Source organism: Methylomonas sp. EFPC1, from assembly GCF_016925515.1.
Lineage (GTDB): Bacteria > Pseudomonadota > Gammaproteobacteria > Methylococcales > Methylomonadaceae > Methylomonas > Methylomonas defluvii.
The window spans coordinates 3,161,888-3,219,558 of the sequence record NZ_CP070494.1; the positions used below are offsets into that span (position 1 = coordinate 3,161,888).

Genomic DNA, 57,671 nt, shown 5'->3' on the forward strand with positions numbered 1-57,671 from the left:
GTAGTAACCCAGAAAGCCCAATATCAAGAGAGCCAGATAATCTCGCCGGTTTAATAGCCTCAGATCCTTTTGGCCGGCATGCCGCCACGCAACGATTAAAAAAAACGGCGCGGAAAACAGCATGCGTAAGGCCAATAGCGTCACCGCATCCACCGGCTGGTAATACGCCAGTTTGACCAAAATGGCTTTGCCGGAAAAACCGATAGCCGCCAGGGTTGCCAGGGCAAAGCCGAATAATCGGTTGCGGTTGAATGCTGTGGTGGATTTAGTCGTTGCCATTGGGCCTCCTGAGTGATGCGGGCCTTAGGCGAGTGTCGAAGCAACTGCGGCAAGACCCGCGGTTGCTTGATTGTTTAGAAAAACGCAAACACCACGGCGGTAGGCGATGCCCACAGCCATAGGTGTCTGTTTTTTGTATTGATAGGATTACTCATAGGTCGGACTATATAAGCACGCTGATACCGGTGTCAATCGCAGCTGAACAAGACTATCGCTTAAACTGACTCACCAACTCATTCAATTGCGCGGCCAATTTCACCAATTCGTTACTAGCGGCATTGGTTTGTGCGGCATCCTGCGCGGTGCGTTCGGTCAGTTGGCCGATATTGGCAATACTTTGCCCCACGTGCTGCGCCACGCGGCTTTGATTATCGGCCGCTTGCGACATCCGCGAGTTCAATTCGCGGATCTGCGTCACCCGTTCGGCAATCGCGCTTAGACCCTGGTCGGCGCTTTGCACTTGTTCACGGCGCTGCTCGGCGCTGTTTTTGGCATTGTTCATCACCGTCACCGCGTCTTTGGCTTCGCGTTGCAATTGATCGATGATGCTTTGAATTTCTTCGGTTGCTTTATGCGAACGTGTAGCCAAGGTGCGGACTTCATCGGCCACCACCGCAAACCCGCGCCCCTGCTCGCCGGCTCTGGCGGCTTCGATGGCGGCGTTCAAGGCCAACAGATTGGTTTGCTCGGCCAGGCCTTTGATCACATCCAACACCGCGCCGACACCGTTACTTTTTTGATCCAGGCGTTTGATCACTTCGGCGGCACGGTCGATTTCATTCACCAGCTCATTGATGCCGTTGATGGCATTTTTAGTGGTCGCCGCGCCTTGCGCGGCTTCCTGGTCCGCTTCCACGGAGGCTTGCGCCGCGCCGGTCGCCCCGCCGCGCACGTCCTGCACAGAATTTTCCAGTTCGTGTATCGCTTGAATCACCGTCTCGGTTTCGCTACGTTGTTGCGTGGCCGCTTGTGAGGTTTGCCGGGCCACACCGGATATTTGGTTGGTTGCGGACGCCAATTGCTGGCTGACCGAAGACACCTGTCCCAAGCTACCGGCAAAATTTGCCAACATGGTATTAAACGACTCGCTGACCTGGCCGATTTCGTCGCCGGAATCGATTTGCAACCTTTGGCGTAAATCCGACTGTCCGGCGATAGCGTTAACCGTGTCGCGCATGGTCACTAGTGGATTGACTACAATCTTGCGCATCAACATGTTGACCAGCAACAGGCCGCCGGCGAACATCACCAAGGAAATGGCCGAAGCAATCACCAAATCGCGATTGATCTGCGCATCGAGACTCGCCAACGAAAAACTCACCCGCACCGCCCCCAACACCGTCCCCTCGCTCACCGTATGACAAGTCAGACAATTCGTGCCGCGAAAATTGGCGCTAGCCTTGATCGGCTCCAACACGGTGATCAGGCGTCCGTTTTTGTCGTTACCCGGTTGAATGATGCTTTCCCCCGTCAGCGCGCGATCATCCAGATTATCAAGGGGTCTTTGCTCGGTTTTACCGGGACCGTAAAAATCGGTAATCTGCTTGCCGCGAATTAAGCGCACTTCCGTGACATTGCCATGCGACAGGGCTTTTTCGCGCAATACTTCACCCTGCGCCATCGCGCCGGTCAGCATTAGCGTATTCACGCCGTCGAAATAGCTGTTGGCAATATCCCGAGCTTTATCGGTCGCCAGCGTTTGTATCATGTCTTTTTGCCTTTCCGCCATGAACAGTGTGCTGACAAACATCAGCAACAAAAATACACTGGCGATACTTAGCAATATTTTGGATTGGATTGTGGAGTTCTTGTTCATGAGATGAGCCAATGTATTGGAGTGTGTGGTGATACACCTTGGGTTGTCGGCAGCTTCCGGAAAATCTATATGTAATCTTAAGCTGACCCTTGTAATCCATGCATCAAGCATAGAACAAATCCCTACCACACGCGCTGGATATAGCAATCCGCCCGACAAGCGGTTATTCTGAATAGTGACGCCGCTCACGAATACGACTACTTTTACCACTTGACGCTTAACCCAGCGCCTTGCCTGCGTCACGCAGAAGACCCGGCCGTAACCTGAAAAGCTTGCTTGATAACCCCAATAACCTGCCGTTTGCCCAGCCTTGGAGAGTTGCCGTGGACGATTTCTTCGGTTTTATCGCTTTTGTCCTGGTTTTGGTGCCCATCGTCATCATCGCGATGTTGACCGTTCTAATGGGCCGCCAAAAACGTAACCAGGATGACCTTAATCAGACCTTGCGTAAGATAGAAGCCGCGCTGCGCGAAGACCGCAAACTGCTGCGCGAGCTGGCAAAAGCGCGAGAAATGCCCACCAGCGAAACGCCGCCGCAACCCGCCTTATTTGAGGCGCAAACGCCGGCAATGGCACAGGTGATATTCGACATTACCGACAGCCAACTCCCTACCGAACCGGTGCCACCGCCCCCCCCAACGCCGCCGGAACCGATTGCAGAGCCAACCCAGGAAAATCCCTGGAGTCAAAACACCTGGCAACCCGCCGAACCCAGCCGTTTCGAATTGGCGGCGCAGAAAATCCTTAAAGAAATCTGGAACTGGATCATCGTCGGTGAAGGCCACCGCCCGGAAGGCGTGGCGATGGAATACGCGGTAGCCAGCAACTGGTTGCTGCGCATCGGCGTGTTGATTTTAGTCACCGGCATCGGCTTTTTCCTGAAATATTCCATCGACAACGGCCTGCTGGGCGAACAAGCGCGGGTAGCCTTATCGGTACTGGCCGGCGTCGGCATGATTGTCGGCGGCGTGCGCTTGGTCGGCGGTACCTACCATCTGTTCAGCCAGGGTTTGCTGGGCGGCGGCATTGCAGTGTTGTATTTCAGCGTATTTGCCGCGCACAGTTTTTACCATCTGCTGGACGTTTACCCGACGTTTGCGTTGATGATTTTAGTCACCGCTTGCGCGGCGTTTTTGGCGATCAAGCTGGATTCGATGTTGGTCGCCATCTTTGCCATCATCGGCGGCTATTGCACGCCGATCATGCTCTCCACCGGTCAGGTCAACTTCCCCGGCTTGTTTAGTTACATGCTGATGCTCGGCACCGGCATTTTGGCGATCAACTGGTACAAGCATTGGCACTTGTTAAATTTCCTGAGCTTTTTCTTTAATTACCTGCTGTTCTTCGGCTCGATGCAGAATTATCAGGTCGGCTATTTCTGGCAAGTTTTACCGTTCTTGACCGGCTTTTTTGTGCTGTATTCGACGACTGTATTTTTGTTCTGCTTGGTCAACCAAACCAAATCCACTTTGCTGGATTTAATTGGCATGATCGTCAATGCCGCAATCTTTTTCGGCACGGCCTACCATCTGATAGACGAAGCCTACGGCCAGATCTGGACCGCGCTGCTGACCGTGGCCCTGGCGGCATTCTATGTAGCACATGTTTATTACTGCCTGGCCAGGAAGGTCGTCGACAAAGAACTGCTGATCAGCTTCATCGGCCTGGCGGCATTCTTCGTGACCATCACCCTGCCCTTGCTGCTGTCCAATCAATGGATCACTGTCAGTTGGTCGCTGCAAGCCTTGGTGATGTTGTGGATGGCCGGCAAGTTGCGTAGCGCGTTTTTACAACAAGTGGCGTATCTGCTTTACGCACTGGTGCTGGTGCGTTTTTGTTTCATCGACTTGCCCGGCCAATACGGCATGCAAATGGATAGCCAGCAATCATTCGGCGCCTTCTTGCTGGGTTTGCTGGAACGGGTCATCAGTTTCGGTATCCCCATCTTGTCTTTGGCCTTGGCGTATACCCTGATCGAAAAACCGGCGCCCGCCTCGCCACTGGCTTGCGATGCCGGCAACGATGTGCCGCTATGGCTAAAAGACAATCTGCTGTTGCAAATCATTTTATTGGTCGGCGGCGGGCTGTTGTTTGTGGTGCTGCAACTGGAATTATTCCGCAGCTTTGCCTATCTGTATCCGCCCTTGCAATTGCCGGTGCTGACCCTGGTATGGCTAGCCATGTGCTGGCTATTGTTGAGCCGTTACGTAGCCGGTGCGGGCGATTGGCTGCTACAGGCATTAAGGCTATTCCTGATCGGCGTATTCCTGAAGATGCTGTTATTCGATCTGCCTTCCTGGGATTTGACGCTGGGCCATATTAGCGTCGGCGACAGCGTCTGGACCTTGCGTTACGGCGGCGGCTACTCGTTTGAATTGGCCTTGATGCGCTTGCTGGATTTCGCCGCGACCATAGCCTTTTTACTGTTTGCCTTACGCCGCCTGGCCGACCACGAAACCGACAGCGGCAATATCCGCCAATGGCTAGGCGGTGCGGCGCTGGTCTTGTTATTTACCTTTTTAAGTCTGGAAATTAACTCGCTGTTGTATCACTATGTGCCGGGTTTGCGTTCCGGTGGCGTGTCGATCTTGTGGTCGATATTTGCGTTGACCTTGGTGTTCAACGGCATCAAGCGGCAAATTGCCGTATTGCGCCTGGTCGGTCTAGCGTTATTTGCCCTGGTAGCTTGGAAGGTGTTTTTCATCGACCTGGCCCGGCTGGAACAAATTTACCGGATCGTCGCCTTTATCGTGCTGGGCATGCTGGCGCTGGGCGGCGCGTTTTTTTACATGCGTTATCAACAAACTTTTATCGGCAATACCGAAAACAAAACATGATCATGATCGCCAAATTTGCAGTGTTATGCGGGCTGTTTTTGACCCAGGCTTGGGCCGACGAAACACCGGCTTACCGGTTCAGCCGGCCGGTGCTGGCCCAGGATAACGGGCAACAAAGCCTGCTGGCCGTGCCGCTGGACAGTGCGGTGTATGCCAACACCGCCGCCGATTTTCGCGACTTGCGCCTGGTCGATCAAAACGGCGTCGAAACCCCGTATTTGCTGCAAAAAATCGCCAGCCAAAAAACGGTCAGTAAGCGCGTAGCCAGCACCAGTAAAACCGTCGATTTGCAAAAATTCGGCGACGAGGACGAAGGCTTCGTCGTGACCGTGCAACTGGACAAAAATGCCGCAAACGCCGATGGCCTGAGCCTGATCACCGACCAGCGCGACTTCGAATACGCCTTGCAAATTCACGGTTCCAACGACGGCGAGAATTGGCAACTGCTGGTCGAGCGCGCGCAGATTTACGACTATTCGCGTTACATGAGTGTCGGTAACCGCGACGTTGCTTTGCCGGCGAATAGCTTCCGCCAGTTCAAAATCGTCGTCGCCAAAGCCAGCCAAACCCGGGTTGCCGAACTGTTGGAACTGACCCGCACCGTGCGCGGCGGCGAGGAATTGCAACGCCAGGAAACCACGCAACAAATCAAGGAACCGCTGCATGTCGAGCGTATCGAGCTCTGGCACAACGCCAGCGAAACGGTTGCCGACACCGATCAACAATTTGATTACCCGGCCGGTTTTAAAATCAAACTCGACGCCGAGCAAAAAGCCACGGTCATCGATGTCGACACGCTACGGCAACCGCTGAACGGTTTGAAGCTGCAAATTATGACCCCAAACTTCAGCCGCCAGGCCGAAGTACAAATCCCGCTGACGCAAGGGCTGGAAACCCAAATGCGCACCATCGGCACCGGCACCCTGGAAGCCCTACATTATCAAGACATCAACCGCGAACAAACCACCATCGGCTTTCCGGAACAACGGCAAACGCGCTACCGCATTGTGATTCGTGACCAGGACAACCCGGAACTGCATATCAACACCGTCGCCGGCACCGGTCCCGGCTACCAATTGCTGTTCTTACCGCAAACCGGCCTGGGCTACCAAATTAAATACGGCGCCGAAGCAGCTGAGGCGCCGCACTATGACACCGCACCGATCCAGGAATTATTACGCCGCGGTTACCCAAGCAACCGAGCCGGATTGGGGCCGGAAACCGAGGCCACAATCGGCGAACAACACTTCAATGTCGCTAAACTGCTGAACAGCTCGTGGTTTCTGGGCCTGGTCATCACCTTGATGGTGGTCGTGCTGGCGTGGAGTTTGTTTCGGGTCGGCAAGCGCGTTGCCAATCTGTCTGATTCGACTGAGCGGGAATAATAGCTTCGCTGTTTGTTATAAAGCTGAAGTGTTATTTATCATAACCACATCAAATTCCGTTAGGTCCGTTAATACCGGATGAAACTCATTTTATTCGCCCTACGGACCAATGAGACTTAACTAAATTTATTTTTTCTGGCAAATAAATGGAAGATACTATTATAGAAAAATATATAAAAGCATTAGTCTCTTTAAAAGAAGATGAGTTTACAAAAAATATTCTAAAGCCCCTGTTTGAGGCTATGGGATATGAGAGAGTAGACTTTAATGGTGGCCCATATGAAAGGGGCAGAGACTTGATAGCACAACGAAGAATACCTCCAAGAACTGAAATGTATACGGTATATGTGCAATCAAAAAAAATAGGCGACATTCAGAACTGTTCCGAAGCCGCGAAATTAACTCAGCTAATTCATCAATTGAGGCAATGCTGCACAACAGGAGTGATAGATTTTGAAGGGCGAAAAATATATCCAAATGAAGTATTTTTAGCTTGCCCAGAAAAAATATCATCACGACTAAAAGAAGAAATAGATTCCCAGCTTTTCAATGAAAAAATCAAGGTAATCCCACTTGACGGCCCACTAATAATATCTTATATAAAAGAATTTAAACCCGACATTTTGAGCTTGCTAACTAATATAGAGGATAAACTTCGGGTTAATAATTTTGAGCCTGGCAACAAAGAACTATTAAACGCACTGAAAAGTACAAACAAAACAAAAATAGATAATTTTTACAGCGATTTAAGTTTTTTTGTTGGCTCTTTTGACAGCAATCTTCTATTACATCTTAAAACGACATTCAAAGAAAGCAATTTAATCATACCAATTGAAAAATGGACAACATTCAAGGAAGCAACTATAGAAATATTAAACACCCATGACATCAAATTAATAACAGAGAGCTTCTCGGAATTAGACGCTAATTTTAATAAGCACAAATCAAGTTTTGAATCAGAAGAAAACAACGCCAATATATTAAAGAAAAAAAAATATTGTCGACCAGATTAACGATTTAACAAACAAAGCTGAACTAGAGATAAAAGCCCTAGAAGCAATGCTCAAGCGTGAGGCGAATCCATTAAATAGAAAAATTTCGCATGAAGAAGAGTCAGACAGAGATGGCATACTAGCCTCTTTAAAAGCCTCTTTGGCAAATAAGACGAAGATTGAGATAAAAACAAAAAACTCCAAGACTTCCTTTCATAGCGGCGTTTACAATATAGCAACTGTTTTAAATAAGAGAGTTTCTCTAGAACAAGAGACAGTCTCCATAAACAAAAAGATCATTCAACCACCATTTTACCAAGCAACCATTGATACAACAGCTTTCACAGAGAAAGTTAATCAATATAAATTCAATTACCTTGAGGGCGTCAGACTAATTAATGCAAAAAAAATGACCGCTGCCAAACTCAAATTATTTTTGACTGAAACGCAAAAAACTCTTTCGTTGATGTCAAAATTAAAAGAACCAGAGTTCTTATTATCTAGTCTTATTGACTTTCAATACGAAGAAGATACTCAGGATAGGGTATCTATTTCACCACATGATGTTTTCTCTACCAGGCACGATATTGCTGTATATGGTGGCGCAGGTGTCGGAAAGACTACAACATTGGAAGTTTATTCTAATATAACCGCAAAACACAAACCCAACAATCTAATATACATTCCGCTCAATAGAATTGCAGATGAATTCAAAAAAATAATTAACACATCGCAAGGTCAAAAAATATTTGACAAAGACCTTGTAATTAAGTTAATACTGTTAAGCAAAGGCTTATCAATATCTAACGAACACGTTGAAGATACCAAGCGAATATTATCAGGAGATTTAACATCAATATTAGATGGCCTTGATGAAATATACAATACTATTCCCAAAATAATTCCGGCCATATCGGAGTTTAAAAAGAAAAATCCAACTTCTCAGCTTATTATTTCAAGCAGAGATTGCGTGAGTTATCTAAAAGAAATCGAATTTCTAGGTATCACACTTTTGCCATTCACAAGAGAACAGCTTAACAAGTTTATAGGAGGATGGTTTTCCGATAAAAACAAAGCCATGAGTCTTCTAGAAGCAATAGAGGCTAGAAATCTTTATGAGCACGTCAAAACGCCATTGTTAGCCACTATTTTATGCTCTCTTGTTGAAAAAGGTGTCAATGCACCATCAAGTGAAAATGAAATATATTCTGAACGGTTAAGACTATTAACAGGAGAGTATGATTTATACAAGAACATCGCGCGACAGAAGCAAAAGGCTGACTTACTCAAAAAATGTGCGGTAAAATTAGCGTTTTATATGCATAAAACTGGCGTTAGAAACTTAGCTAAAAAAGACATTATAAATGCTTTAGTGCCTACATTATCTGAACACTATAATCAAGACCTTCTTGAAAACTGCGTAGAAGAATTAATATCTCCCTGTAATATTCTTGCCCTAGACCCTATAACAAAGACATATTCCTTTGGACACTTTAGATTTCAAGAACACTTGGTTTCAGAAGAGCTGAAATACAATCGAAATATAGACCTATCGGAACTAGTCATATACGACTGGTGGAGAGGAGTATTATGTTTGTATGCACAAGAAAATGAGATTTCCGCTATTATTGAAGATACATATAAAAGGTATGGACACTTTAAAAACGCAAAAATAACTTTAGAGGCAATGATAGAAAACACGTCTCAGAAGCATCAAAAAAATTTAAAAAATTTATTGTCTGGATATTTAAAATCAGATCGCATGGATAGTATGTTTACAGAGTATAGCGACGAGATACGAGCGTGGGATTACTGTATTGATAGATATAGCGATGACGTTGACAATGATTTAACAAACTTATACTTTAATTTTTAGCCCAATAGATACTTAGCCCGTACCTTCCAGCTTTCGCCGCCATAATGCTCTTCTAATAGTACGTGACTACTGCCGGCTTTGCCAAGATGTGGCTCCCAAACTCCAGCTTGGGAACCAGAAAAAGAAGGATTTCATACTGCTATTAACCCGACCCTATTTATCACTGGTATTCCGTTCAGGCTGAGTTCATCGAAGCCTTGGCGGGCATGTCCTTCGACAAGCTCAGTACCCTCAAGGGCATAAAGGCGAACGGTATTTAAGGGCCGGTTTAATAAAAATCTTTTCCAACGCATCTTATTCAGCCATCAACCCGGCGATTTGGGCTTTGGCGTTACATTGGCCGATAGCCTCGGCTATCTGAGACGGCGTGAGTTTATGTTTAACGGCAACCGTTCCATGCCAATCGAATGCTTGATATTCCTTTTGTGCAAATGTGGCGATCTGGCATTTTTTAGCGGGCGAGTTGGCAAACGGCATTGAGCTATCGGCCGGCAAGGGCTCCATACCTTCCGAGCTAGGTGCGTAAATCAAAAAATCGCCGTTCATCGCCAGAACTGCGCGGTATTGCTGGGCGGTGGTGAAATACAAATCACCGACCGCAATATCAGCTTCTTTTAGCCACAGATTTTTGTTTTTCTTAGTCTTTTTCATGGGGTGATTCATTTAAACAGGTCTGGGGATTTTCAAGTATCGGGATTCGCGCGCAGTTTGGCCAGAATAAAATCGGTATGCGAGACACCAAGCAGGTCGGCAATCTTCCGCACCAGATATTCCTCTTGTGGATCGATAGTGCCGTCGGCATAAGCGATTTGCCAGAGAGATTTAACAATCTTTATCTTTTCTTCAGGACCAAGGCATTGGTTGATTGTTGAGGTAAATTCGTAATAGTCAACCGCCTGCTGACGCTTGTGTTCCGCCTTGGCCATCAAGGCCTCAGCCTGTTCGGTGGAGAGCGAAAAGCACTTTTGCACCAAGGACAGGATTTTGGTCCGTTCGACATCTTGACAGACATCGTCCATGGTCATCATTTCGGTCATTAAGGCAGTCAAAGCCTCTTGAAGCTTAGCTTCCGCAGCCTCCGGTGACGGTAAGGACAGGTGTTTTTCAAAAAACAGTTTAATTTGCTCGAGCATGTTGGGTTTGGCATACGTTGCAGATAATTAAATAACCCGTTAATCCTATTACACGGCCCCAATTTCCGAAGATTGTCATTCCGCCCAGGATCGCCGTAATCCAAATGCCATCGCGTGGTTAAGGCAGCAATAAGAAACCGGCAATAAAGTGAAATCTCCCAAGCTAACCAGCCTAAGCGTAATGAACACTCAAACCGCCAAAATCGACAATCACAAAGCCAAGTTGCCGAAAAAGCTTTATATCGCAACCGATGGCTCGTTGAAGTCATGCGTTACCGGGCCATTGCTGGAACTGCCTATCGATTTTCAGGGGTGGCCGCCAATGGACACCAGCAACATCGTTTTGTTTGTCAGCAAAGCCGCTTAGTCTCGCTACAAACCCGGGTATTTTAGCGGTTTGCCCTTGGTTAAGCTGAAAGCGGGCCTTCAGCAGCAAACACCTGGATTCGCTGCCCATCCAAGATCAGCAGCCCTTCACTGGCTTGATTGCTCACGGCGATTCAGCATCAGGTGGGCAAGACGATTGCCGGCTTCAATCAAGGGATGGATCACAAAATTGGCGCCCGCTTTTGATAATTGCTGCTCTTCCACACCGTGGTAACAAATACTGCTGATCTGCCCCGTGAAACCGCGCTTCCTAAGCTGAGCCACAGCAGTCAATCGCACCTCGAATGCCGGCACCGTCAGGATGATGCCTTTAACCTTATGCAAGGGTAAACCGCTCCATAACTCGGTGTCCTCGGCGTCGCCGTAGAGCACGCGGCGGCCGGCGGCAAGATGATATTCCAACACGGTAGGGTCGGCATCCAAGCCAACCACCCTTTGCTCTTGCTGGCACAGGGTTTTATAGACCACGCCACCGGTTCGGCCCATGCCTATCACCAGCCATTCGGCGGCGCCGAACGAATCCGGCAGGCGGTCCGGGTGGTCGGACTTTCTTTCAAACCTCACCAGCAGTGGCTCTACCCAGGAAAACAAGCGATGGGAATAACGGTTTAACGGTGCGGCAATGGCCAGCGAACCGGCCACCGCCAAACTGATGATAGCGTTCCATTCCGCTGGCAACAGTTGAGCTTTGACCACCGCGCTGGTGGTAATCAGCGAAAATTCGCTGTACGTCGTCAAGGCCAAGGACGATACGAAAGCAGTACGCGCCCGGAGTCCGGCGACCACAAATAGACCAAAGAACAGCGCACATTGCAAAGGCAACAACGCCAGCAATTGCAAGGCGTCCATAATCTGCGCCCGGTTCGGTAAGTCACTGACACCAATCTGCAAGAAAAACGCCACCAAAAACAGCTCTTTCAAACCCCAGAGTCTGTCGCTTAACTCCTTGATCCTGGGATGATTAGCCAACATCACGCCGGTCAACAAAGCGCCAATATCCGCGGCAATACCGACACTTTCCGCGGCGACGCCGCCGGCCAGCGCCAGGGTTACCCCCAACAGCAATTTCAGTTCCGAAGATCGGCTGACCGACAATACCCGATGCGCTATCGGCCGTAACAGCGGCACCAGTAACAAAGCCAATGCCCAAGGCGTAGGCTGCCTGCCTTCCGCCAGCGCCAACAAACCGATTGCCACGATGTCCTGCAAAATCAGGATACTCATGACATCCCGGCCATGCAGCGACGACAATTCGCCATTATCTTCCAGCACCTTGATCGCCAACACGGTGCTGGAAAACGCCAAACTGAGCCCCAGCACCAAGCCGCCGGTCACTCGCTGCTCTAGCCACAGAAATACCAGCGCGGAAATCAACGCCATCAACATTAAATGCAAGCCACCGACGCTAAGCACTTCGCGACGAATCAGCGAACTGGGCTTGAGTTTTAAACCGACCGAAAACAACAATAATTCAATACCGATCTCCGCCAAATGGTGAAGATCCGGCAATACCGCAATGCCCAGGGCATGCAATACGTAACCAGCGACCAAATAACCAACCAGCGGCGGAAAAGACAGGCGGCTGGCTACCAAACCAGCGATATATGCCGTACTAATCCAAGTTAATTCCATCATATCTATCAACCAAAATAAAAACGCCGTTTAATATATCGGGATCGTAACCTGTTTTAAAAGGTTACTGGCTAATTTTTAAACAGCTAGGCCACTTGCGCCTGGATTTTCCGGACGATCTAGGCCCAACTATTTTCGCGGAAATCCCAAATTTTAGCCGTCCGAGCAAGCCCATCATCTGTACAGAAGGTTGATAGGCAGAGTGTTTTACCGCATCATCCCTATCGATTCGCCCTCCCCCTTTTTACCGGTACGCACCATGAAACACCCCGAATTTCCGTTAACCGACGAGCTGATTTATCTCAACCACGCCGCCGTGGCCCCTTGGCCGAAGCGCACCAGTAAAGCGGTGATTCAATTTGCCGAACAAAACTGCCAGTTCGGCTCGCATTACTATCTGGATTGGTTGAAAAAAGAAAACGAAATCCGCCGCCAATTACAGGCCTTACTGAATGCGCCCTCGGCCAACGATATTGCCCTGGTGAAAAACACCTCGGAGGCCTTGTCCTTCGTGGCCTTTGGCTTACCCTGGCAAGCCGGCGACAACATCGTCTCCAGCAACGAAGAATTCCCGTCCAACCGCCTGCCCTGGCAAGCCTTGGCCGAGCGCGGCGTCGAGTTTAGAGAAGCCGATTTGCACAGTGCCGCAACCCCGGAAGATGCTCTGTTTGCGCGGGTGGATGGCAATACGCGCTTGCTGACCATCAGCTCCATTCAATTCGCCTCCGGCTTACGCATGGATCTGGAGCGCATCGGCGAGTTTTGCCGGCAACGCGGCATTTTGTTTTGCATCGACGCGATTCAAAGCCTGGGAGCGGTGCAGTTCGATGTGCAAGCCTATCACGCCGATTTCGTGATGGCCGACGGGCATAAATGGCTGTTCGGCCCGGAAGGCCTGGGGGTGTTTTATACCAACCCAGCCGCGCGCGACCGGCTCAAGCTCAACCAATACGGCTGGCACATGATGAAAGACACGCATAATTACGAAAACCTGCCATGGGAGATCCATCCCGGCGCCCGCCGTTTCGAATGTGGCAGCCCGAACATGTTAGGCATTCACGCCTTGTCCGCTAGTTTGTCTTTATTGCTGGAAACCGGCATGCCGACGGTCGAGGCGCTGGTTCTGGAACGCAGCGCCTACCTGCGCGAAGCCATCAGCGCCAACACCGAGCTGATTTTACTGTCGCAGCGGCACAGCCGTTTACAGTCCGGCATCGTCAACTTCAAACACCGATCCATAGACAATGAGGTGCTTTATAAGCATTTGCAAAAAAATGGTGTGGTTTGTGCCCTACGCGGCGGCGGAATCCGCTTTTCCGCGCATTTTTACAATACATTGGCGGAATTGGATCGGGCGTTGGAACTGGCTACAGCCGTTACCGAATAGGCGTTTGCAGCGACGATTTTATTGATAGCCATTGCTCCTCCTTAAGCAGGTTAGCATGCGTAAATTGCACTCTCTATGCTAAACGCACCTATGAAAACAGTTACGCTCAGTCGATTTTTGGAAGTGCCGTAAGAGGAATTAGCCAAAGCTCTCCAGTAACAGGTTTTCGTGTGCGCCTGTATTCTTCAATTGTCGGTTGCGGCCCGCATCTATCTGCAATTACAAGATGGGTTTTTGTAGTGTATATCGCCTCAGGTTGAAACCGAGCGCATTGCCCTCCCGTTTTGGGTTGTATCACCTGGACAAACCAGTCTAGCGTCCCATCATGCCGGTAACGGATTAACAATTTATTCCATTCTGTGGCTGTATTGACAACAAAAAAACCTTGACCCACTGCAGAGACTTTCCAGGCCCAGTGTTTGCCAGAACTAATTAGAGGATCAAGATTAATCAGCTTACGTTTCGACCAATCCACAATTCTTGATCCGTAAGCAGCAACCCCTTGGTTACGTGCAATGTCAACCGTCGCGCGCCACTCTTCCGGACGAATTTCCCTATTAAATAAGAACCAACTTTCAGCCTCGCTCCAAGCGCCATTTTCTGCAGTGACCTGAACCGGCGAAAGTGTCGTATTTAACGAGGAGATCGTTTCCGCAGCTATTTTCGCTTTTGCAGTCTCTGTATCAAAAGCATATTCAACCGCGTTGGAATCGAGCCGACTGTCAAAACGGAGCCGATCAACAAGGGTTGTAGCTGGCTTATTACAATCAGATAGGCGACGATCATTGTGAAAAGATAGGCTATCCAAGGGCACCGCTGGACGCGACTGGATGGTAGTCAACGAAGCCAAATCAGCACCCGAGGTTTTATCAATTAACTTCCACTTGCCATACACTCTTAATTCTTCATTTGCCGGCGGAGACAGAAGCAGAGCGACTCGGGCCGCGGGTGAGTCGATGTGGCGACGCGCAATACACGTCTCTGGTAAAAATGGGGCTTCATCGATTAGCACCGTTTTACCAGATGGCGATTTTGGGCATGCGGGATCCCCGTCGGTAGCGAGCTCCAGCCTAACCCAAGGTGAAGCAGTGGCTTCCATCAGTCGCTTGTTACTTTGTTCTTTTGTTATGCCTCCGTCAAATCCAATGAGTGCGGCTGAACTAGTTTCTACAAACAACAACTTTCGATCCCTAAAGAGCTGGATGAGTACATCCGGCTGCATAGCACCGCCTTCGTCGAGAAATCCATCGGTAACGATAACATCAGGTAGAGCCTGCAATTCACTTTTACACGTACCAATCCCTTCTGTTCTCCATCTGCCTGCCGCTTCCGGAACTATGTTCTGCAGGTAGTACGAATAAAACCATCCTCCAAATACCAAAACAATCGCAATGAGCCGAAACCTCCCTTTCAGAAATATGGCAGGTAGCAGAAATGAGCTTGCAAAAATAACAAAGAATATTGCGGCAAGCGTGTAAGCCAAGTCGTTTAAATTGAATGGCGGCATACTCTTTTCCAAATATTAGTTCGTAAGGTTTAAAGGGCCGAATAGACCCCAGGATTTACCTGAGCAAGTAGCCCAGGTGAAGCTTAGCGAAATCTGGAGTAATAGAAAGGACACGCCCTGATGATAACCCTGCCCCACAGTAACTTCAGTGCATACTGCGCAAACAACCATGTTTATCGACTCCAGATGAGCTTTACACTTTCTTAACATCCCACCCCGGAATTTTTACGACATTTTTACCCGCCAATCGGTAGATTGTGACTCAGGCGATCAGCGGCAAAACCGCCAAAATTTTGGACTGTTTGACGTATTCGCCCGTCTAAAAAATGCTTAAGCATCTTTGCAGGAGGTCTATATGAGCGGGATTTATCTATTAAGCGGCGGCTTGGCGCTGCTGGTGTTTATTTATCTAGTGGTCGCGCTGTTTTATCCGGAGAAATTCTGATGAACGAAACCGGCTTCCTACAAATTTTTATCTATCTGCTGGCCTTACTGCTGCTGAGCAAGCCGCTGGGTACGTACATGGCACGGGTGTATCAAGACGAATCCATCGTCGCCAACACTTGGTTTGCCAGGGTTGAGCACGGGCTGTATCGGCTGTGCGGCATCCAAACCCAGCAAGATATGCGCTGGCAGCAATACGCAGGTGCATTGCTGGTCTTTAACGTGCTGGGTTTACTGGTGGTTTATGGCTTGCAAACCTGCCAAGACCTGTTGCCGCTCAATCCGCAAGCCTTACCGGCCATCAACTCCGACTCGGCGTTGAATACCGCGATCAGTTTTGCCACCAACACCAACTGGCAAGGCTATGCTGGTGAGGCCAGCATGAGTTATCTCACGCAAATGCTGGGTTTAACCGTGCAGAACTTTTTATCGGCGGCCAGCGGTATGGCGTTGCTGGTGGCGCTGATACGCGGTTTCAGCCGGCGTAACACCAACAGCATTGGCAATTTCTGGGTGGATATGACCCGCTCGACCTTGTATATCCTACTGCCGCTTTCGTTGTTGCTGGCCGTCGTCCTGGTGGGGCAAGGCGTGGTGCAAACCTTTGATCGCTACGCCACCGTCAAGCTGCAAGAACCGCTGACTTACTCGGCCCAAGCGCTTGATGCGGATGGACACCCGGTTCTGGATGCGCAAGGCCAACCCGTCACTCAAACCCAACAAAGCCAGGAACAAACCCTGGCCTTGGGACCGGCAGCCTCGCAAATCGCCATCAAGCAGCTTGGTACCAACGGCGGCGGTTTTTTTAATGCCAACTCGGCGCATCCTTACGAAAACCCCACCCCGCTGAGCAACTTTTTGGAAATGCTCGCCATCTTGTTGATACCCGCCGCCCTCTGCCATACCTTTGGTTTTCTGGTCGGCGATAGCCGGCAAGGCTGGGCACTGTTGGCAGCGATGACTCTAGTGTTTGTAGCGCTGGTGTTCGTCACCGTACCCGCCGAACAGCACGGCAATCCGGCGCTGGCGAGTTTGGGCGTTGATCAAGCCGCGTCCAATCAACAAGCCGGCGGCAATATGGAAGGTAAGGAAGCCCGCTTCGGCATCGTCAATTCCGCACTGTGGGCAGTAGCGACCACCGCCGCCTCCAACGGCTCGGTGAACGCCATGCATGACTCGTTCACTCCCATCGGCGGCATGATCCCCATGTGGTTGATCCAACTGGGCGAAGTGATCTTCGGCGGTGTCGGCTCGGGTCTTTACGGCATGATCGTGTTCGCACTAGTAGCAGTGTTTATCGCCGGATTGATGATAGGCCGCACACCGGAATATCTGGGTAAAAAAATCGAAGCCTTTGAAATGCAGATGGCGGCGGTAATTATTTTAATTCCCCCGCTCTTAGTGCTGGGCGGCACGGCGATAGCCCTAATGACCGAAGCCGGCAAGGCATCCATCCTCAATCCAGGCGCCCACGGCTTTAGCGAAGTGCTGTATGCCTTGTCATCCGCCGGCAATAACAACGGCAGCGCCTTCGCCGGTTTATCGGCCAATGTGCCGTTTTATAACTACCTGCTGGGCTTGGCCATGCTGGTATCGCGTTACGGGTTGATGATTCCGGTATTAGCCATCGCCGGCTCGCTGGCCGCCAAAAAACACGTACCGGTCGGCCCCGGCACCTTACCCACCCATACGCCTTTATTCGCGGTGTTGCTGATTATCACGGTGTTAATGGTCGGCGCGCTGACTTTTGTCCCGGCGCTGGCCTTAGGCCCTATCGTCGAGCAGTTGCACATGCTCGCTCATTCTTGATTTCATAGCAGGTAAGCATATGACTCACAAAGCGCTCTCGTCTTCCTTATTCGACCCTGACCTGCTTAAGCAAGCGGTTTGGGAAGCCTTTAAAAAACTGACGCCGCAGCAACAATGGAAAAATCCGGTGATGTTTGTCGTGTATCTGGGCAGCCTGCTAACTACGCTGTTATGGCTGCAAGCTTTGGCCGGTGATAGCGAGGAATCCGCCGGTTTTATCTTAACCATCACGGTCTGGTTATGGTTTACGGTGCTGTTCGCCAACTTCGCCGAAGCGGCCGCGGAAGGCCGCAGCAAAGCGCAGGCGGCTTTCTTGCGCACCGCCAAGCGCGATATTGCCGCCAAGAAGCTGGATGAACCGCGTTACGGTAGTAACTACACCAAAATCGCCGGATCCAGCCTGGTGAAAGGCGATGTGGTGCTGATCGAAGCCGGGGATTTTGTGCCGGGCGATGGCGATGTCATCGAAGGCGTGGCCTCGGTGGACGAAAGCGCCATCACCGGCGAAAGCGCGCCGGTGATCCGTGAATCGGGCGGCGACTTCAGCTCGGTCACCGGCGGTACTCGGGTATTATCGGATTGGCTGGTGGTGCGGATTTCCGCTAACCCCGGCGAGACCTTTCTGGACCGGATGATTTCGATGGTGGAAGGCGCGAAACGGCAGAAAACTCCGAATGAGATTGCCTTGACCATCCTGCTGGTGGCGCTGACGCTGGTGTTTTTAATGGCCACGGTAACCTTACTGCCTTTCTCGTTGTATAGCGTGGAAATGGCCGGCGCGGGCCACCCAATTTCGATCACCGTGCTGGTGGCTCTGTTGGTGTGCTTGATTCCCACCACCATAGGCGGCTTGCTGTCGGCTATCGGTGTGGCCGGGATCGGCCGGATGATGCAGAAAAATGTCATTGCCACCTCCGGCCGCGCCGTGGAAGCGGCCGGCGATGTGGATGTACTGTTATTGGATAAAACCGGCACCATTACTTTAGGCAATCGGCAGGCTGCGGCTTTCATACCAGCCAAGGGTATCAGCGAGAAGCAGTTGGCCGATGCCGCGCAACTGGCCTCGTTGACCGACGAAACCCCGGAAGGCCGCAGCATCGTCGTGCTGGCCAAACAAAAGTTTGGTTTGCGCGAGCGCGACGTGCAATCCCTGGGCGCGACTTTTATCCACTTCAGCGCCCAAACCCGGATGAGCGGGGTCAATTTCCCCTCACCCCAGCCCTCTCCCGAAGGGCGAGGGAGCGAAAACATGCGGCAAATCCGCAAGGGTGCCGAGGATGCGATTAAACAGTATGTGACCGAACAAGGCGGCCGCTTTCCCGACGAAATCCAGAAAATGGTCGTCGACGTGGCGCGGCGCGGCAGCACGCCGCTGGTGGTAGCCGATGGCAAGCAGGCCCTGGGCGTCATCGAATTAAAAGACATCGTCAAAGGCGGCATCAAGGAACGCTTTATCGAACTGCGGCAGATGGGCATCAAAACCATCATGATCACCGGCGACAATCGCCTAACCGCTGCGGCGATTGCCGCCGAGGCCGGCGTGGATGACTTTCTGGCCGAAGCGACGCCGGAAGCCAAGCTGGCTTTGATTCGTCAGCATCAAGCAGATGGCCGCTTGGTAGCCATGACCGGCGACGGCACCAACGACGCACCGGCACTGGCGCAAGCCGACGTGGCGGTGGCGATGAACAGCGGCACCCAGGCCGCCAAGGAAGCCGGGAATATGGTCGATCTGGATTCCAACCCCACCAAACTGATCGAGATTGTCGAAACCGGCAAGCAAATGTTGATGACCCGCGGTGCCTTGACCACCTTCAGCGTAGCCAACGACGTGGCAAAATATTTCGCCATCATTCCGGCCGCGTTTGCCACCACCTATCCGGCTTTGAACGTTTTGAACGTCATGGGTTTGGCCACCCCGGCCAGCGCTATACTGTCGGCGGTGATATTCAATGCGCTGATCATCATCGCCTTGATCCCGCTGGCTTTGAAAGGCATCAAATATCAGCCGCTCGGCGCTGAAAAACTGTTGCAAAATAATTTGCTGGTCTACGGTGTTGGCGGTTTGATAGTGCCGTTTATCGGTATCAAGGCGATTGATTTAATTCTGGTAACGATGAATCTGGTGTAGGGAGAACAACATGACAAGCTATTTCAGACCTGCTGCCACCCTCCTGTTGCTCATGACCTTTCTCACCGGCGGCCTCTATCCGGCGCTGGTTACTTTGCTGGCGCAAAGCGTTTTTCCTGCCCAAGCCAACGGTAGCCTGATACAAGACAAACAAGGCCAAGCCATCGGCTCTGCTCTAATCGGTCAAAGCTTCAGCCAGGCCCGCTATTTTTGGGGCCGGCCGTCGGCGACCGCGCCCTACCCTTACAATGCCGCCGCCTCCGGTGGTTCCAACCTCGGCCCGACCAATCCGGCCTTGAGCGACGCGGTAAAACTGCGCATTCAAGCACTACAGCAACTCGACCCGGACAATCGTGCTCTGGTGCCTGTGGATTTGGTTACCGCATCCGCCAGCGGCTTGGACCCGCACATCAGTATTGCGGCGGCCCATTACCAAATCAAGCGCGTAGCCAAAGCGCGCAAATTGCCGGAAAGTGTCGTTCGGGATTTGGTCGAATCGCATAGCGAACCCAGGCAATGGCGAATATTCGGCGAACCTAGAGTCAATGTCTCGAGTTTAAATCTGGCTTTGGACGCCTACTCGCAAGCCGCCAGACCATGAACGAAGCACGCCTGGACCCCGATCAACTTCTGGCCCGCGTCGAACGCGACAAAGCCAAGGCCAAACGCGGCCGCCTGAAGATTTTTTTCGGCGCGGCCGCCGGGGTCGGGAAAAGCTATGCGATGCTGCTGGCGGCACGCGAACGCCGCGCGGAAAATCTCGATGTGATTGTCGGTCTGGTGGAAACCCATGGTCGCGCGGACACCGAAGCGCTGTTGGCGGGCTTGGAAATCCTCCCAACCCGCAAGATCGACTACAAAGGCGCCGTGTTGCAGGAGTTTGATATTGATGCGGCCTTAAAACGCCGGCCGGCCATCATCCTGGTTGACGAACTGGCGCACACCAACGCGCCCGGCTCGCGCCATCCGAAACGCTGGCAAGATATTCGCGAATTGCTGGAAGCCGGGATTGATGTGTATACCGCGCTGAACGTGCAACACCTGGAAAGCCTGAACGACGATGTCGGGCAGATTGCCGGCATTCGTATCTGGGAAACCGTACCGGACACAGTATTCGAGGACGCCGACGAAGTCGAGCTGGTGGATTTACCTCCAGACGAATTGTTGCTGCGCCTACGAGAAGGCAAAGTCTATTTGCCGCAGCAAGCCCAACACGCGATTCAGAATTTTTTCCGTAAAGGCAATCTGATTGCCCTGCGCGAACTGGCCTTGCGGCAAACCACCAATCGCGTCGACGCGCAAATGCTGGATTATCGTGAAGACAATGCGATTCGCGAAGTCTGGCAGGTCAACGAACGGCTGATGGTGTGCATCGGCCCAAATGTACTGGCTGAGCGTCTGGTCAGAGCCGGCAAGCGCTTGGCGACCAGCCTGCGTTCGGCCTGGATCGTGGTTTACGTGGAAACGCCCGAATTGGCGCGCTTGCCCGCCGAAAAGCGCGACGGTATTTTGCGGGTATTGCGGCTGGCCGAACAGCTTGGCGCCGAAACGGTGACGCTCAGCGCGCCGGAGATGAGCGAAGCGCTCATCCGCTTTGCCCGCGAACGCAATATCAACAAAATCGTGGTCGGCAAACCCAGCCGACGCGGCTGGCGGCGCTGGCTGTTGGGATCTGTGGTGGATGTGCTGATCAGCCACGCCCACAATATCAATATTTACTTGCTGGGCAGCCCGCAACTGGGCGAACGGGAGGAACTGGAAGCCGAGCTGTCTTTATTCAAGAAATCACCTCTACCCGGCCTCCGACAACGCATCCCCAGTAAAACTCGCCGACGCTATCGCGGCTATCTGTGGGCGATGGCGGTGACCTTGCTCTGCACGGCAGTGGGTAAAATGTTGTTCGGCAAGGTGGAACTGGCCAATGTGGTGATGGTGTATTTACTCGGTGTGGTGTTTGTCGCCACCCATTTCGGGCGCGGGCCTTCGGTATTGGCGTCCTTGCTCAGCGTCGGCGTATTCGACGTGCTGTTCGTGCAGCCTTTCTACAGTCTGTCGGTTGCCGATAGCCAATATCTGATCACGTTGTTGGCCATGCTGGTGGTAGCTTTTGTCATCAGCAATCTGATGGTCAACGTCCGCGCGCAGGCCAAGGTTGCCGCGCATCGCGAACGCCGCGCCGCGGCCTTATACGCTATGAGCAAGGAGCTGGCGGTGGCGCAAAGCGAACAGCAAATCGTCGCGACCGCCGTTAAACATCTATACGCCGAATTCAGCAGCCGCAATGTCATTTTATTTGCCAATCCGGGCGGGCGACTGGTCTATCCCAAACAACACAGCCTGCCTCAATCTTTGCGCGGCACGGATTTGAGCGTGGCGCAGTGGGTCTACGATCACAACGAAATGGCCGGGCACGGCACCCATACCTTACCCGGCAGCGCGGCGATTTATTTTCCGATTCAAGACGAAGACAAAGCCATCGGCGTATTGGCGCTGTTACCGGTCAATTTACGCCGGGTGTTTTTGCCGGAGCAGCAAAAATTACTGGAAACCTTTTTGCGGCAAATCGGCCAGGCCGTCGCCCGTTTACGCTTTGCCGAACAGGCCAAATCAACGCAATTACAAATCGAGGCCGAACGGCTGCGCAACTCCTTACTCAGCGCAATTTCTCACGACTTGCGGACCCCGTTGTCGACGATCATCGGCTCAGCCAGCGCCTTAGTCGAAGACGAAGGCCATTTACAGGCCCAGCACCGGCTGGAACTCGGCCGTGCCATCTATGACGAAGCCGAACGGATGGCCAATTTGGTGAATAATATTCTGGACATGGCCAGACTCGACGCCGGCGTGGTGGAATTAAACAAACAGTGGCATCCTGTCGAAGAAATTATCGGCACCGTCCTAACGCGCTTGCAAAAACACCTGGCCGGCCGAAAAGTCAGCGTCAGTCTGCCGCCGGGGATTCCATTGGTGTTTGTCGATGCGGTGATGATAGAGCAGGTGTTGATTAATCTATTGGAAAACGCCGTGCGCTATACCGCTGCGGGCTCCGAACTTGAAGTGTTTGCCCAATACGTCGGCAATACGATGGAAATTTCGGTCGCCGATCACGGCCCCGGTATTCCCAAAGGTCTGGAGGATAAATTGTTCGAGAAATTTTACCAAGCCCGTCATGAATCGGCGCAAAGCGGCGTCGGCTTGGGGCTGGCGATTTGCCGAGCCATTGTCGAAGTGCATGGCGGCCGGATTCGCGCTAACAACAAACCGGGGGGCGGTGCGATCTTTACCTTCGCGCTACCCAACGACGAATCCCCTCCGCTTATGGAGCCGGAGGAATGAACATAATCCCACTGGATTTTGGCCATGGCTAAAACGCATCCCGTTATTATCGTGATCGAAGACGATCCACCGATCCGGCGCTTTTTGCGTACCAGTCTGGCGACGCACGACTTTGCGGTATTCGAAGCCGAGACCGGCAAACAAGGCCTGATTGAAGCCGGCGTGCGTAAACCGGATTTGCTGATTCTGGATTTAGGCTTGCCGGATATGGATGGCGTCGAGGTGATCAAGAGTGTGCGCGGCTGGTCGGCCATGCCTATCATCGTGCTGTCGGCGCGCAGTAACGAACAGCAAAAAATCGACGCCTTGGACGCTGGCGCGGACGATTACCTAACCAAGCCGTTTGGATTTGGCGAGCTGTTGGCGCGCATACGGGTGGCTTTGCGGCATGCCAGCCGACCGGCGGAACATGCTCAGGACGAGGTGTTTGTCGTTGATGCACTGAAAGTGGATTTGCGCAATCGGGTAGTCAGCGTCGATGGCAACGACATTCATCTGACGCCGATTCAATACCGCTTGCTCTGCGTGCTGATCAAGCATGCCGGCAAAGTTTTGACGCATCAGCAAATTTTGAAGGAAGTGTGGGGGCCGTCGTATCAGGAAAATCCGCATTACTTGCGGATTTACATGAGCCAATTGCGGCAAAAGCTGGAAAGCGATCCGACTCAGCCGAAATATTTGCTGACCGAGTCGGGTGTGGGCTATCGCTTTAAAGTGGGTTAAGCGACTATCGCCGTCTGATGGCCGCAGTGCGAAAACCGAATCAATATCCCACTTCTACCCGGTTTCTACCGCGTTGTTTGGCTTGATACATCGCGGCGTCGGCCCGTTTGAGCAAGAATTCCGGGCTATCGCTACCTTTTAAGGCTGCAACTCCCAAACTGGCGGTCAGATTCAACACGTCCATGCCATAAGCCAAAGTGTGCGATTCAATATCTGCGCGGATGCGCTCGCCTATCACCATCGCACCGTCGATGTCGGTATCGCTCAGCAAAATCACAAACTCTTCGCCGCCGTAACGAAACACCGCGTCGCTGCCGCGCACACTGTCTTTCAACCAGCCGGCCAATGACGACAAAGCCAAATCGCCGCAAGCATGCCCGTAATCGTCGTTGATATGCTTGAAGTGATCGACATCCACAAAAATCACCGACAAATGCTGCGAATTACGATGCGCACGTTTGATTTCGCGCAGCAAACAGTCGTTAAACGCGGTGCGGTTATTGGTTTTGGTTAAAGGGTCGGTGAATGCCATTTTCAATGCTTGCTGAAACAAGGTGGCATTTCTTAGTGGGTAAATCAGGCAACACAACAGGCTTTCCAGCATTTTTAATTCGTCTTTGCTGAAGCGATTGCTACGGGTTAGTTTCAACTCGCCCAGCTGCTGCTCTTCGACTTTTAGGGCATAGCTGCAAGAGTGGCGGGCCATCACGCCGCGTTTGAATTCCAAATCGAAATCTTCGTTGATGTATTCAAAGCCGTTATGCGGAATGGTATTTTGAATTTTGTCGCAGAAAATGGCGATCAACTCGTTGAATTCCAATGAAGTCTGCAAAGCACTACTGATATCGTAGTGATGCAAATTGACAGCGGTTGACGCTTCAAAGGTTTTATTACTGACTATCGCTAAATCGGCTGCTTTATCTCTCATGACGGTTCCCCGAGTCTTGAATCAAACTTCAAGGAGAATAAAGCCAAGAGCGTGCCAATTATTTTATATTTATAAAATACAATGACTTAAACACAAACAACCGCAGTTTTCTTCAGCAAGCGGCAATTTTCCGCCGCTTAGCTGCCGCCGCCTCCCTTTGCCGACTTTTAAAACAAACCCAACTGTACTTGCGCGACTTCCGACATCATTTCCCGCGACCAGGGCGGATCTAACACCACTTCGACATCAACCGAACTGACGCCGGGCAAGGCGCGGATGCATTTTTCCACGTCGCTTTGGATGACCGGACCCATGCCGCATCCGGGCGCGGTCAAGGTCATCTGAATATGCACATCGTTGCCACCATCGGCGTTAGGCTTGGCGCTGCAATGGTAAACCAAACCCAAATCGACGATGTTGACAGGGATTTCCGGGTCGTAGACGGTTTTCATCACTTCCCAACAGTTCTTTTCCACCGCCTTGCTGTCGGTTTCCGACACTAGGGTATGCAAATGCTGGGTTTCCTTGCCCAAGGCATCGGCGTCAATCCCGGCGATCCGTACCATATGGCCGTAATCGGTGACCACGGTGTAGTTGCTGCCCAAAGCCTGATGGATGGTGACTTCCTGACCTTTACTCAAGGTGCCGTGGTTGCCGTCCGGGATGGTGACGATGTTGACGTCGCGGGTTAAAAATACAACTTCTCTGTCTGCCATAAGTTTCTTAAGGTTTAAAAGTTTGGGCGTCAATAATTTGACCGGTCTTGCCGATACTGGCGTCGCTGAATAAGTAAACATACAGCGGGTCCAGGCTGTTCATACTTGGCAGCCTGGTTTTATCTTCGGCCGGGAAAGCTTTCTTCCGCAAAGGTGAATCCACCGGTCCCGGTACCAAAGTATTAACACGGATTTTTCCTGCTGCTTCCAGTTCCGCGGCCAAAATCCCGGCAAGACCTTCCAGCGCAATTTTCGCTACGCCGTAAGCACCGGAATAAGCCTGGACTTTACGCGCCGAGGAATCGGAAATAAACACGATGGAAGCATGCTCACTACGTTGCAGCAAGGGCAACAACACCCTGCATAACAAAAAAGGCGCACTGAGATTGACGTTTAAGGCATGCCCCCAATCCTTGGTTTTATAATTGGCAATGGGGCTGTAGGCGCTAAACTCCACCGCAGCGTGCAATACGCCATGCAAAGCACCATAGCGTTGCGCTATTGCCTCTGCCATTTCTTCGTATTGCGCTTCGCTGGCACCGGCTAAATCGAAGGGATACATCACCGGTTCAGGGCCGCCGGCAGCGACAATGGCATCGTAGACTTTTTCCAGCTTGGGAATGCTTTTATCCAGCAGAATAACTTGCGCGCCCTGCCCGGCTAAAGCCAGGGCAGCCGTACCGCCCAGACCGCCGCCGGCACCGGTGATAAGTAGAACCTTATTGCTTAATGACATAAATTAGCGTGTATCCATTCCATCAATTGTGGCGGTTGTTCAATTAAGGCGTCTGCACCCCAGGTGTGAGGCTGATCATCGCTTTGCAAATAGCCATATATCGCCGCCAAAGTTTTCATATTTGCGCGCTTGCCGGCAGTGATGTCGTGCGCGGCATCGCCGATGTAGACGCAGTTCTCCGGCGATACCCCAGCTTGCCTACAGGCGGCCAGCATGGGTTCAGGATGCGGCTTGCTGTTGGCTGTAGTGTCGCCGCTGATGATGCAGGCGGCCCGCTCACTGAGTTGCATAGCATCCATCAAGGGCACAGTAAAACGGGATTTTTTATTGGTGACTACGCCCCACTTCAAACCCAGTTGTTCTATCGCTTCCAAACTATCGGCAATACCCTGAAAAAAGCGACTGTGTTCGGCAATATTCTGTTCGTAGCTGTCCAGCATGAACGCCAGCATGCGTTGCGCCAAGCTGTCGTCCACGCTCACGCAGTGCTTGATCATTGGCATGGCGCCATGGGAAATGAAGGGGCGCACGGACTCTGTCGGCGCTTCCGAAAAGCCATGGGCAAGCAGCGTCTTGTTCAAGCAGGCAATCAAATCCGGTGCGGTATCGACCAAGGTACCGTCGAGATCAAACAATACGCAATCCAGTTTAAATCCGGTCATGCTCGTTTTACTCAGGACGCTGAAACGCAGCGATGTAATTGACGCCGATGTCGTTACCCAAACTAAAACGCTTGCTGAATGGGCTGTATTCGATACCGACCATCCCTTGTAACTCAAGCCCTACGCGTCTGGCCATCTGTCCCAGTTCGGAAGGTTTGATAAAGGTTTTATAGTCGTGCGTACCTTTGGGCACCATTTTCAGCACATGCTCGGCCGCGACGATCGCCAACAACCAAGCTTTCGGCACCCTATTCAAGGTGGAAAAAAACACCATGCCGCCGGGCTTAACCAGCGTCGCACAGGCAGCAATGATGGAAGCGGGATCGGGTACGTGCTCCAGCATTTCCATACAGGTGACATGGTCGAAACCGGCCGGCTGTTCCTCGGCAAGCTGTTCGGCGCTGATTTTCCGGTAACTGGCGTTGACGCCGGTTTCCAGGCCATGTAAATCGGCAATATCCAGCAAGTCTTCGCTTAAATCGACACCCAAGGCATCCGCACCGGCTTTCGCTAAACCTTCGGTAAGAATCCCGCCGCCGCAACCGACATCCACTACCCGCTTGCCTTGCAAATCGGCGTATTGCTGAATGAACTGCAAGCGCAAAGGATTGACGTCGTGCAAGGTTTTAAACTCGCCGTTCGGGTCCCACCAACGCTCGGCCTGCGAACCGAATTTATGAATTTCATGGGGATGTACGTTTTCTTTCGCTGTCATAATGCCAACCTGTTCATGAGGCTATAGTTTACTGTATTACTAGGTTATTCGTCATGCGCCAACTTCCGGCCCTGTTTTTGAACTCAGTGCAACGGCTTAAATGGCCTATAGCACGGCTTCTGGGCGGCAAATAAAATAGCGGCTAATTCGATGGACGTTCTTGTAAGCGTTCTTGCCAAAGCGTGACTTTTTGTCGTAGCGCCGGGACATCAAACGAGGTCAATTCGCGCTTGCGCAGTAATTGTTTACCGTTAACCCAGACATCGGTGACTTGGTGCCGACCGGCGGCATAGACGATCTGCGCCAGCGGATTGAACAAGGGTTGAGTTTCCAGTTCGCTTAAATCTATGGCCACCACGTCGGCAGCTTTACCGATAACCAGTGAACCGATTTCAGCGTCCAAACCCAAGGCCTTGGCGCCGTTAATAGTCGCCATTTCCAACGCTGTCGTCGCCGACACCGCGCTGGCATCGCCTGCTACCCCCTTACCCAGCAAGGCTGCAGTACGCATTTCCGACAGCATATCCAGATCGTTATTGCTGGCGGCACCGTCGGTGCCCAAGGCCACATTGATACCCGCAGCCAGACACGCCGCCACCGGACAAAAGCCGCTGGCCAGTTTCAAATTGGATTCCGGGCAATGCACGATGTGGCCGCCGGTTTCCGCGTAAAGTTGGATGTCCTCGCTGGACAATTGCGTCATATGCACCGCGATAAACGATGGCGTCAGCAAACCCAGTTCATGTAAACGCTGTAGCGGCGTTTGGCCGTTTTTACTTTTTTGCTCGTCGACTTCGTGCGCGGTTTCGTGTAGGTGCATGTGCACGGTCAGATTCATCTCGTCGGCGTAGGTGATGACATTACGCAACGGTCCGTCCGACACGGTGTATGGCGCGTGCGGCGCAAACGAGGTGCTGATCAAAGTTTCGTGCCGGAGTTGCTCGTGCAGCGCCAAACCCTTGGTCAGATAGGCGTCCGCGTTTTCCGCCCAGACGGTCGGAAAATCGAACACGATCAAACCGATATTGGCGCGTATGCCGTGTTGCATGGCTTGCTGCGCGACGATTTCCGGAAAAAAATACATGTCATTAAAACAAGTCGTGCCGCAACGCAGCATCTCGGCAATCGCCAGATCGGTGCCATCTCTGACAAACGCTTCGCTGACCCATTTTTGTTCGGCCGGCCAGATATGGTTTTGCAGCCAATCCATTAAATGCAGATCGTCGGCAATTCCGCGCAGCAAGGACATCGCGGCGTGGGTATGGCAGTTAATCAAACCCGGAATCAGCGCATGCTGATCCAGCACTTCGAGCTGTCGGGCTTGGTACTTTGACATGGCCTGCTCGGTCGGTAACAAATCGACAATTCTGCCGTCATCTATCACAAGACTGGCATGCTCATGGATTGCGGAGGCCGGCTCTACCGGTATTATCCAACGGGCTTGAATGAGAAGGTCGACCAGCATGGGTTCTCCCGATATGCAAAGCGGCGATTATACCTCGTTAGCCGGCTTGCTCGCCTGCGGAGAACAGCGCAGGCCGCCACCCACTCCGACCCACACCCCAATTTAATTTTGCTGAACGTCATGATGCCGGAATGGGACGGGGGCACTGTACTGTCTCGCCTGCGCGAAAACCCAGCGCCCCGCCGTTGTATTTACACGGATCGCAGCCAACGGGAAGTCAATATCCCCCGGCAGTAAGTGCAAAAACACCTTAAAATAGCACTCGTACAACGGACTACCGCCGCATCTGATTTGCCTTTTCAACGCAAATTGGCCGCGCTTTTACCTCAAGCGCATAGGGAAAAGTAGCAGTTGCCGGGCATTTCATAACCTCCTCAAATATAGATTTAGACGAAATCATCATGACTACAACGCAAAAACTTTCCGTACAAGCCTTGCAATGGAGCGGACACAGCCTGAAAGTGCTGGACCAGCGCTTGCTGCCGGAAACCATCGCCTACGACGAATACAACGATGCCGCCGGCGTTACCGAGGCCATTGCCTCGATGCGGGTGCGCGGCGCCCCGGCCATAGGCATCGCCGCGGCTTACGGCGTGGTGTTATCGGCGATACAACATTATCCGAACGGCGATTGGCAATCTGCTGTAGAACAAGACATTCAGCAACTCGCCGCCTCCCGGCCGACGGCGGTAAACCTATTCTGGGCGCTGGATAAAATGCGCGGCCTGCTGGCGCAAAATCCGCCGGAACCTGTCGTCGCATTGACTCAATTGGCCGAGCAAATCCACGCCGAAGACATCGCTGCCAACCACGCGATGGGCGAACGCGGCGCGGATGTCATCGGCAATGCTAAGGCGGTGCTAACGCATTGCAATGCCGGCGCCTTAGCCACCGGCGGATACGGTACCGCACTGGGCGTGATTCGCAGTTTGCACAAGCGCGGTCAATTGCAAAACGTCTACGCCGACGAAACTCGGCCTTGGCTGCAAGGCGCGCGCTTGACGGTGTGGGAATTGGCGCAAGACGGCATCCCGGCTACGCTGATCGCCGATTCGGCGGCGGCCTGGCTGATGAAATCCGGCAAAATCGACTGGATCATCGTCGGCGCCGACCGCATCGCCGCCAACGGCGACGTCGCCAACAAGATTGGCACCTATTCGCTGGCGGTATTGGCCAAACAGCACGGGGTAAAAATGATGGTGGCCGCGCCCTCTTCCACTTTCGATTTCAGCATGGAAAACGGCGACAGCATTGAAATCGAACAACGCAATCCCAAAGAATTGCTTCCAGATTGTTACTTAGAAAAAGGCTCGTTGGTGAACGCCTGGAACCCGGTATTCGACGTCACCCCAGCCGCCCTGATTAGCGCCATCGTCACCGAACGCGGCGTGGTTATCGACCCCGGTCTGCACGGGGTAAGGAGTTTGGCACCATGTTAAATATACCGCGCGGCAATAACCCTGTCTTTGCGCTGAACTGCTTGTGGCAGGGCGTGAAAATGCTCACCCACCCCGAACTGCGCAAATACCTGTTGATACCCTTGTTCATCAATATGGTGTTGTACACCGGCGCTTTCGTGCTGGGCTACCATTCGGTATCGGCTTTGATTCATTCCTTTATCCCGGACTGGTTGTCCTGGCTGAATTGGATTTTATGGCCGCTGTTTTTTATCAGCTTTTTGGTAATCGGCTTCTTTACCTTCACGCTGTTTGCCAATCTGATCGCCGCGCCGTATTACAGCCAGCTAGCCGCTAAGACGCTGCAACTGATCAGCGGCGGCAGCGTGGTCAAAGCCGAACTGCCTTGGGATAAGGTGTTTTTCGGCGAACTGCGGCGGGTCGGCTATCTGTTGCTGCGCGTCTTGCCCTTGCTGCTGCTGTTTTTGATTCCGGTCGTCAATCTGATCGCACCCTTTATCTGGGCGGTATTTGCCGCCTGGGGCATCGCGATGGAATTTTTAGCCTACCCGCTGGAAGAACGCGGCCTGCCGTTTCCGGAACAGAAACAATTCATGCAGCAGACCCGTTGGGGCGTATTAAGCTTCGGCGGCCTGACCGGCCTGGGGCTGACCTTGCCTATCGTCAATTTGTTGATGGGCCAGGCGGCGGTGATAGGCGCGACGATTTATGTGTACCGTTTAGCCGAAGCGCAATCTTCCGAGCCGCAATCGGCCTAATCTCGGCCACCAACTACCCCGGCCTAAACCGGGATAGTATGTAGGGCGGATAAGCGTAGCGTCATCCGCCAAATCGGTTAAACTCTTTTCATGCCAAACTATCGGCGCAATCGCATTCCTGGTGGCACCTATTTTTTCACCGTCAACCTGCTCGAACGGAAATCGATGCTGTTGATCGACCATATTGTAGCGTTACGGGAAGCGGTACGAGTGGTACGGGAAAAGCAGCCATTTTACTTGTGCCCTATGGGTATATCGATGCCTGGGTGGTTTTGCCTGATCATATGCATGCGATTTGGACATTACCGGCCGGTGACGATCTATATTCCAACCGATGGCGGGCGATAAAAAGCCTTTTCGAAAGCAATCCCTAAAACCGAATATCGTTCAGCAACCAGAATAAAGCGCCACGAGCGTGGCATATGGCAACGCCGTTTTTGGGAGCATACCATTATCGATGACGCCGGCTATTCGGCACATATGGATTATATTCATCATAATCCGGTCAAGCATGGTTGGGCGACAGCGGTTAAAGATTGGCCGTATTCAAGTTTTCACCGCTTGGTCAAGATGGATGTTTATCCATTAAATTGGGCAGGGTTAGATTTGGCACCGTTCGAGGTGGGCGAACCGGATAATTGATGCATTAACGGCGGATGACGCTTTGCTTATCCGCCCTACGGTCCTGGCCTGCGCTTTCATTTGGTTACCTATGTAAAACGGCAACAGCCCCTAGTTAGCGCTAAATTAAATTCATATGCCAAATAATCGCAAAGATAGACTAAGTAAAAAGTTTGATGGTGAATGCCGAGCATGCGGAGCTACTGGCGTTCCTCTCGAGATCCACTACATTGTCCCTTTGTCTTCTGGTGGCACGGATGATGAAAGTAATCTCACTTTGTTATGTCCAAACTGCAATCGAACTATCGCAAACCGTCAATTTACTGAAATTGAGTTTAATCATTACCTTTCGAGAATACTGGACAACTCTAATGCGTTTCATGATATTCGCATGGAGGAGAGGCTATCGCGTGAAAAACCATTTCGGGCGGATATTACAGCAAAATCTCAAGATGGAAAAAGTTGGCTGATTGAGTGCAAAAATGCATCAGCATTTACCCCAGCTAGTGCTTAATTCCGTAAGTTAGCGATAGTATTTCGTAATTGCGCACCGCGGACCTCGCGTTTCCGCCATCGAAAAGGTGTAGCCGTTGGATTGTAAGCGGCAATAAAGTCTTCAATCGCTTGCCGCAGGGCTGCGATGTTTTGGAAACTGGCGCCGCGTAAAGCTTTGCGCGACAGGATGCCAAACCAGATTTCCACCTGATTCAGCCAACTGGCTGAGGTGGGCGTAAAGTGGAAATGGACATTCGGATGCTGAGCCAGCCAGGCGTCGCATTTTTTGTGGGTACAGTAATTGTCCAGAATCACATGCAACTCTTGGCCAGCCGGCGTCTCGGCAACAATCGTGTCCATGAACCCGAGAAAATCTTCACGCCGCTTCGTTTCGGTTATCTGGGCGATGATGTTACCGGTTGCGACCTGCAGAGCTGCAAACAAATTCAGTGTCCCATGACGCTTATAGGTGCTCTGGAATCCGCGCGCGATCTTGCCACTGTCGGTTTCAACGTACCCGGTCATTCGTTCCAGCGCTTGGATACTGGGTTTTTCGTCGACACTGATGACTAAGGCATTCTCGGGCGGACTCAAATACAAGCCAACAATGTCCGCCGCCTTTACCGCAAATTCTTTGTCGGTACTGACGCACCAGGATCGCTGTCGTTGCAGACAAATCCCTTCCTTACGGAGCACGCGCCAAACCGCGTAAACCGAACTATCCAGGGCCCTAGCTACAGCGGGACCATCCCAGACGGCTTGTCCCTTTGGCGGTGGCAGTTCAAGGATTGCCAAGACACGCTGTCGAAAATGCTCATCATACGTCTTCGGTGCGCCCGGCCGAGGTTCGTCTGACAGCCCCAAAAGCCCCTGAGCCATAAAGCGGTTTCGCCACTTGATGACTGTATTGGCTCGCGTTCGGCATTGCGCGGCAACCGCTTGGACTTGCGCGCCATCCAGACAGCCCAGAATCATTCGGGCTCGCTCGACCATTCGAGCTTCTTCCGTTCGGCTCGCTGCGCGCCGCTCTAACTCTGCCCGTACTTCCGCGGAACACTCAATTTTTGGGGCTACTCGTGACATCCCTACAAGATTACATTATTAGCGCTTAATAACGCAACTAAGCACTAGACTTCATCAGGCCATAAATCAAATCAAAGCCTATAAGGAGGTAACATCCTTCGACTACTACGTTCTTGCCTTTCCTGGCCTTTTGTCTGAAGAACAAAAGGCCGCACTTAGCTCCCATCGAATTGTTCATTGGGATGCACATGAATTGGCAATACGTTTCCAAAACGAAATCAGGAGTACTAGGCATCCCATATTTCAAATGCTCCTGTCCTCAATGACTCCGTCTCCCAAAAAGACTACGGAGGAAGAATTTATAGAAAAGTTAAAGACATGTCAGCCAGGTAAAGATTACTGGTCAGACTATCAAAAGCTTGTTGGTCAAATTTTAGAGCATTTATTTTGTCCGCCACTTGAAGCTCCCATTTCAGAATCTGCAGACCAAGATAAAATTAATCGTCGCGACTGGATACTTCCAAACTACTCTGATCAAGGATTTTGGAATTTTCTAAGAATTAAATATTCGGCTGATTATATTGTTGTAGATGCAAAGAACTACAAAGGGGCAATCTCTAAGAATCAAGTATTACAGATTGCAAATTACCTTAAAACTCATGGTGCCGGCATGTTCGCCATTATTGTTACAAGAGCAGGCGCAAATAAAAGTGCCGACCTAACCATAAGAGAACAATGGATGGCTAACAAAAAAATGATACTGGTTTTGAATGATGAAGATATCAAGGCAATGCTTTTGGCAAAGTCGGTCGGCGGTGAACCTGAGAAAGTAATCGGGCAGACTATTGAGCGATTTAGGCTATCGATGTGAGTACAAATGCGCTAACAATTGGCTCAAAGGGGCGCGCTCCGCGCCCCTTAGCCAGGTGTTAAACAAGCAATTTATGACACAAACCGGGCATTCAGAAGTCAACAGCGAAGGTCGAAAATTGGCCGAGACTTGCCCCACCCCAAACTCACAAAAGCACCATGCATGCCGCAAAGATGAATACCGATTAAGGCTAAAAGCCCGCGATTTTCCAATCATTGTGTCAAAACCCGCCTGGGTCGTGACACAACAATCAAATAGCTTCGTTCAATCAATTTTCACTGATTCTCACACCCGGTATCAGAACTTGATCGTCAAGCCCACAAACGCCGAGCGGCCCATGCCAGCGATGTTTCTGCCCCAGGGCACGGTGACGTTGGCCGGCGCGGTCGGATTCATGCCATAGCGGTCGCCCAAATAAGCACCAGCCAAGGGATGGTAATACTGCTTATCCAGCACGTTATCCAGACCCACATCAAAACGCACTTTACCCCACTCGTAGCCGGTTCTGGCGTTCAGCAGAATGTAGGAAGCGGTCTCGGTCTCGTTACGGATGGCCTGCACATCGTCTTTGCCATCGACAAACTGCATTTCTATCGCGCTTTGCCAGTCATGCAGGCGGTGGTCCAGGCTCAGTTTCATGTTGAACGGCATCATGTGATACAGATTGCCGCCGTCCATGCGCTCGCCGCGCACATAACTCATCGTGGTGTGGGTCGCAAATTCGCCGACGGTTGGATCTTTATAAATCCGCGCCCGACCGGACACATCCATCCCCCACAGCCGAGCATCGTGATTGGCGTATTGCAAATAGACGAAGCTGTTAGTAGCGGTTTGCGGCGTGGCTTTGCAACCGCTGGCCGCCGCCGTCGAGGCACTGACGCAGCGGTCGGCGTCGATGAAGTTATTGACGTAAGTGAAATACGGCGTCGCGTTGATCTCCCACAGATTGTTTTTCGGTTCGTGGAATGCGGCGGTCAAGCTGACGGTATGCGCAGTTTCCTCGGTCAAATCCATACTGCCGACATAGCCGTTGCCGTCGCCATGCCAGCCTATCATCGCCATATCCATATTGCGCGCACCCCAAACATAGCGCTCGTACAAATTAGGCGCGCGGTTTTTGCGTGCGTAACCCAATTCGTATTGGCTCATGTCGTTAGGGGTGAACTGCACCAGGGCCGTCACATCGAAGGTGTCGTTGCTGCGCTCGCGGTCGCGGGCGTTGAAAGCATTAGCCGCATTGAGCGCCGTAATCGCCCCGGCTCTATCCACCGTACGTGTCGGACCGGTGTTGATTAAATCGGGGTTATAGGGCTGGACAGCGCCAGTGTTGGTGGTGGTGTGGTCGTACCTTAGACCCAACAAGCTACGCCATTTGGAATCCCAATTGGCTTCCCACTCGCCGAAAAATCCCACCCGGTCGCGTTCGCCATTGTTGATATTCAAATACGCTTCCGGCGCCATCATCCAGTAAGCGCTACGGGCGTCGGTATTGTTGGCGGCAATGCTGGTATTGGTGTGTACCGCCGGCCAATAATCGTTGATCTTGTTGCTGTGATATTCGTTGCCGACGCGGAAGGTGTCGCGCTTGTTGAACGGAATTTCCGCTTGGATTTTATAACCCAGATTGCGGCCGCGGGTTTCCATCGGCATCTGATCGTTGGGCGGCGCGAACGAGCCGCCGCTGACGGTACCGTCGAGAAACTGGCTGTGCTTGTCCTCGCCAATATCCATGCTGTGCTGCGTGCTTTCGAAATAGAATTTGCTCTCCAGAGAACCCCAATCGAAACTGCCTTTGTGCATGATGTTGCCGAAGATGCTGTCGTTATTGGTCAAGTCCATCCGTTGATTCGGAAAACCCTGGAACGGTATATGCTGCTGACCGCCGCGGATCACGACCAAGTGCTTGTTGGTTTTGAAGGATAAGGCCGCCGAATGGTTTTGATTTTCGTACGCGGTGGATTTGACGATCTGGCCGTTGCCGTCGTTGTAATTCATGCTTTCGGTGTGCGAGCCGGTATAGTCCAGCCGCACGTTTTGTGTCGCCAAGCCGGCGGCGATACTGCCGCCGAAGGCATCGCCGTTGCTGCGATAAAACGACGACACGCTGCCGTCCAGCAAAATATCCTTGCCCGGCTCGGCAAACACCGGATCGGGCGTTTGCACGGAAATCGTGCCGCCGATACTGTCGCCGCCCAAGCTCACCGGCGTCACCCCGGTCAAAATGGTGATCTTGCCGATATTGCTGCGGTCAATATATGACAACGGCGGATTCATATGATTGGCGCACGCCGAGGTCAGCGTCATACCATTGATGTCGATTTTCACCCGATCATCGTTCAAACCGTGTATCACCGGCAAGCTGGAGACGCCGCCGGCGCCGTATAAACTCACCCCCGGCGTGTCTTCCAGCAATTTGGCGGTATCGCTGACCGCCGCGCGCTTGCTGGTGAGAATATCCGCTTCCATGTCTGAAGCATTTAACGCTTTTACCCCTGGAAACTTGTCGGTGACGATGACTTTTTCCAGTACCACTTCATCAGCCAGGGAGTTTTCGATTGTGTCATCAGCGCTAACCGCCGAGCTAAAGCCGAGAGGCAGCATGCCAGTCGCCAACAAACCCAATAAGCCGAGACCTGTTGTTACTGACGAGGGGACGTGCCGGACCGTTTGTTGATTGTCTGTGCAGATTTTTTTCATAATTCGCCTTTCGAAAGTCAAAAATAACGTCAATTTGCTATTGCTCCCTACCAAGATCATCAAGACTTTTCGGCCCTTGAAACCATCAAAAAAGCTGGAATTCTGTGAAATGTCGAAACAGTTTTTATGATTGACTACAGCCGGAAGCCTGAAGCGGTCAATTAGCTATAACAAATTAAAGCAAACTATATTGTAATATTAGAATTATTTAATTCAAGTTATTGAACTATGTTATTTAACTTAATATTTGATGAATTTCAATAACTTATGCTGCCATGACCACAGTAATCAAAACAACGTAAACAGCAATTTGCCAAACATCAGAATCGAAAGACCCAATGTTAGCGTTAAGTTTTGCGGTAACTCACTGCCGCCACTTACAATAATCTTCATTTAGCCATTAACCTTTGAGAACACTCTATGAAATACCAACCTTGTATCGACCAATGCACATCCGAAGGCACCCACTGCGGCGGTTGCGGCAGATCGCACCAGGAAATCACCGACACCAAAAAATTGGTGACATCGGTCGTGGAGTTTATCCGGGAGCATGACTACGAAAATCCCGAAGACTTTGTGGAACGGATCAGCAAAAGCATTTTGAAAAAGCTGCAAAAAACCGCCTGACCGTTGCGAATTGATTGCGCCCCACTTCAACAAGAAACGATCATTAAAAAAAACGCCCTTAACGGGCGTTTTTGCTAACCAAGCCTTGCAACCGGCTATCAAGCTTTGCGCTGCTTCATACCGATAAACCCGGCCAGCATCGATCCAAACAACCAAACTGCGCCAGGAACCGGCACGGCGGCTGGCGTTACCGACACCAATTCGTAGCTGTAAGATGTTGCATTGTTGGCTTTATCGAATACCGCGCCGCCGAAACCGCCAAAGCCCATGCCGCTGTAATAATCAAAGCCAGTGGTGCCAAAGTAATTGGTGGCAATCAGTTCTTGTTGCGCGCCGTTAATCTCGTCGCCGAGATACGGGCTGTTGAGGTTGTAGACCATCGCCGACAAATCAGCCAGGTTATGAGTAAACGCAGCGACGATAGAGTTACCCGAGAACGACAAAGAAAACGCCGAGATTTCATTGAAATTCATCCCGAAATTGGCGCTTCCCACGTTAATTTGCCCGGAGTGATTGGCGTCATTCACGGTAAAACTACCGGAAATGGTCGCCCCGTCGTCAAAACCGGTTTGCACAAAATTGTAAACCGCCGCGTTAGCGCCGGGCGCCAATAATGCGGCCGCAACCGCCAAGGCCAGCTTTATAGATTTAGTTGTCATAATCAGCAGGCCTTATTGCGCGGGTGTGGAGGGCAGGAACGGGGAAAAACGGGTGCCGGAGGAGGTGCCCAATAAGCCGAAATTATTGGTCCATTGCCCGATAAACGATTGTTTGTCCGGGGTAAATTGCAAATCAAAGAATGATTGCACGGTGACGTTCGGCGCCGGCGAAAAATCTAATTGTGCCACGGCCGAGCAATCGGTGTTCATGGTGGCGGTACCGCTGACCGGGCCGGCGAAACCAGGGGTAATCACTCCGCTTTGCGTGGTAGTGAATGCGCATGAACCGCCAACTACGCCGTTAAGAACCGTAATTTCACAACGTCCGGTATGCAGATTAGCCAGCGCTACGCTGTTTTGATACAGCACATAGCTGCCGTTCAAATTAGCGGCGCTACAACCTGGTGCGGCTTGAACTTGTGTAGATAGTCCCAGCGTTGCGGCTAACAGCAGGTATTTATAGTTTTTCATCGTGTCCTCTCGAAAATCTTGATAGTTATTTTGTGATTGGCGAATTACCCCTAATCATTCCTGCTGATTGCGGTTCCGCGCAATCTGAGGCTTAAGTAGGGAAGCAACCCAAAACTACCTATCAATCCCTATGCCACCGATTTAGTAAAACATATAAAACAACAAGATAAGAGAAAACACGCATCCAATTCGTCCGGTAAAGCAGACCGATTCAAACCGATTTATGCTAAAAATTAGTGTTATGTCACAAATTATTGTAAAAGTAAGTCGTATGCCCAAAAGAGGTGGGCAAATTTTCCAGGCCAAGGACATTTCACGACATGACCAACAGAAAAAAGGCAGGATACAAAAGGCTGCACAGTGACGAATTATCTATGCAACCCGGTCAGCAACAACATTGCTGGCGTCAATCCTTACCTTCGCAGCTTGGCGAGGGCAGATCGCTAATTTTTCAGCTCGATCCGTCCCTGAGTTACATAGAAACGACCTATCACCCCCTGCACGATCTGGCGATCACCAGCAAAATCGATTTCGGCGAACCACGCCTGGTAGTAACGCTTGGGATAACCGGTCACACCCGCTTCATCGGCAGCGACAAGCAGGAGCTGACATTCAGCGCAGGCCATACCACGATTACCAGTTTCGACAGCAGTCACGGCGAACGCCGGTACCAAGCAAATCAGCCTATAAAGCAACTGCGTTTTTCAATCGGCAAGCGCTGGATGGACCGTTATTTGGGCGAAAACGAATCGGCATTTTTCTTCCGGAACAATGCCTTGCAACTGTTAAGCAGCCGGCCAAGCCACACTCAAAGCATGATTTCTGCCCGGCAATTACTGGGATGCGACCTCAGCGCCCCTTTAGCACCGCTAACATTAAACGGCCATGTCATGACGATACTGGCTAGAGAACTTAACGGACTGTGCCGACCTGAAAAATACGCTTATTCCAGATTCGACCGAGCCAGCCGGCACATGGCTGACCAAGCTCGAGAGATCCTCGAACTACATTACCAAGATCCACCCTCACTGGAAAACCTGGCAAAAACCCTGGGCATCACTCCATTCAAGTTAAAAAATCTGTTCCAACATTATTTTAATAATTCTCCTTATGGCGTAGTGACCGAGATCAGAATGCAGCATGCTTATCGCGCATTGGCGTCGACTAGGCAACCCGTCAGCTTGGTGGCAGAGATGGTGGGTTACAGGCACACCAGCAACTTCAGCCTGGCTTTTAGTAAACATTTTGGCGTCTCACCCAAACAAATTTCCAAGAAACGCTGAAAACCCCTGGTTTTCCCATTTCCACCAGTAACATCCACCCTATTGTTAACCGGATTTGCCAAATCCAAGCAAATTTGCGGAAATGGCGGCTTTTCCAACAAAGCTTTCATTTTTGCAAACCATGAACAATACCGACTTGCAATCCCTCCCCCGCCAAAGTGTCCCAGCCTTCCCCGGTTGGTGGGCGGCGCTTGGGCCCGGCGTGGTGTGGATGGCGCTAGCGCAAGGCAGCGGCGAGTTGATCTGGTGGCCTTACATGATTGCCAAATATGGCCTGACCTTTTTATGGCTGCTGGTCCCGGCCTGTTTGCTGCAATATCCGTTGAACCTGGAAATTGGCCGTTACACCATGCTGACCGGCGAAAGCATTTTCCACGGATTTATTCGTTTGCATCGCGGCTTTGGGATTTTTTTATGGCTTTTGATGACCGTGTCGTTCTTGTGGTTCGGGGCGTTTGCGTCGGCCGGCGGCACGGCAATGGCGGAACTGACCCACTGGCCGGAAGGCTGGACGCAACGCGGGCAAAGCCTGTTTTGGGGCTACACCTCGATTGCGGTGTTCGTGACGGCCATTCTCGCCAGCGGCGTGGTGTACACCTTAATAGAACGCTTCATGAAACTGGTCGCGGTGGTCACCGTGGTCGGGCTGTTATCCGCATGCTTGCAAAGCGATGTGTTAAAGGCGTTGCCGGAATTCAGCATGGGCCTGCTCGGCCCGGTCGGCGACATGCCGCGCGCTTGGGATAGCGGCGATGCCAGCAAATTACTAACGGCTATCACCTTCGCCGGCTTGGGTGGCTTCTGGATTTTGTTTTATTCCTACTGGTTACGCGACAAAGGCGCGGGCATGGCCGGCCTGGTGGGCCGCATCACCGGCTTGGGAGGTGCAGAAGAAGCGGTATTGAGCGACGGCTTCCTGCCCGCCGACGAAGCGGAAAGCGCGAAAAACTGGTCGACCTGGCGGCGATTTTTAAGCGCGGACATATTGGTTGGGATTGTCGGCAATCTACTCACCACGCTGATGACCTGCCTGCTGGCTTATGCGCTGTTGTTTCCGAAAGGTTTGCTGCCGCAGGAATACGAACTGGCAGTGGTGCAAAGCCAGTTTTTTGCAGTGAGTTGGGGCGAGATCGGCCGCTTACTGTTTTTGGTGGTGGCGGCCGCGTTTTTAACCGACACCTGGCTGACCACCGCCGACGCGGTCAGCCGTATCCAGACCGATATTATTTTGACCCTGTTCCCGAAAAGCCGCCGTCTGCCGGCCCGGCGCTGGTATTACATTTTTTTGGGCTTGCTGACGCTCATCACCTCGCTGACCATGCAACTCGACGCCCCCGGCCCGCTAATTTTAACCAGCGCGATCATCGGCTTCGGCGGCACCATCATGTTCCCGGTGGCGTTGTATCTGATCAACCACAAAATGCTGCCGCCGCACTTACCGGCATGGGCCAGGCCTAAAGGTAAGCCGTGGCTGTTGGGTTTAAGCTTTGTGGTGTATTTGCTGTTGGCATTGTTGTATTTAAAAGCCAGCCTTAAACTTTGAGCCGGTTCGTCACGACAGCCAATCCTCTAATTTGAGACCCGGCACCCGCTGAAATTCCCGGGTATTATTCGTTATAACCGTTAAGTCATTGGCAACAGCGATAGCAGCAATCTGCAAATCATACGGGCCTATGGGTGTCCCTTGACTAGCCAAAAAGGCCCGAATCTCACCAAAGCGCTGTGTTGCCGGGCCTGCAAAGGGTAAGCTTGGTACCCATTCTAATAACGTAAGCAGGCGGGAGCGATTTTGTTCTTGCCGAACGCTTTTTGCCACACCGAACCACAACTCCGCTTCGACAGGCGCACACAGTTTTAATGATGTCCTACCTACGTGACGAACATGATTAAGCAAGTTTGGATTTTCCTTCAACAGTGCAATTGCAGCATTGGTATCCAATAAGTAAGCCATCAGTCCCAAGTCTCTCTGAGTGTGTCAGTTCCTAAATCGGCATCACTAATATCATCCGGAAAATCTTCGCTTAAACCACCAGCCAATGCAGCCAGAAAGGCCGCTGTATCGTTCTTCTGCTCTGTTTGCGGCTGATCCATTGAATAACGTTGCTCCAGAAACTCGATAAAATCCAAGGCTTCGCGAGCAGCCGATTCCGGGAGATTTAAACTGTGTTTATAAATAGTTTCGGCTAGGTTCATTGGTTATTTCCTGAGCTAAGTCGGTATCACGTCTAAGAATATCCTATCCGCCAGTACTGGCAGCTACAAGCCTAAACCTATAACGTAAATTCGTAAGAAGCACAAAGGGAATTTGCTAAAACGCGATCTATTGAGGGCTTGGTAGTATTCGCACCATCCAAACTTGCGAGGAATTAGCGTATGGATCTAGCCAACAGAGCTTAGGTTGCAGACCAAAACCCAAAGCCGGTAGATGCTCAAGAATCATTTGCAGATAGTGTGAAACATTACTACCATCATCGCTGGAGGTAATAAATATGGCCAACGTCGAAAAAATATCTATCGCTTTAACACCCGAAATGGCGACTATATTGCGGCAATGTGTTGAAAGCGGTGAATACGCCAGTTCCAGCGAACTCATTCGTGAAGCATTGCGTGACTGGAAAACTAAACGGTTGTTGCAACAAAGTGAACTTCAAGAACTGAAAAGTCTTTGGCAGACAGGTATTGATAGCGGCTCTGGAAAATTTACCGATATGGATGCCATTAAGATGGAGGCCAGAAAACGCCTTGCATCATCCACTAAATAGTACGGCAAACTATCCATGGGTAGCGTCCAGCGTACTGCTCAATCGGAAGAAGATTTAATTGAGATATGGCTCTACATTGCCCAAGACAATCCTCCTGCGGCTGATAGAGTATTGGATGATATGGAACAACGTTTCATCATGCTGGCAGACAATCCCCAGATGGGTCGTTACCGTCCGGATATTGCACCCGAGCTACGGTATTTTATATCGGGCAAATACCTTATCCTTTACAGAACCCTAACCGATGGCGTGTAGATAGTTCGCGTCATTCATGGCGCCAGGGATTTACCCAACGTGATCTAATCGCCAATGCACATTGGTGTAGCGTTATGGCTTTTAGCCTTGTGCGTAAGGTATTGAGACTCGCGCACAAAGCTTTACGCTATCCTCGCCAGACATTAAAGCTTGCGCGTGAACATAAATAGCCTTGCGAATTAAGCTCAAAGCCTAGCGCGCAAGGCAACTAAGCTTGCGCACGCGGTGTTTAGCTATCCTCGCGAGGCTTTTAGGCTTGCGAGCGGACCACCATAACCTTGCGAATCGAGCTAAAAGCCTTGCGTTCAAGGCAACTAAAGCTTGCGCACGCAGTCATTTGCTATCCTTGCCAGGCATTTAAGCTTGGGAACGAGCCACCATAGCCTTGCGAATCAAGCTAAAAGCCTTGCGGCCAAGGCATTTTGGTTTGCGCCCAAGCCGACGAAGCTTTTGCGAATGGCAAAACACCATTCACGCCAGGCTACAAGGCTTGAGGTCCACGTCTCCCGACACAATTCAGGCCCTACACAGCCTAACTGTCCCGAAATTGAACTCGATTGATTGCTATAAACAGAGCGCGGGCTGGGCGAATAAATAGACCTTTGCTCCTGCAATCTCTGCATTCCTCACATCTCTGTGAGTCATGATCAACATACGGCGGAACGCCTGCCGACTTACGCCTTACGCGGGTTTATATTGTTGAATCTATGGTAAATATTAATATTCAATTTTAATAGAACCAACGAATGTTCTTGGCGCGCCGTAAACTGCTGTTCCAAAGGTGTAGAGCCCACCCAGATAGGTTTTATCGAGCAGGTTATCGGCATTTATTTGGGCTGTGACACGAGTATCGCCGACTTTCCAAAGTTTACTAGCCATCAGATTCAGTGTTGCATAGCCAGGTGCTTTGATGGATTCAGTGAAACCAATCTCGCGACGGCTGACAGCTTGCAAGCCAGCTCCTAGTTTTAACCCATGCAGGCTAGCATCTTGAAATTCATAGGTAGTCCATAAATTACCGTTATGTTCAGGAGCATTATGTAGGCGTTTTCCGATGGTGCCGGCTGTCTCGGAGTCCTTCAATGTCTTGGCAAACGGCATATAGGAATAAGCGCCTATCACCCGCCACCCAGGCAGAATTTCTCCGCTAAAATCTAGCTCGATACCGCGACTTTCTGCTTCGCCGACAGCTCGAAAAGAGTTGCCTGCTTGTGTTACCTGCATGGGTAAATTTTGTTTCTTCAAATCATAGTACGCTAGAGTCCCTGTGAAACGGCCATCGAATAATTCAGTTTTTACCCCGGTCTCCCATTGTTGTGCCGTTTGAGGCGATAAGCGTTCTCCATTTTGAGTAACATAAGCGGCGTTAGAGGCGCCAAAGTTTTCGGTATAGCTGCCGTAGAGCGATAGCTCAGGTAATGCTTGCCAAAGTATGCCGCCTCGGGGCGAAACGCGATCATCGGTAATAGTCGGATTAATGATTTTGGTGTTGTCTCCAAAAGCACCGAAAGCCGAATCGCCACCGGTTTCGGCATTGTCATAGCGCAACCCGGCCAATAAATGTACATGATAGGGCAGTTCAATTTGGTCTTGGCCATATACTCCAAACCAAGGTTGTGTATAACCGAATGTATTAAACTGAGTGATAGCGGGTGCTTCTGTAAAATGAAAAGGGTTATTGATGTTGGTGCCTGAAGGCGAAAAGCCAAACACAGGCCCCATTGTTGCTCTGGAATCCGTACGCATGTAGTATCCGCCGATTAATAGCGTATGCTTGAAATCTCCAGTAGTAAATTTACCGCTTAACTCCAGCGAGTTATAAAAATTATTAAAATAATCATCACCATTGGCATTTTGCTGAAAGAAAAACCTACTGACATCACCATTTGCGGCGACCGGCCCTGTCGCATTGATCTGGCGCAATGTTTGCTCACTGAAACTGGCGTTAAAACGGTGATGCAACGTCCAGTTTTCGTTAAATCGATGATCGGTATTCATGGCGAACATGATGTATTCCTCTTCACTAAAATCCCATGGGTCGCTGAGATTTTGGCGACGATTGCCTCCTCCAATCTGTGATCCATCCGAATTTAGCAGTAATAGATTTCGTCCGAATGTTTTGATGTTGCTGTATTCCAATTTAAACGTTGAAACAGTTTTATCGGAAATATTCCATCGCAACATTGGCGAGACAAATGTTCTCTCACCACCCGCAAATTCGGTGATGGAGTCATTAGCCTGATAAGCAAAGTTTATCCGATAGGCCAAGTCCTTATTCTCAGTCAATGGCCCTGTAGCATCAATATCTGTCCGATAATGATTATAAGAGCCGAATTGCTGACGAAGGCTGTAGTACGGCGTATCCAATGGCTGTTTGGTAACAAAATTAATTATCCCGCCAGGCTCGGCTCGTCCATAAAGAATTGAGCCAGGCCCTTTTAAAACTTCAACTCGATCAATATTGGCAAGCTCTTCGGTGTGGTGCCAATTATTGATAAAAGGAAAACCGTCTCGGTAGTAATTGAAAGTCTCGAATCCCCGAATGAAGAACTGTTTATTGATTTCCGCACCGTTTGTAACACTGCTAACATTACGTAGTGCCTGATCGATAGAAACAACCTGTTGATCTTTTAACACCTGTTGGGGTATGACTTTTATTGACATAGGCGTTTCCATAATCGGCGTATCCGTCTTAGTCGCCGTCATTGCGTTCGGCAAACTGTAATCCGGATTATAAGGATCAGTCGAATCATAAGCCGCCTTGCCCACCACCTGCACCGCCGGCATGGTCTGCGGCCCCAGATTGTTGTGCAGTTCCGCTGCTCGGGGCTGCAAGGTGATAGCCCCTTCGCCGGTAGTCACGGCTTGCAGCGGCGCGTCGCCTAATAAAATCCTGATCGCTTCGTCAGCGGTGTAGTCGCCTTGCAAGTTACGGCTGCGCAGGTTGTCGGCGATGTCGGTGCCGTACACCAGTTGTTGCTGGCTTTGCCTGCCGAACATCAGTAAGGCCTGGTTCAGCGACTGGGCGGGGATGTCGAAATGGTGTTTGCTGCCGGCATCGCCGAGGGCGGTTTGCGAGATCAGCGCCGCGAGCAAGGCGGCTTTGGCAGCATGGCGCCGACCCTTGCCGGCTGAGGGATTGCAATACTTTGCGTTGGACATGGATTCTCCTGGTTTCGGTCTGGTTACACGGCAGCAATTGGGCTGGTGTTAGTTAAGACGGAAACTTTTTGAAAACCCACATCAGTCGGCCATTGAATTTTTTACATTGGGGGAAATAGGCAATGGAAAATTGAATTGGCGATGGCAAAGCGGGGCAGTGTTTACCTAAGTAGTTGAGACTAAATCCCCCTCGGTCCCCCTTTTTCAAAGGGGGAAGTAACAAGGTCTAGCGCAGCACGACCAAATACGGCGTGACGCTGACAATTTGCAGCGCCGGGATGGCGGCTTTTAAACTGGCGATGGCTTGATCCAGCGCGTCCAAGCGAAACAGGCCGCTGATGCGCTTGTCAGCCAGCGCGGTATTCAGCAACACGACGCGGCCGGGACGGTATTGGTTGATTTGGGCAATGGCATCGCTTAGCGGCAAGCCGTCGAATTGCAGATAGCCATCGCGCCACAGCGCCATGCTGTCCGGATGACCGGCGCTTTTTAGGGTGATGCTGTTGGCGCCTATCGACGCGGACTGCCCGGCCGTCAGGCGTTCTTGGTGTTGCTGCCCGTCTTGTATTTCAACAATCCCTTCGACCAGTTCCACCTCGGTTTGCTCGGATTGTCGCTTTACGGCGAAGGCGGTGCCCACCGCCCGCACTTCGCTGCCGGCGGCAGTGACCACGAACGGCCGTTGCGGATTTTTAGCCACGTCAAAAAAGGCTTCGCCGGCTAATAACTCCACCCGGCGCGTGCCGGCGTCGAAGTGGATGGCAAGGGCCGTGGCGGTGTTAAGCATCACCCGCGAACCGTCGGCCAAAGTCACGCTACGCTGCTCGCCCTTACCAGTCGAATAGTCCGCGCCCCAGAATGCCGGCGGATACAGCACAGTCAACGTGGTAGCCAGCAATGCGCAGCAAGCTACCGCCAAACCAAAGATCCGACCACGGTGTCGGCGGCGCGATCGATTGTCAACACCGCCTGAAAAATCCCTGAGACGGTTACTCGCGCGCGGGCTGGAATCCAGCATGGCAACCGGACTTGCAGCCAGCACATCCGCTGCCTGCGCTTGCCTGCCACCTTGCCCTGGAGACTGTCGTAAAAGCTCGCTTTCTTCTCGGGACGACTGCATCGATACAGAAGATAGGGTAATGTCGGGATCAATTACCGAGAGGGTGGTGGTCGGAATAAAATTAATTTGCATCCCCTCACCCTGCCCTCTCCCAGAGGGAGAGGGTTGTATTTTGGCTGTTAAGCTTCCCTCCCCGGGCAAGGGTTGCGCACCGGGAATAATGCGGCGGCCACGCAGTTGTCCCAAACCGGCCCACAGCGCTTGGGCGCGTTGCCACGCTTGTTCATGGGCGCTGTCAGCGGCACGCCAGGCATTCAGCTCTTGCCGCGCGGACAAGGGAAATTCACCCGAATGCAGTCTACTTAACCAAGCGCAAGCCTGTTCCAGCAAACGCTCGGCATTATCCGGCATCGATTCGGTGGACATGGTTAATTCCTGCTTAAACGGTGGGCGAGATATATCATAGACGAGGCCGGAGGCCCAAACCGCAAACGCTATTCGAATCCATCCAAGGTTTTAGCACATTGCAGCAATGCCCTTTTGATGTTCTCTTCGACGGTGCGGAGGGAGATGTTAAGCGTTTCGGCGATTTCGCACTGCTTCAAGCCTTCGAAGCGGTTCAGGTAAAAAATGCGTTGGCACAACGGGGACAGGCTGCTCATGCCCTCGATCAGGCGGTCCAAATCCTCCTCGCCCAGCGCCACAGTTTCCGCGCAGCGCAGGTCTTCCACTTCCGGCGGCGTATCGTCCGGCCATGACACCAGCGTAGCATGGCGCACGGTTTGACTGCGATAGTAATCAATCACCAGGTTTTGCGCGGTACGGAACAGATAGGCTTTTAGATTGCCGACGTTACCCAAGTCCTCGCTGCGGCATAAGCGCACGAACGCTTCCTGGCAAATGTCGGCGGCGGTTTCCCGGCAGCGTACACGCGAATACAGCACAGTCTCCAATTCGCCGTGGCAACTGACGTATAGCTCTTGGAGAGATTGATGGACTGGAAAAGACATTTGCCGGCTTAAGGGTTTCGGTATCAGGGCTTAAACCGAAAGTAACCAGCAAATTTAAAGCCGGACTAGAAATATTTTGCGCAATCAAACAGCTAGAAAATTGGCAAGACGCCAAATCCGATAGCTTTTTATTAAACTATGTTAAATAAAGCTGGTCTAGCACCCCTTTTCACACACATTTACTACACCCAGCCGACAGAGACGAGCTGCCCGCAGCCATGGTCCGGCAGCTTAACATTCGTCAAATCCCTCGCCTCTTTCCCTGCTTTTCCGCGCGGCTTCCGCCAGCAATTCATCGATAAAATATCGACAGTAATTGGGTACGTACAGTTGTTTCAGGTAAGCAATCTTAGTTGTGGAACTGGGTATCAAGCCCGACAGGTCTAGGGCAACCAAATCGGCATCCTTGCTGGCTTCGTAAGCCGTACCGGCAATTATCCCCACGCCCATTCCCAAACGCACATAGGTTTTTATCACGTCGGAATCGGCCGCCGCCAAGGTAATATCCAGTGGTAAATGGGCGTTATGAAAGGCTTTTTCTATCGTCGAGCGACCGGTAAAACCAGGGGTGTAAGTCAAAATCGGCTCAGCTGATAGCCGTTGCAGGCTTATTTCGCCTTCCGCCAGCCGGTGACCGAGTGGCACCACGGCAACGTGATGCCAGTGATAACAGGGCTTGACCACTAATTTGTCGTCTTCGTCCAGTTTTTCGGTGCAGATGGCGATGTCGGCTTGATGCCTATGTAACAAATTAATCAGATTATCCGGCGACGATTGCACCATATAGATTTTAATGCCCGGATATTTGCGCCTAAACCGGCCTATCGGTTCCGGCAGTAAATATTTAGCCTGCGTATGAGTAGTCGCTATCCGTAAGGTGCCGTTACTATTTTCCAGAAAGTCGTCGGCAATCAGTTGGATATTTTTTTTAGCCTGATTGATTAAATCCACTTCTTCCATGATCTTTTCGCCCAAGGGCGTCAGACCCGTCAGCTTTTTTCCCTGTCTGACGAACAGCGGCGAGCCCACTTCTATTTCAAACAACTGGAGTTGCCGACTGACCGCCGACTGCACCACGTGCATTTTTTCTGCGGCTTTGCTCAAGTTGCAATCGGTTTCCTGCAAAACTCGCAGCAATTCCAATTGATTAAGATTCATAGGCGTGCTCCTAAAAAAATTCCGGGATTCAAAGCAAAATTTTATTACTAACCTATACTGTAATTCGACGTTGCAATGACAATCTATTCTTTCGATATAAAAATCACATTATATCGTTTTAATTTAGAGGTTCCGTTCATTAACATGACAAATCGACCAGGTGATTTTGTCGGCTTTTGTTAGTGAGAGGCAAACCTCCTCCTAGCGACAGGGATGTTTTGATGGCGGGTTGCATAGACCCGCCATTTTTTTCGCCACCAGTCTGAGCACATCGGGGCAATCAAGCGATGATTATTAACCCCGCCACTAACTACCGTTCGCCTTAATGCCCTTGCGGGCACAGAACCTGCGGAATGCAAACCAGCCGGAGCTTCAACGAGCTCAGCCTTTATGCCCCTGAGGATACGAAAGGGATAACGGTGTGCAATATAGGACCGGGAAATTCTTACCTGTGATGATGACGAGCGGCCGCCCCTTAAATTTCGCCACTACCGCGGAAGCGGCCGCTCAGAGGCTGCGGACGAATTGGCTGATGGCAAAATAGTTTCGGAGTTACCCTAACCAGCGACAGTCCGTTTACGCTGCAACTCCGCCAGAGTCGTTTCCAGCGCATTGGCCAAACCTTCGGCCAGTACCATCGCTTCTTCGGCCTGATCCTTGGCGGCCACCTCGGCTTGCTGCGCCAAGTTCTGTATTTGCTGAATCTCGAAAATACCGGCAAAACCTTTCAAATTATGCGCGACAAATTTAATGGCGGCATAGTCGCGCTGCTCAGCGGCCAACCTTAGTTTATCGACGTTAGCCTGCTGCGCGCCGTCCAAGGCGTTGTCGATCAACTTGTGTATAAAGGCCTGACGACCGTCAAAACGCTGCTGTAAGGCCTCCCAATCGATCAAGCCTTCAGTCGCTACCGCCACCATAGCCTCATTTGCCGCTTCCGGAATTTCAATTACCTCGGCAGCACCACCCTTTCCGCTGGCGTGATCAGACACCTTGCTGATGGGCACATGCTGCCGCAACGCACCGACCAGGGCGTTGGCATCAATGGGTTTGGTAACGCGCTCCCGCATGCCCGTTTCCAGGCAGCGCTGCCGCTCTTCGGGCATGGCGTGTGCGGTCAAACCGATGATAGGTAAATCCGGCGCGATTTCCAGAATACGCCGCGCAGCCTGATAACCATCCATGACCGGCATCTGAATGTCCATCAGCACCGCATCGAAACAGGTATAGCCGGCTTCGTCCAGGCGATCCAGCGCCTGTTGACCGTTTTCCGCAAAAGTCACCTGCGCGCCTTCGTGGCTCAGCAAATCCTCCAACACCAAGCGATTTAAAGCCACGTCTTCCGCGGCCAATATTCTCAAACCGCGCAAGCGTCCGCCATTGTCCTGATGATAATTGGCCGAATGCTCGACACCGGCATCCGTCGCCGGTAGCGGCACAGTCAAAGTGAATTTGCTACCTGTCCCCAACGTACTTTTGACGACAATATCGCCTCCCATCAAGTTGGCCAGATCCCGGCTAATTGCCAAACCTAAGCCGCTGCCGCCGAATTTACGGGTGGTAGAGTTATCCGCTTGCTGAAAAGCGGTAAATAGACGGCCAATCTGCTCGGCGGTCATGCCGATACCGCTGTCTGTCACGCTGATGTCCGTCATATCTTTCTGCCGATAAATTTCCAGGCTGACATAGCCTTGATCGGTAAACTTCACGGCATTTGACAATAAATTGACCAAAATCTGCCTTAGTCGCAACGGGTCGCCGTTCACCCATTCCGGCAAATCTTGGGGACGATGCACTATTAGATCGAGTTGCTTTTCCTTGGCACGCATATCCACCAGGCTGATGGCATCTTGAATCAACGCATCCAGGCGAAACGGATGCTCGTCTAAGGTCATCTTGCCGGCCTCAATTTTGGAGAAATCCAAAATGTCGTTGACCACACTGAGCAAATGCATGCCGGCATCGTAAATACGAGCGCTGTTTTCCTGCATTTTTTGCCCGGAATTATCGCGCAGGCTCATTTTGGCCAAGCCGATAATCGCATTTAACGGTGTACGAATTTCATGGCTCATATTGGCCAGAAACTCGCTTTTCATATGCACCAGATGTTCGGCCTCCAAACGCGCGGCTTCGTGCGCCTGCTCTACCGCCTTGCGATGGCTGATGTCGCGCATCACGCCGATGTATGTACTACCAAAGTCGTCCATCAATTCGTTGACGCTCAACTCTATCGGCACCAGCAGCCCATCTTTACGTTTGCCTTCCACCTCGATCCGCCGGCCTATAATCACGCGTTCCTTGGTGTTGTCCAGATGCCGGCTTAAATAGCCGTCATGCTCGGAATAGTAAGGCTCCGGCATCAACATCTTCACATTCTGCCCCAATAACTCGTCTTCCTCGTAGCCGAACAAATCGCCGATGGCATCGTTAACCAGCAGCATGATGCCTTTGCTATCAATCAACACAACGGCATCGGACATAGTCCGCAGCACCGCTCTTGTTCTGGCTTCGCTGGTGACTAATGCCGCCTTGGCACGTTTGTTTTCGCTAATATCGCGCACCGTGGCCTGCACTACAATTTCACTGTCGATCTCCACCCTGCTGAGTTGCACTTCGGCGTAAAAAGTTTCGCCGTTTAAACGTTTGTGCAGCCATTCGAAGATAACCGAGCCATTGGCGATAGCCAGCTTAAGCTTTTCACTCGCCAACTCATTGGATGATCGGCCATCAGGCTGGTATTCCGGCGACAATGAAGCCGGAGTTTGCGCTAAAAACTCTTGTTCATCCCGGCAAGCAAACAGACTGAGTGCCGCCGGGTTAACCGAGATAAAGCCACGGCTGGCACTGAGGGTCATCAGCGCATCCCGCGAAGATTCGAACAGGGCCCGATGGCGCTGTTCGCTGGCTTGCAAAGTGTGTATCGCCTGTTTTTGCGCGGATATGTCTCTGATAAAGGCGCTAAATTCGATGGCATTTCCCAACTTATTAGGGGTGATAGCCAATTCAATCGGAAACTCATGCCCGTCGCGGTGCAGCGCCACCACTTCAATTCGCTGGTTCAAGACCGTTCCTCGCCCCGTGTCCAAATAGCGCCGCATACCTTGCTGATGAGCTTGTTGGTAACGCTCCGGAATAATCACATCATGCAACAAGCGGCCCAAAACTTCGGTGGCCGGCCAACCGAATATTTGTTCGGCCTGGCGATTCCAGCCATTGATAAAACCATCGGCGTCCATCTGCACCAAAGCATCCAATGCGGTGTCGACAATACTGCGGATGCGGATCTCGTCCTCGCGCCTCGCGGCCAATAGCGCCGCAAAACCATCGGCCATTTCGTTAAAACTCTCCGCAACCTGCCCGATTTCATCACGCAGGGTTAACGGCATTCTTTGCTGAAAGTCGCCGCCGGCAAACGCCTTTGCGGTTTTCGCCAGCCTCTCCACGTATCGGCTCACCGCAAGATGCGCGCCAATCGCAAAGTAAATGATCAGCATAAATATAAAGCCGGGGATGCCGATACTCAGCGCGAGCGTGGTTTTCGCCACGCCAATTCTGGCCTCGATCAGTTGTTCGGCTGCCGGGATAAAACTGTCGTAAATTTCCGCATACGCTGTATCCACCGCTAAGGTAACGGTGGAATGAAAGTATTCCGGATTGATGGCGAATTTTTCCTCCACAATATCGGCAATCACATGCTGAGTAATCAGCCTGGCTGCGTTGACAATATTTTCCCTGGTGGTGGCGAGTATCGGGTGCAATTCCGGTTTATAGCGTTTAAAGTCGTGAGTCGTTTCTTCAATGACCCTGATGCCGGATTCGATTCTGTCCTTAATCAGGTAAATTTCGATTTTTTCCTGAGCGCTAATCTGCTTTTTGGCCAGTATCCCAATGCCATACGCACGCAATTGCGCAACGCCTTCCAGGGCCTTTGGCATTTGCTCGGTTACCAGCATGATCAGATGGTAGGAATCCAGATTCGAGTCGGTGAACAACAAGGATTCCTCGCCAATCAGTTCTTCTAAATCCAATAACTTCTCGACCAAACGGCTGTGTAAGCGGTAGCTTTCTTCAATGCTTTGGTTGGCGGCGTTTTGCCGGAGTTGCTCCCAATCGTTTTTTATATCCGCGTATGCCGAAGCGGTCAACGAATCCGCCGCCAGCGTTGGCCCCAAAGCCGATAAGGCCGCAGCAACTTTGGCTTCCGATACGTCAAGTTTATCGCGCAAACTCTCTATGCCGCCGAGCACCGCCACGGTAATGCCGCGATGCTGCTGCACAGATTGCATGGTCTGCGTAATATGCTTGATTTGTAACAGTCCCTGAAGCTCGCGCTCTGAATCCAATATCACCCGGTTCAGACTTTGATAAAGAGCGTAAAACACCACGGCAACCGCCAGCAACGACAGAAAACCTATCACCACAAACTTCTTGCTGAAACTCAATCGATTCATCAGCGCCACAGCGGGCGAAAACAAAGCTTGCATAGGCAATCCTCGGTGCGAATATTAGGTCGGTAGCGATTCGGACGGGTATTTAGCGGCTATCTTGGGCCGATAACAGCAAGGCTTTTTGTTTTTCGACAATTTGGTTCAGCCGCAAGGCCAGCTTGTTATCGTTCTCGAACAAGTTGTCCATTTGCGAAGTGAGTTCGTCCACGTAACCGTTCAGCAAAAATTCCTGGCTATCGGTCAACCCCAAATGAATAAAGGCGCTTTCCATGTTCATTTTGTGCTGTTCGGCTAAATTCACCATCTGCGAGTGATTACTTTGTTGATTGGCCTCGATCTCGATCAATAAATCGGTCAACTCTCTCACGCCTTCCAGGCGGGCATTCGCTTCCTGTAGACGTTGTTGTTCGCTGATCATCGCTTCGATACGGGCACCGGCACCTTCGGCAAGTATCGCCAGATGATCGCGCAAGCGGCCGATCGCATCCGGATCGTCGGTATCCAGGCCGGTCACCAAGAGCGTCACGTGCGGAAAATTAAACACCAAGCGATCACCGGCCTGATAAATCCGGCCCAACTTAGCCACGTAGGTAAGGATGGAGGCTTCGAGCGGCGTACAGATTGTTTCCGGACTAAAGTCGTATTCGTTCACGGTATCGGTCAATTTCACCAAACCGTTTAGATCGTATTGCTGCAAAGTCTCGATTAACAAACTACCCAATTGCTGAAACGTCACGCATTGAAACGATGAGCGTAAGAACTGCAATACCGTGCCGGTTTCGCCCAAACTGGACATAGCGGTAAATGCGGTTTTTTGTGCGTAAGACAGTTGCGATTGCAGTTGCCGTTTTTGCTGCTCGGCTTCGATGGCCAAATCGACCTTGCGCAGCAGCACGTCTTTTTTGGCGTTTTTCGGAATAAAATCGTTACCGCCGGCATCGAACGCGGTCAGCAAAATCTCCAGATCGTCGTGGGCAGACACAAACATGACCTGCACATCGTCATTGCCGTCAGCGCGAATCTGCCGACATACCTCGATACCGCTAAGGCCCGGCATTTCAATATCCAACAAAATCAGATTGGGGGCCAAATCCATGGCGGCCAAACATTCCTCGCCATTGGCAAACTCGTGGAGTTGATAGCCATGCCCCTGCAATTGGTCGGTTATGACCAAACGCAACAGAGCATCGTCATCCACTACAAAAATACAGAACGGTTTTTCGGGCATGATATTTCCTGGGTTGCTGGATTTGCGGGTGAGGCGATAGCGTGTGCCAAATAAGCATAGCGGTCCGAGCCAAAATTGCCCGACCGCTTAGTTAAACCATCTTAACAGCCGCAGCGAACATTCATGCCGGCGGCCGGGCAGAACTGTGACGGCCGCATCGGTTGTGAGAATAAGCTTGTGATAAGGCGCCAAAAATACCTGATCACCAGCGGGATTGGCGTATACAAGCGCGAATCAGGCGCCGTGCGCATTGGCAATAGCCAACGCCGCCCAATCGAAGGCTGGGCCTATATCCCATTTATCGCTGCGAAAATTCACATGACTGGCGATACCGGAATAGCTCTGAAAAAAATCCAGATCGCGTTCAAATTGCTTGGCTTTGGGAGGCAAGGTTTTCGGTATGGAAAATCGCCCGCATAAATCGTTCAGCAGCAAGCGAATCGCCTGCACCTGCTGCGCGGGAAAAGTAGCGAAATACTGCTCGCCCCGATAGCTGGTTTGCCTATATTTATCGGTTTGGGTTTTGTCGCAGTATCGAGTACCGAATAACTGGGTTTGGCCCCGACGCGGCGGCCACCAATTCAAGACTTCCGGATTATCCGGCGCCGGCCGCAATGGCCCCACATTGGCAATTTCTATCGCTATTGAGCGTTGATCCAGCCGGCCGTTAAATCCCTTCACCCCCAGATGATAAGCCCATTGCGTCGGATCGAACACTTCATAGACCGTGCCGTCGACATCCACCAGATAAGCTGCGGCAATATGTTGGGCATCGCCGATCCAGGTATCAAACGCCGACTTGGCAGACGAACCCGCCGTGAAGTGCAAAACAATGAGATCTTTTTTCGGCCGCTCGGGAAAAAACTGCCCAGCCGGCAAGCGGAATCGGGAGCGATTGATCTGCAAACCGGCAACCGCAGCGGCAGCTTGGTCACGGAGCAGCATAGTATCGGTACTCGCCTCGTCTTCGTTCGGCGTTAGCAATACCCGCGGATTGGGCCGATCTGTGGCCCCCGACCAGAAAAAACAATTGTCTTTATCCTGATACCAATAGCCGTTGCCGGACACCACATCACCCGCCGTAAAGCTGACAACCTCGACTTTACTGCCGGCATCCAAGACGCGCAGCACCGGTGCACTGACAGATGCGCGACTGCGGAGATTTACTTTACTCAGCAAACCGATTTGCTTGCCTGCCACCAAATTGGCTGCCGGATCCGGCACCGCAGTGGCAATCAGCTGGGCAATATCGACATTGGCAGCGGGACAGTTTACCGAGGCGCGAATCGCGCTATGCGACAACACATGATCCGCATCGACGGTGATATGCCAGCGGTCGGCAATTTCCCTGATTAATTTCGAGCATGCCGCTAATTGCATGGCCGTAGGCGGGCCAAGCACCGACACTTCTAAGGCAACACCAATCGAGAAAAAATTGGGATTGGTGTTGGGCCGCTGCTTGATAAATTCGGCAGCCGGATTGACCACCAAACCGGCATGAAATGCCGTGTCGGCTTCCTGGACGTATTGATGAATCTCTCCATTGTTGCCGATGGCGTAATGCACAGACTGCAACGTGCCCGGCTTGTTGTAGCACATAGCGGCATTCGTCAAGCTGCCATCAGTCGTATGCAAAACTATAATTTCCGGTTTGAAGCCTGCCGGGCGGCCGGTCCGAAAATTACCCGGCGCGCAGCCTATCCATTGCTTTTCCATACGGCCTCCTCAGCCCTGCGCCTTCAGATCGCCACGTTCGCCGTGTAACGGATTGGATGCCGGCAAAGTGCCGGGGGTTTGAGGTTCGCCGCCCGCAGTCTGCGTGGTTTGGCGGATTGCTTTCTGCTCATCATCCTTGCGGGCAAGGCCGGAGCGCAATTGCACCAGCTTACTCAATGCGTTATACCAAAACGGCCCGCCCAGACTCAGTAGAAAAATCGACAAAATCAAACCGGGAATACTCACCAGCTTCCAATGCTTACACCAAGCATCCCGGTCAACCGGCAAACTGATCAAGCCCTGTTGAGCTAGAAAATTCAGATAATACTTTTGCTTTTCCTGATCGATGCCTTCTTTGGCTGTAACAGTCTCGTCAGCCGAGGTCTCGGTATCCTGCTCTCCGCTAGCTTTGGCAGCGGCTGGTTCAACTGCATCCTTTAGTTGCGGATCTTCGGTTAGCGAAGGGGCCAATGCCACAAAAGTCGCGCGCATTTGCTCGTCCATAGACAGCCGATTGATCAAATACACGGTGTCCAACTGCAACGCAATCGCTACCAGGGCGGCGCTGATCACGCTGACTACGCGGGTGGTGGCGGTAAATCTGACGCTGACCCGGTCAAGCAAATGGTCGAAATTCAAACAAATTTTCGCCAGAAAATCGCTGGATGCTTCTTGTAGCAAGGCATTAGCCTCACGCACGTCGTGCGCCAGTTCCGGGTTGGATTTTTCAAATTCCAGCGCCAGCATCCGCGCATTTTTTAAGGTAGCGGCCGGATCTTCGATACCATTGTCGTGCAATACCGATTTCAACTTGTCCAGCAGATCGATTTGTCCGGCGACGATTTTCTCCAACTGCTGAAACTGTTGTTTTTTGGTTTCGGCCTTTTCTTTTTTGATCTTGGCAAGCAAAGCTTCAATATCCAGGCGCTTAAAAAACAGCGGATATTCCAGGAGTTTGCTTTCCAACGCTTCCGTGGCCTGGCCAACATTGATGGTTTTATTGGCTAGCCTGGCTTTGATCTGTTCAAATTCCGTTTTGATCGACACATCGTA

At 51.5% G+C, this 57,671-nt stretch carries 47 protein-coding genes (2 of these 47 running past the window's edge); 21 read left to right on the top strand and 26 right to left on the bottom strand.

The genetic code is table 11. The features are described 5' to 3' along the window. Both JWZ98_RS14635 and JWZ98_RS14640 read right to left on the bottom strand, forming a co-directional pair. Nucleotides 1-279, bottom strand: the 5' portion of a protein-coding gene (locus tag JWZ98_RS14635) for a DMT family transporter (protein ID WP_205450655.1). It extends 633 nt beyond the left edge of the window; 279 of the gene's 912 nt are visible here — the first part of the coding sequence; its start codon is at nt 277-279; its stop codon lies off the left edge, out of view. A 208-nt stretch (nt 280-487) separates the two neighbouring features. Then, nucleotides 488-2,095 (bottom strand): methyl-accepting chemotaxis protein, encoded by a 1,608-nt coding sequence (locus JWZ98_RS14640; RefSeq protein WP_205450656.1) that lies wholly within the window; start codon nt 2,093-2,095, stop codon nt 488-490. Nucleotides 2,096-2,418: 323 nt separating this feature from the next. Here JWZ98_RS14640 and JWZ98_RS14645 point away from each other — a divergent pair, with 323 nt between their 5' ends. The 4 genes from JWZ98_RS14645 to JWZ98_RS14660 all read left to right on the top strand — a co-directional run bounded on the left by JWZ98_RS14645 (nt 2,419) and on the right by JWZ98_RS14660 (nt 9,185). Beyond that, nucleotides 2,419-4,932: a DUF2339 domain-containing protein gene (locus tag JWZ98_RS14645; protein ID WP_205450657.1), complete on the top strand. Its 2,514-nt coding sequence runs from the start codon at nt 2,419-2,421 to the stop codon at nt 4,930-4,932. Between the two features lie 2 nt (nt 4,933-4,934). After that, nucleotides 4,935-6,317: a hypothetical protein gene (locus JWZ98_RS14650; RefSeq protein WP_240348000.1), complete on the top strand. Its 1,383-nt coding sequence runs from the start codon at nt 4,935-4,937 to the stop codon at nt 6,315-6,317. Between the two features lie 146 nt (nt 6,318-6,463). Beyond that, complete coding sequence (locus JWZ98_RS14655; protein WP_205450659.1) at nt 6,464-7,330, top strand: hypothetical protein; 867 nt, start codon at nt 6,464-6,466, stop codon at nt 7,328-7,330. 46 nt (nt 7,331-7,376) lie between these two features. Beyond that, nucleotides 7,377-9,185 (top strand): hypothetical protein, encoded by a 1,809-nt coding sequence (locus tag JWZ98_RS14660; RefSeq protein WP_205450660.1) that lies wholly within the window; start codon nt 7,377-7,379, stop codon nt 9,183-9,185. A gap of 294 nt (nt 9,186-9,479) precedes the next feature. Here JWZ98_RS14660 and JWZ98_RS14665 read toward each other — a convergent pair whose 3' ends face one another. After that, nucleotides 9,480-9,836, bottom strand: coding sequence for a hypothetical protein (locus JWZ98_RS14665; RefSeq protein WP_205450661.1), 357 nt, complete (start codon nt 9,834-9,836; stop codon nt 9,480-9,482). A gap of 32 nt (nt 9,837-9,868) precedes the next feature. Next, nucleotides 9,869-10,318, bottom strand: coding sequence for a TerB family tellurite resistance protein (locus JWZ98_RS14670; protein WP_205450662.1), 450 nt, complete (start codon nt 10,316-10,318; stop codon nt 9,869-9,871). Nucleotides 10,319-10,499: 181 nt separating this feature from the next. Between JWZ98_RS14670 and JWZ98_RS14675 the strand changes: the two genes are divergently transcribed. Then, nucleotides 10,500-10,685, top strand: a complete 186-nt coding sequence (locus JWZ98_RS14675; protein ID WP_205450663.1) for a hypothetical protein — start codon at nt 10,500-10,502, stop codon at nt 10,683-10,685. A 107-nt stretch (nt 10,686-10,792) separates the two neighbouring features. On the opposite strand, the gene JWZ98_RS14680 is transcribed toward JWZ98_RS14675, so the two are convergent. Then, a complete protein-coding gene (locus JWZ98_RS14680) occupies nt 10,793-12,340 on the bottom strand; it encodes a cation:proton antiporter (RefSeq protein ID WP_033155266.1) in 1,548 nt (515 codons plus the stop codon). 256 nt (nt 12,341-12,596) lie between these two features. Between JWZ98_RS14680 and JWZ98_RS14685 the strand changes: the two genes are divergently transcribed. Beyond that, nucleotides 12,597-13,724, top strand: a complete 1,128-nt coding sequence (locus tag JWZ98_RS14685; protein WP_205450664.1) for an aminotransferase class V-fold PLP-dependent enzyme — start codon at nt 12,597-12,599, stop codon at nt 13,722-13,724. Between the two features lie 106 nt (nt 13,725-13,830). Here the strand turns inward: JWZ98_RS14685 and JWZ98_RS14690 are convergent, their stop codons facing one another. Further along, nucleotides 13,831-15,231, bottom strand: a complete 1,401-nt coding sequence (locus tag JWZ98_RS14690; RefSeq protein ID WP_205450665.1) for a hypothetical protein — start codon at nt 15,229-15,231, stop codon at nt 13,831-13,833. A 355-nt stretch (nt 15,232-15,586) separates the two neighbouring features. Here JWZ98_RS14690 and JWZ98_RS14695 point away from each other — a divergent pair, with 355 nt between their 5' ends. The 6 genes from JWZ98_RS14695 to JWZ98_RS14720 are packed head-to-tail and all read left to right on the top strand — an operon-like array spanning nt 15,587 to nt 23,674. After that, nucleotides 15,587-15,676, top strand: coding sequence for a potassium-transporting ATPase subunit F (locus tag JWZ98_RS14695; RefSeq protein WP_033155269.1), 90 nt, complete (start codon nt 15,587-15,589; stop codon nt 15,674-15,676). Continuing rightward, nucleotides 15,676-17,484, top strand: coding sequence for a potassium-transporting ATPase subunit KdpA (gene kdpA / locus JWZ98_RS14700; protein ID WP_205450666.1), 1,809 nt, complete (start codon nt 15,676-15,678; stop codon nt 17,482-17,484). The genes JWZ98_RS14695 and kdpA overlap by 1 nt, the downstream gene beginning before the upstream one ends. A gap of 19 nt (nt 17,485-17,503) precedes the next feature. Then, entirely contained in the window at nt 17,504-19,615 is a 2,112-nt protein-coding gene (gene kdpB, locus JWZ98_RS14705; protein ID WP_033155271.1) for a potassium-transporting ATPase subunit KdpB, read from the top strand. A gap of 10 nt (nt 19,616-19,625) precedes the next feature. Continuing rightward, entirely contained in the window at nt 19,626-20,216 is a 591-nt protein-coding gene (gene kdpC, locus JWZ98_RS14710; RefSeq protein WP_205450667.1) for a potassium-transporting ATPase subunit KdpC, read from the top strand. After that, on the top strand, nt 20,213-22,951 hold the full coding sequence (locus JWZ98_RS14715; RefSeq protein ID WP_205450668.1) for a sensor histidine kinase KdpD: 2,739 nt from the start codon (nt 20,213-20,215) through the stop codon (nt 22,949-22,951). Before kdpC ends, JWZ98_RS14715 begins: the two co-directional genes overlap by 4 nt. A 24-nt stretch (nt 22,952-22,975) precedes the next feature. After that, the gene (locus JWZ98_RS14720; protein ID WP_101055320.1) at nt 22,976-23,674 is read left to right on the top strand and encodes a response regulator; all 699 of its coding nucleotides are present in this window, start codon (nt 22,976-22,978) and stop codon (nt 23,672-23,674) included. 40 nt (nt 23,675-23,714) lie between these two features. Here the strand turns inward: JWZ98_RS14720 and JWZ98_RS14725 are convergent, their stop codons facing one another. The 6 genes from JWZ98_RS14725 to JWZ98_RS14750 form a co-directional block, all read right to left on the bottom strand. Further along, entirely contained in the window at nt 23,715-24,602 is an 888-nt protein-coding gene (locus tag JWZ98_RS14725; RefSeq protein WP_033155275.1) for a GGDEF domain-containing protein, read from the bottom strand. Nucleotides 24,603-24,769: 167 nt separating this feature from the next. Next, nucleotides 24,770-25,318 (bottom strand): putative Fe-S cluster assembly protein SufT, encoded by a 549-nt coding sequence (gene sufT, locus JWZ98_RS14730; RefSeq protein WP_033155276.1) that lies wholly within the window; start codon nt 25,316-25,318, stop codon nt 24,770-24,772. A 7-nt stretch (nt 25,319-25,325) separates the two neighbouring features. Continuing rightward, nucleotides 25,326-26,054 carry an SDR family NAD(P)-dependent oxidoreductase gene (locus JWZ98_RS14735; protein WP_205450669.1) on the bottom strand — a complete coding sequence of 243 codons (729 nt, stop codon included), beginning with the start codon at nt 26,052-26,054 and terminating at the stop codon, nt 25,326-25,328. Continuing rightward, nucleotides 26,045-26,716 carry an HAD-IA family hydrolase gene (locus JWZ98_RS14740; protein WP_205450670.1) on the bottom strand — a complete coding sequence of 224 codons (672 nt, stop codon included), beginning with the start codon at nt 26,714-26,716 and terminating at the stop codon, nt 26,045-26,047. The genes JWZ98_RS14735 and JWZ98_RS14740 overlap by 10 nt, the downstream gene beginning before the upstream one ends. 7 nt (nt 26,717-26,723) lie before the next feature. Next, nucleotides 26,724-27,431 (bottom strand): bifunctional 2-polyprenyl-6-hydroxyphenol methylase/3-demethylubiquinol 3-O-methyltransferase UbiG, encoded by a 708-nt coding sequence (gene ubiG, locus JWZ98_RS14745; RefSeq protein WP_205450671.1) that lies wholly within the window; start codon nt 27,429-27,431, stop codon nt 26,724-26,726. Between the two features lie 142 nt (nt 27,432-27,573). Continuing rightward, nucleotides 27,574-28,896: a TRZ/ATZ family hydrolase gene (locus tag JWZ98_RS14750; RefSeq protein WP_205450672.1), complete on the bottom strand. Its 1,323-nt coding sequence runs from the start codon at nt 28,894-28,896 to the stop codon at nt 27,574-27,576. Between the two features lie 401 nt (nt 28,897-29,297). Between JWZ98_RS14750 and mtnA the strand changes: the two genes are divergently transcribed. From mtnA to JWZ98_RS14765, 3 genes are all read left to right on the top strand, one after another. Continuing rightward, nucleotides 29,298-30,335, top strand: a complete 1,038-nt coding sequence (gene mtnA, locus JWZ98_RS14755) for an S-methyl-5-thioribose-1-phosphate isomerase (RefSeq protein WP_205450673.1) — start codon at nt 29,298-29,300, stop codon at nt 30,333-30,335. Continuing rightward, entirely contained in the window at nt 30,329-31,072 is a 744-nt protein-coding gene (cysZ, locus tag JWZ98_RS14760) for a sulfate transporter CysZ (protein ID WP_205450674.1), read from the top strand. Before mtnA ends, cysZ begins: the two co-directional genes overlap by 7 nt. Before the next feature lie 757 nt (nt 31,073-31,829). Next, nucleotides 31,830-32,207 (top strand): HNH endonuclease, encoded by a 378-nt coding sequence (locus JWZ98_RS14765; protein ID WP_205450675.1) that lies wholly within the window; start codon nt 31,830-31,832, stop codon nt 32,205-32,207. On the opposite strand, the gene JWZ98_RS14770 is transcribed toward JWZ98_RS14765, so the two are convergent. Beyond that, nucleotides 32,204-33,271: an IS630 family transposase gene (locus JWZ98_RS14770; protein ID WP_205450279.1), complete on the bottom strand. Its 1,068-nt coding sequence runs from the start codon at nt 33,269-33,271 to the stop codon at nt 32,204-32,206. The two genes, JWZ98_RS14765 and JWZ98_RS14770, sit on opposite strands and share 4 nt — an antisense overlap. A gap of 262 nt (nt 33,272-33,533) precedes the next feature. Here JWZ98_RS14770 and JWZ98_RS14775 point away from each other — a divergent pair, with 262 nt between their 5' ends. Further along, nucleotides 33,534-34,082, top strand: coding sequence for a hypothetical protein (locus JWZ98_RS14775; RefSeq protein WP_205450676.1), 549 nt, complete (start codon nt 33,534-33,536; stop codon nt 34,080-34,082). A gap of 297 nt (nt 34,083-34,379) precedes the next feature. Here the strand turns inward: JWZ98_RS14775 and JWZ98_RS14780 are convergent, their stop codons facing one another. Continuing rightward, nucleotides 34,380-36,779 carry a TonB-dependent receptor gene (locus tag JWZ98_RS14780; protein ID WP_240348001.1) on the bottom strand — a complete coding sequence of 800 codons (2,400 nt, stop codon included), beginning with the start codon at nt 36,777-36,779 and terminating at the stop codon, nt 34,380-34,382. A 420-nt stretch (nt 36,780-37,199) separates the two neighbouring features. Here JWZ98_RS14780 and JWZ98_RS14785 point away from each other — a divergent pair, with 420 nt between their 5' ends. Then, entirely contained in the window at nt 37,200-37,406 is a 207-nt protein-coding gene (locus tag JWZ98_RS14785; protein WP_033155285.1) for a DUF1289 domain-containing protein, read from the top strand. A gap of 98 nt (nt 37,407-37,504) precedes the next feature. Here JWZ98_RS14785 and JWZ98_RS14790 read toward each other — a convergent pair whose 3' ends face one another. Together JWZ98_RS14790 and JWZ98_RS14795 are read right to left on the bottom strand one after the other, a co-directional pair. Next, on the bottom strand, nt 37,505-38,065 hold the full coding sequence (locus tag JWZ98_RS14790; RefSeq protein WP_033155286.1) for a hypothetical protein: 561 nt from the start codon (nt 38,063-38,065) through the stop codon (nt 37,505-37,507). 12 nt (nt 38,066-38,077) lie between these two features. Then, a complete protein-coding gene (locus JWZ98_RS14795; protein WP_101055302.1) occupies nt 38,078-38,536 on the bottom strand; it encodes a hypothetical protein in 459 nt (152 codons plus the stop codon). A 320-nt stretch (nt 38,537-38,856) separates the two neighbouring features. Here JWZ98_RS14795 and JWZ98_RS14800 point away from each other — a divergent pair, with 320 nt between their 5' ends. Continuing rightward, on the top strand, nt 38,857-39,819 hold the full coding sequence (locus tag JWZ98_RS14800) for an AraC family transcriptional regulator (RefSeq protein ID WP_205450678.1): 963 nt from the start codon (nt 38,857-38,859) through the stop codon (nt 39,817-39,819). A gap of 121 nt (nt 39,820-39,940) precedes the next feature. After that, nucleotides 39,941-41,362 (top strand): Nramp family divalent metal transporter, encoded by a 1,422-nt coding sequence (locus JWZ98_RS14805; protein WP_240348002.1) that lies wholly within the window; start codon nt 39,941-39,943, stop codon nt 41,360-41,362. A 9-nt stretch (nt 41,363-41,371) separates the two neighbouring features. On the opposite strand, the gene JWZ98_RS14810 is transcribed toward JWZ98_RS14805, so the two are convergent. Both JWZ98_RS14810 and JWZ98_RS14815 read right to left on the bottom strand, forming a co-directional pair. Continuing rightward, nucleotides 41,372-41,770: a type II toxin-antitoxin system VapC family toxin gene (locus JWZ98_RS14810; protein WP_033155289.1), complete on the bottom strand. Its 399-nt coding sequence runs from the start codon at nt 41,768-41,770 to the stop codon at nt 41,372-41,374. After that, complete coding sequence (locus tag JWZ98_RS14815) at nt 41,770-42,012, bottom strand: DUF2281 domain-containing protein (protein ID WP_033155290.1); 243 nt, start codon at nt 42,010-42,012, stop codon at nt 41,770-41,772. Before JWZ98_RS14815 ends, JWZ98_RS14810 begins: the two co-directional genes overlap by 1 nt. A 296-nt stretch (nt 42,013-42,308) precedes the next feature. Between JWZ98_RS14815 and JWZ98_RS14820 the strand changes: the two genes are divergently transcribed. Both JWZ98_RS14820 and JWZ98_RS14825 read left to right on the top strand, forming a co-directional pair. Next, on the top strand, nt 42,309-42,581 hold the full coding sequence (locus JWZ98_RS14820; RefSeq protein ID WP_205450679.1) for a type II toxin-antitoxin system ParD family antitoxin: 273 nt from the start codon (nt 42,309-42,311) through the stop codon (nt 42,579-42,581). Nucleotides 42,582-42,596: 15 nt separating this feature from the next. Then, the gene (locus JWZ98_RS14825) at nt 42,597-42,836 is read left to right on the top strand and encodes a type II toxin-antitoxin system RelE/ParE family toxin (RefSeq protein ID WP_205450680.1); all 240 of its coding nucleotides are present in this window, start codon (nt 42,597-42,599) and stop codon (nt 42,834-42,836) included. A gap of 717 nt (nt 42,837-43,553) precedes the next feature. Here the strand turns inward: JWZ98_RS14825 and JWZ98_RS14830 are convergent. The 8 genes from JWZ98_RS14830 to JWZ98_RS14870 form a co-directional block, all read right to left on the bottom strand. Beyond that, nucleotides 43,554-45,998, bottom strand: coding sequence for a TonB-dependent receptor (locus tag JWZ98_RS14830; protein WP_205450681.1), 2,445 nt, complete (start codon nt 45,996-45,998; stop codon nt 43,554-43,556). Between the two features lie 226 nt (nt 45,999-46,224). Beyond that, nucleotides 46,225-47,484 (bottom strand): FecR family protein, encoded by a 1,260-nt coding sequence (locus JWZ98_RS14835; protein WP_240348003.1) that lies wholly within the window; start codon nt 47,482-47,484, stop codon nt 46,225-46,227. Between the two features lie 68 nt (nt 47,485-47,552). After that, the gene (locus JWZ98_RS14845) at nt 47,553-48,068 is read right to left on the bottom strand and encodes an RNA polymerase sigma factor (RefSeq protein ID WP_205450682.1); all 516 of its coding nucleotides are present in this window, start codon (nt 48,066-48,068) and stop codon (nt 47,553-47,555) included. Between the two features lie 231 nt (nt 48,069-48,299). Next, nucleotides 48,300-49,226, bottom strand: coding sequence for a LysR substrate-binding domain-containing protein (locus JWZ98_RS14850; RefSeq protein WP_171695860.1), 927 nt, complete (start codon nt 49,224-49,226; stop codon nt 48,300-48,302). Between the two features lie 557 nt (nt 49,227-49,783). After that, entirely contained in the window at nt 49,784-53,710 is a 3,927-nt protein-coding gene (locus tag JWZ98_RS14855; RefSeq protein ID WP_205450683.1) for a PAS domain S-box protein, read from the bottom strand. A gap of 49 nt (nt 53,711-53,759) precedes the next feature. Further along, nucleotides 53,760-54,902 (bottom strand): response regulator, encoded by a 1,143-nt coding sequence (locus tag JWZ98_RS14860; protein ID WP_205450684.1) that lies wholly within the window; start codon nt 54,900-54,902, stop codon nt 53,760-53,762. Nucleotides 54,903-55,136: 234 nt separating this feature from the next. Further along, nucleotides 55,137-56,618 carry an N-acetylmuramoyl-L-alanine amidase gene (locus JWZ98_RS14865; RefSeq protein WP_205450685.1) on the bottom strand — a complete coding sequence of 494 codons (1,482 nt, stop codon included), beginning with the start codon at nt 56,616-56,618 and terminating at the stop codon, nt 55,137-55,139. 9 nt (nt 56,619-56,627) lie between these two features. Further along, on the bottom strand, nt 56,628-57,671 hold the 3' portion of the coding sequence (locus tag JWZ98_RS14870; RefSeq protein ID WP_205450686.1) for a hypothetical protein. The gene runs 327 nt beyond the window's last position; only the last 1,044 of its 1,371 coding nucleotides appear in the window; the start codon falls outside the window, past its right edge — the gene reads right to left on this strand; its stop codon occupies nt 56,628-56,630.

Coding starts and splice junctions, on each gene's coding strand:
- JWZ98_RS14640 (WP_205450656.1), bottom strand. CDS start 2,095: ATGAACAAGAACTCCACAATCCAATCCAAAATATTGCTAAGTATCGCC.
- JWZ98_RS14650 (WP_240348000.1), top strand. CDS start 4,935: ATGATCGCCAAATTTGCAGTGTTATGCGGGCTGTTTTTGACCCAGGCT.
- JWZ98_RS14655 (WP_205450659.1), top strand. CDS start 6,464: ATGGAAGATACTATTATAGAAAAATATATAAAAGCATTAGTCTCTTTA.
- JWZ98_RS14660 (WP_205450660.1), top strand. CDS start 7,377: ATGCTCAAGCGTGAGGCGAATCCATTAAATAGAAAAATTTCGCATGAA.
- JWZ98_RS14665 (WP_205450661.1), bottom strand. CDS start 9,836: ATGAAAAAGACTAAGAAAAACAAAAATCTGTGGCTAAAAGAAGCTGAT.
- JWZ98_RS14670 (WP_205450662.1), bottom strand. CDS start 10,318: ATGCTCGAGCAAATTAAACTGTTTTTTGAAAAACACCTGTCCTTACCG.
- JWZ98_RS14675 (WP_205450663.1), top strand. CDS start 10,500: ATGAACACTCAAACCGCCAAAATCGACAATCACAAAGCCAAGTTGCCG.
- JWZ98_RS14680 (WP_033155266.1), bottom strand. CDS start 12,340: ATGATGGAATTAACTTGGATTAGTACGGCATATATCGCTGGTTTGGTA.
- JWZ98_RS14685 (WP_205450664.1), top strand. CDS start 12,597: ATGAAACACCCCGAATTTCCGTTAACCGACGAGCTGATTTATCTCAAC.
- JWZ98_RS14690 (WP_205450665.1), bottom strand. CDS start 15,231: ATGCCGCCATTCAATTTAAACGACTTGGCTTACACGCTTGCCGCAATA.
- JWZ98_RS14695 (WP_033155269.1), top strand. CDS start 15,587: ATGAGCGGGATTTATCTATTAAGCGGCGGCTTGGCGCTGCTGGTGTTT.
- kdpA (WP_205450666.1), top strand. CDS start 15,676: ATGAACGAAACCGGCTTCCTACAAATTTTTATCTATCTGCTGGCCTTA.
- kdpB (WP_033155271.1), top strand. CDS start 17,504: ATGACTCACAAAGCGCTCTCGTCTTCCTTATTCGACCCTGACCTGCTT.
- kdpC (WP_205450667.1), top strand. CDS start 19,626: ATGACAAGCTATTTCAGACCTGCTGCCACCCTCCTGTTGCTCATGACC.
- JWZ98_RS14715 (WP_205450668.1), top strand. CDS start 20,213: ATGAACGAAGCACGCCTGGACCCCGATCAACTTCTGGCCCGCGTCGAA.
- JWZ98_RS14720 (WP_101055320.1), top strand. CDS start 22,976: ATGGCTAAAACGCATCCCGTTATTATCGTGATCGAAGACGATCCACCG.
- JWZ98_RS14725 (WP_033155275.1), bottom strand. CDS start 24,602: ATGAGAGATAAAGCAGCCGATTTAGCGATAGTCAGTAATAAAACCTTT.
- sufT (WP_033155276.1), bottom strand. CDS start 25,318: ATGGCAGACAGAGAAGTTGTATTTTTAACCCGCGACGTCAACATCGTC.
- JWZ98_RS14735 (WP_205450669.1), bottom strand. CDS start 26,054: ATGTCATTAAGCAATAAGGTTCTACTTATCACCGGTGCCGGCGGCGGT.
- JWZ98_RS14740 (WP_205450670.1), bottom strand. CDS start 26,716: ATGACCGGATTTAAACTGGATTGCGTATTGTTTGATCTCGACGGTACC.
- ubiG (WP_205450671.1), bottom strand. CDS start 27,431: ATGACAGCGAAAGAAAACGTACATCCCCATGAAATTCATAAATTCGGT.
- JWZ98_RS14750 (WP_205450672.1), bottom strand. CDS start 28,896: ATGCTGGTCGACCTTCTCATTCAAGCCCGTTGGATAATACCGGTAGAG.
- mtnA (WP_205450673.1), top strand. CDS start 29,298: ATGACTACAACGCAAAAACTTTCCGTACAAGCCTTGCAATGGAGCGGA.
- cysZ (WP_205450674.1), top strand. CDS start 30,329: ATGTTAAATATACCGCGCGGCAATAACCCTGTCTTTGCGCTGAACTGC.
- JWZ98_RS14765 (WP_205450675.1), top strand. CDS start 31,830: ATGCCAAATAATCGCAAAGATAGACTAAGTAAAAAGTTTGATGGTGAA.
- JWZ98_RS14770 (WP_205450279.1), bottom strand. CDS start 33,271: ATGTCACGAGTAGCCCCAAAAATTGAGTGTTCCGCGGAAGTACGGGCA.
- JWZ98_RS14775 (WP_205450676.1), top strand. CDS start 33,534: ATGACTCCGTCTCCCAAAAAGACTACGGAGGAAGAATTTATAGAAAAG.
- JWZ98_RS14780 (WP_240348001.1), bottom strand. CDS start 36,779: ATGAAAAAAATCTGCACAGACAATCAACAAACGGTCCGGCACGTCCCC.
- JWZ98_RS14785 (WP_033155285.1), top strand. CDS start 37,200: ATGAAATACCAACCTTGTATCGACCAATGCACATCCGAAGGCACCCAC.
- JWZ98_RS14790 (WP_033155286.1), bottom strand. CDS start 38,065: ATGACAACTAAATCTATAAAGCTGGCCTTGGCGGTTGCGGCCGCATTA.
- JWZ98_RS14795 (WP_101055302.1), bottom strand. CDS start 38,536: ATGAAAAACTATAAATACCTGCTGTTAGCCGCAACGCTGGGACTATCT.
- JWZ98_RS14800 (WP_205450678.1), top strand. CDS start 38,857: ATGACCAACAGAAAAAAGGCAGGATACAAAAGGCTGCACAGTGACGAA.
- JWZ98_RS14805 (WP_240348002.1), top strand. CDS start 39,941: ATGAACAATACCGACTTGCAATCCCTCCCCCGCCAAAGTGTCCCAGCC.
- JWZ98_RS14810 (WP_033155289.1), bottom strand. CDS start 41,770: ATGGCTTACTTATTGGATACCAATGCTGCAATTGCACTGTTGAAGGAA.
- JWZ98_RS14815 (WP_033155290.1), bottom strand. CDS start 42,012: ATGAACCTAGCCGAAACTATTTATAAACACAGTTTAAATCTCCCGGAA.
- JWZ98_RS14820 (WP_205450679.1), top strand. CDS start 42,309: ATGGCCAACGTCGAAAAAATATCTATCGCTTTAACACCCGAAATGGCG.
- JWZ98_RS14825 (WP_205450680.1), top strand. CDS start 42,597: ATGGGTAGCGTCCAGCGTACTGCTCAATCGGAAGAAGATTTAATTGAG.
- JWZ98_RS14830 (WP_205450681.1), bottom strand. CDS start 45,998: ATGTCCAACGCAAAGTATTGCAATCCCTCAGCCGGCAAGGGTCGGCGC.
- JWZ98_RS14835 (WP_240348003.1), bottom strand. CDS start 47,484: ATGTCCACCGAATCGATGCCGGATAATGCCGAGCGTTTGCTGGAACAG.
- JWZ98_RS14845 (WP_205450682.1), bottom strand. CDS start 48,068: ATGTCTTTTCCAGTCCATCAATCTCTCCAAGAGCTATACGTCAGTTGC.
- JWZ98_RS14850 (WP_171695860.1), bottom strand. CDS start 49,226: ATGAATCTTAATCAATTGGAATTGCTGCGAGTTTTGCAGGAAACCGAT.
- JWZ98_RS14855 (WP_205450683.1), bottom strand. CDS start 53,710: ATGCAAGCTTTGTTTTCGCCCGCTGTGGCGCTGATGAATCGATTGAGT.
- JWZ98_RS14860 (WP_205450684.1), bottom strand. CDS start 54,902: ATGCCCGAAAAACCGTTCTGTATTTTTGTAGTGGATGACGATGCTCTG.
- JWZ98_RS14865 (WP_205450685.1), bottom strand. CDS start 56,618: ATGGAAAAGCAATGGATAGGCTGCGCGCCGGGTAATTTTCGGACCGGC.